The organism is Bacillus sp. FJAT-27231 (assembly GCF_001183975.1).
GTDB lineage: Bacteria > Bacillota > Bacilli > Bacillales > Domibacillaceae > Pseudobacillus > Pseudobacillus wudalianchiensis.
Window position 1 is genome coordinate 2,316,749 of the sequence record NZ_LFZU01000001.1, and the last position, 57,671, is coordinate 2,374,419.

A 57,671-nucleotide genomic window follows, 5' to 3' on the forward strand; every position below is an offset into this window, starting at 1 on the left:
AGCAATTCCAAGCAGAAATAAATGATTTTGTAATGGAGAACAACTTTTGAGGAGTGTCTCTTTTATGTCCATTAAAATAATCTTCATAAAGAATGGTATCATTTTTAATAATAAGCAATGCAGTAGTACCCGTATTTTCCATAAATTGTTTAAAGTCAGCAATTCTTTTTTTACCTTTATGTAAGTATTCAAGAGTTGAAAATTCCAGTTTATCTGGAGATTCTTTAAAAAAATATGGATTATCATCTAAGGGCAGTTTCTTGGTTGAAAAGAATTGATAATCATTATATGCAACTGTAAACCTATTTCCTAACATATATGAAAGATAAGTATGAATATAATTTTTCTTGTCCACTAGATAGTTGTTATTTCCCATCAAATTTCCCTCCAAAAGCAACATGAAGAATCGATAATTCCTATATGAATTCTCTTTCGATTCTATTTAGCCCTATTTAACAGACCTGCCTCAATAGTTGAATAGTCTCTTCCATTTTCAATTTCTATAGTCAAGTCAATAATTCCTTTAAAATAAATTTTAAAGAAGAGATGTATTTCGTTGTCATCATAAGCATAGGAAACGTATGAATCGGAGAAGAGAATAGACGGATTCTCACCATAAACATTAAAAGCATATCAACTTCAAGTTATCTTACTTACTCATCATTTGGGAGATATAGAAATCCATTCACTTATAACAGCACAATTAAAAGAATATTTATCTGAATCTAGCAAAACATTAAAACCCTCATCACTAGCTCACCATGTTCGTTCAATAAAATCGCTTCTTTGCTGGTCATATGAGGAAGAACATATCAGTATAAACTCAATGAACTTTTTTTGAATGATTTTGAGTACTCTGATATCCGCTGAATCTTTTCATTTATTATTTCGTATAAATAATTACATAATAACACTTCACTAACTTTCTGTTATGGTTCCTTTCTTTCTTTGTAAATACAATAAGAACATTGGAGGAAGTTTTTATGAAAGCTATAGTTTGCGATAAATATGGTTCACCTGATGTACTTGAATTAAAAGAGATAAAAAAACCTTTACCTACTGAGAATCAAGTATTGGTGAAAGTTCGTTCAGCGTCCTTGAACTTTGGTAACTTGGTTCTATTGAAAGGCAAACCTTTCTTAGCTCGCTTTGCTTTCGGACTAATAAGACCAAAATACTCCATACCAGGAGGTGACATAGCTGGTAAAGTTGAAGCTGTTGGTAAAGACGTTAAGCTATTTCAAGTAGGTGATGAAGTTTTTGGTGACCTCTCTCGTTGTGGCTGGGGCGGTTTTGCTGAATATGTAACTGTCCCCGAATATGCTTTAGCCTTAAAACCAGCCAATATCTCCTTCGAGGAAGCTGCTGCGACACCTATGGCAGGTGTGACTGCCTTACAGGGACTACGTGATAAAGGCAAGATTAAGCCGGGACAGAAAGTATTAATTTATGGGGCATCTGGTGGTGTCGGTACTTTCGCGGTACAAATTGCCAAATCATTCGGGGGTGAAGTAACAGGGGTATGCAGTACAAGAAATTTAGAAATATTGCATTCGATAGGAGCAGACCATGTCATTGATTATACAAAAGATGATTTCACAAAAAATGAGGAGTATTATGACTTGATTCTTGGTGTAAATGGTTCTAATTCCATATCAGCTTATAAACGAGCATTAAAACCAAATGGAAGTTTTGTCCACATAGGAGGTTCCGAATCTCAATTTTTTCAAACATTAGTTCTTGGACCTTTTATTTCAATGACCGGAAGCAAGAAAATAAGTAACCTGTTACAGAGAGTAAATCAAAAGGACCTAAACTATGTAAAAGAATTACTTGAGACTGGAAAAGTAAAGCCAATAATTGATAAACGATTTAAGTTAAGCGAAGTAACGGAAGCATTCAAATATTTTCAAGAAGGCCACGCTCAAGGTAAAGTGGTAATTACTATATAATTTAAAACTGACAATCCCCCCTAACCATTCCTGCTTATGAAAAATAAACTTAATAAAATTTACCCGTATTCTTGATCATGGCCATGATTTTACATGAACCAATTGGCCATAACTTCATACCCTTGGGAACATGATCAAAGTCTTTCACTTAGCGAAATCTGCTATTTCCGGAATAGAAGAGATCCCTGCCATGAAAAAAAGAACAGCTTGCTTTACAAGACAAGTCTGTTCAAACCAAGTGAAGTTCGTTCAATGACTATTTGGATCGCTGTTTAAGAAGAAAAACAGTTAGGAAATTTATATACTTTTTTAAACAAATCCAATCTTTTTATCAGAACCTCTATACTATTACGCTTTCGCTTTTGACCTCATGGGACCACTAGACAGTATATCTTGTTTATGTATAATGAATTCAGTCGTAATATCTGTTAAGGATGATGCTAGTTCTGTTAACTTCATTCCCGTTTCGTGGGTATGATTCATGTGTTCAATCTGTTCTTTAGAATTAGCTAACATTTGCTCAGTGCTGGCTAGTGTTTCTTGTGACACAGATGCAAAGCTCTCAGCAGACTGTTCTATTTGAGGCAAAGCTAAAGAGATGAGATTACATTCCTCCTTCATTTTCTCAAGTTCTTCATTAACTTTCTTAATCTCCTCCATCAAATGGTCAAACGTTTGTTTAGATTGAAACGAAATGTTAGCATTAAGCTGACTTTTTTGAAGCATATGATGAAATTCTTCAGAAGCTTTTACCGATATTTCTTCCATCGACTGAATGAGTCGTGTAATTTCCTCGGTGGCCCCTTTCGATTGGTCGGCTAATTTTCTGACTTCCCCCGCCACAACAGCAAACCCTTTTCCTGATTCCCCAGCTCTTGCTGCCTCTATTGCTGCATTCAAAGCAAGCAGCTTGGTTTGCTCTGCAAATTGTTGAATTATATTGACAATGCTCGCAATTGATAGCGAGTGTTCTTTTACCGTGTTAATAGTATCAGTCATGGTTATAAATTCTTTCTCAAACTGATTCATTGACGTAATCATGTGAACGATATCCTGCTCCCCTTGAGAGGCCCGATAATTCATGTGTTCTGATGTATGCGCGATAGTGTTCATGTTTGAGAGCATATGATGGATTTTCTCCTTCATTTCCTGAAACATATCAATACTTTTTTCAGAACTGATAGCCGTTTGTTCCGCCCCTTCTTTTACTGTGAAAATTGATTCTTTCAGTTCATTATTAAAATACAACGCATTCTCAGAGGCACCTTTCAATTCATCCCCTGTTTCATGTAAAGCGGCGGTTGTGTCATAAAGTTGATCAAGCATCATTTTCATTTGTCCAATCATTTGATTAAAACTTTTTATAAGGGAAGAAATTTCAGGAATAGAAGTATTGAGCATAATTTGTTCACTCAAATCCCCGTCTCGTACCTTTCGGATAACTTTTTGTATGGTGCTTAATGGTTTTGTCACACTTCTCACTAATAATATAATAACAATAGACGTAATAAGGACACTGATAATAGAAGTAATGAGCATAAATACTGCTAACTGGTTAATGGGTCCTAAATAATCCGCAGTTGGAACAGCCAACAAATAAATCCCTTTTAACTCAGGTATTTTTTTAAATGTCAGCGTATAATCACTCCCTTGAAACTCAAAGTGAAGAATCCCTTTTTCTTGTTTTCTTACCGACCCTAGGACGTTTTCCGGGAAAGCTAAACGACTCCCTTCACTGACAGCAAACGGTATTACCTCATTTTGTTTTAGTAAGAAAAAATGACCCGAAAGACCATCTTGTGCTAATTGAGCAGCTTGTAATTTAATTGTAGAGTTAAATTTCTTCAAAAATTCTTCTTCATCGTTAATAAACGTAAACATCAAACTTTGAGCAATCTCAGACATCGAAAAAGCTTCACGCTCCAGACGGTTTTCAGTAATACGAATAGCAGTATTACGTGATTTTTCATAAGAAACATAACCAAGCACTCCAGTTGATATGATAAATAAACTTAAAATGCTTATGAGCAATCTGCTTTGTAATGTCCATCTCTTTTGTTTCTGTTTTGGATGTAACTTTCGTTTCCATTTAAATAGATGTGCTCTTTTTACAATATGAATACCGTACTTCCAGTTCATTTTATCCCCACCCTTCGACCTATATTTAAGTATGGCATCCTATTGTAAATCTCGTGTAAAAGTTGTATGAAGTTATTTTAAAAAGCAATTTTAATAAATTTAATCTTATCTCTATCGCGAAGAATCGGTTCCGGTATAAAAGATTCAAGATAGCTGCAAGTAATATTCCAAACTTCGACCTATTGATACTAGTATCCTAAAAAAGAACATGATCAGTATGTCTACGATTTAGAGATTATTTTCAAAAGATCCATAAAATGAAAACAGGCTCTAGGGATAATCCCCTAGAGCCTTTCTATGATATACCGTTATAGAAATATAAATTTATTTAACAGCTTCTTTCAATTCCTTACCTGGTTTAAAAGCAGGAATTTTAGAAGCTGCAATCTGAATTTCTTCTCCAGTTTGTGGATTACGGCCTGTTCGAGCTGCACGTTCACGTACTTCAAATGTTCCAAATCCAATTAACTGGATTTTCTCTTCCTTAGCAAGTGTATTAGAAATCGTTTCAAATAATGCGTTCACAGCTTTTGTAGCATCTTGTTTACTTAACTCCGTTTTCTCTGCAACAACGTTTACTAATTCTGTCTTATTCATATTTAAACACCTCTTCTTTTTACTTTGGGCATTATGTAGAGATTAAAACATAACATATGCTCTATACGTTTGTCACTGAATAAGATAAGACAAATGAAAGAGAAATTCCTGTTTTTTCATAGAGACACCCTTTAAGCCCTCTGAGTAATTTAATGCACAGCCCATCCATATTATATATTAAACGCCCTAGCTGCCTTGGGCAGCTAGGGCGTTTTTCATCTAACATGATGATATTTATGTTGCCTTTCAAATTAAAATTCATATTTTACTTTCTTTAAATAATCCACTCACTTATAGAACCAGTCACTTATAAATAATATCCTCTCTTAATGAAGCAACTTTACTTAAAGCTTTGTCTATGTCTGCTTCACTCACACCAAAGTGAGCAAGCGCATCATGAAGATGTTTTGCAATAGCATCAAAATGGGCTGGCTGTAGATTCATTCCTTCGTGTGCTTTTGCCATTGATTTTCCTGAATACTGATTGGGTCCACCTAACGCAAAACTAATAAATTTTGTCTGATGACGACGCTGTTTTTCCATATCTGTGTGTTCAAAAAAGTGATTAACTGTATCATCCTTAAGAACCAATTCGAAATAAAAATAGTCCACAACTTTCGCAACAGCTTCTTCTCCGCCAACTTTTTCATAAAGTGTTTGTTCCATTAATTTGCACCCCTATCTAGATGTGTATAATAACATTTTCCCCAAGAGCAGCAGGTGTAATCCCTATGAATTATTATTAATCGTTAATACTCCATTTTTTTATTCAGTACTGTCTTTAAGCATATTGAACATACTGAACATTTTCATAGACAGTCGCTAAATCTAGTTTTCATATAACCTATTAGGTTAAATATATATCGCATGAATAAGAAAAGATCCGAAAAACGCTTCACTGAACGCCCTCAATAAGGCCGCCTCTAACATTTCTTTCTATATGTTCCAACTCTCATTCTTAGGATATTCTCTAAAAGCAACAGAAAAGAGCATAGGGGTTTTTGTACCCAACATAGTTGGCGGCTAGGCAAAGCCTGACAAAACAATGAGTCAAGAAAGGCTCTTTATTGTAAGCCTAGTAAAGAAAGAAACTATCTGCCAACCCCTAAATTTCATGGAACGAAAGTATGGTTCTAATTAACAGCAAATGTTTTTTGAACGTAAATGGCCACAAAAAAGACGCAGAAAGCACTCTTCTTTTAAGGTCTTTTCCTAATTCAAATGTTTTCAAATTTTAAGCAATAGGGTATAATAACAATAGAACTGTATACATTAAAAAGACCGTTTCGATGCTGGAACATCAAAACGGCCATACAATAGCAGGTTCCCATTAGAGGGATCGACACACAAATAGCTAAGTTACTAAAACCGCCATGAGGGGCCAATCTCAAGGGCGGTTTTAGTCTTTTTTATGAAATGACAGAATGGATATGATCAAACTCGCGAAAGCAAATGTAATCATTAAGGATTCATATACTGTCATGCAGCATCACCTCCCTTCGCTAAAATGGAGGAGAATGCCGACCACCCTTGAGAAAACCTATACTATTGTTGCTATTATTATATCATTTTTTCAGCAGAAACGTTTGTTTCTAAAAACATAACCTTTAGTTATTGAACGATCATCCAATCATTCCCCTACAGACAAACCGATTATTTATATTCTATCTCCCTCTACACTTATTTTTCCCATTTGAACGGCCCCGTAAATATTAGACAAAAAATTAATATTTGTGGAGTGTTTTTATGTCTAAATTCAATTCCATAAGAAACACAGCCAAAATTAGTGTATAATAAAAAAACTTACAGAATTACCATAAATTGAATTCATTACTCATCATAATGACCGGGGGATATCAATATGACTCATTATAATGTCAGCTATTTTCAGAATATTTCTAACGTTTTTGTTGATTACCAAAATCTTATTCCAAAACATAATGGATTTGTTTTTAAATTCATAAAGAAAAACAACAAATTCATCCATACGTTTGCGGAAGGTGATTTTCTTAAAAAAGTAGAGATTCCCCCTTCACTAATTGTTGGTAAAACTTTGCATGAACTCTTACCTGAAAATCAAGCAAATGAGAAGCAATCTTTTTATGAAAAAGCCTGGAGTGGCAGCATTATTAATTATGAAGGAAACATAAATGGATTCTATTATCTTTCTTCATTAACTCCAGTAATTGTCAATTCACAGGTTGTTGAAGTAAATGGCACAGCCATCGAGATTACAGAGCACCGAAAGAATACTCTCAAGATTCAAGAGCTAGAAAAGCTTTCGTTAATTGGTGAACTGGCAGCTGGAGTTGCTCATGAAATTCGTAATCCTTTAACGTCTGTAACAGGCTTTGCTCAAATGATTAAGGAACTTTCAAATGACAAAACAATAGATCATTATATTGAAATTGTTCTTACTGAATTAAACAGAATTAATGCCATCGTAAACGAATTTATATTTATAGCTAAGCCTAAAGAAAACATGAAGACGAGAGAAACGGATATCAAGGCTTTGGTCTCTCATGTTGTAGAATTTATGAAACCTCAAGCTACTTTAAATGGCGTTCACCTTATTGAATCTATTCATTTCGATCAGACACTTACTATTCAATGCGACCCCAATCAGATAACACAAGTGCTGATGAACTTGATACAAAATGCGATTGAAGCGACTACGGACCCCTCTACACAAGAAATAGTCATTTCCCTTAAAAATGGGCACAGCGATAGTTTCTTAATAGAAATTACCGATAAAGGGAGTGGGATATCACAAGAGAGACAGAAAAGGCTGTTCGAACCTTTCTACACAACAAAAGAAAAAGGGACAGGTTTAGGGCTTATGATGTGCAAACGAATTATAGAAAACCATAACGGTACCATAGAAATTAATAGTCAACTTGGTGAAGGAACAACTGTTAGAATCAATTTGCCTACAGTTTTCGACCATCAACAATTACAGGGCTAGCCAGTTCAGCGGCTATCGCAATTAGTACCTGGCAGCCCGACAGCGGGAGGATTAGTATACTTAAATACTCTTCCTTCCAGCTTCTCATGAGAAGCTGAACTCGCTTATTCTTTGACATGCTCTATTTTAACTTATTACCCCATCGCTTATGCCGCTCAGCGGTCATGTGACCAAGAATAAAACCGGACTGATCACGAATCAACTTCCGAATATCCTCCATCGTTCCAGGCAAGTCTATCCGCTCACGGAATCATCACTAATAAAAGGAATAAGCTGTTTCTTCCCCGACTACAAAGTTAGAGGTTCGCCGTCTTTAAAAGTACAATCCTGGGACTGCGTTACTTATCCCATATTATCGGTAGAGTGAATGCATCGCTTGTCACTTTTGGAGTTACTTTGAACCTTTTCCAGTGCTATTTTGTACACCCAATTTTTAACCTCAGCTGCCTTCACATAAAAAGATTAGCTAAGATTCTTAATTATCTACAACCAATCATTTATAAAACCATTTGGATCAGACTAATAAAAAAGTGACTACTCATTATTTTTATTCACAACCTTCATCTTACTACCCTTTAATTCGTTCGATTAGAATGTAGTTTTACTTTAAAGATACTTAAATACATAAGTTAAACAAGCTTTAAATCACTATTGGACCCCCGTTCATCTAATTCTTTAGGAACTTTTTTAACAACAGAATATCCTCTTCAATTAATGATCTGATCCCTCTATCCCCACAACGTAAGTACTATCCACGTAAATGGCCCATTTCAGTTAGGAAAAGCTTATATTCCGGTCTTCCTATACACTGTACTCCTTAACGATCCAAATTCTTTATTCCTTTCCCCTTAAAGAATAGTTAAACCTAATCTTTGATAACAAAAAATACGATAACAACACATCATCATACTCGAAGGTGAAATTCTTTCTCTCCTGCAATATATCAATAATTTTGCAAGAAAATTTTCTTTTTAATCGATTTTTAATGTTATATTCAGCGTTTTTTCAGCTCCAGGCTCTACATTAAAAATGTACCATTTGGATAACACCACCATGCCGCTGCCGGTTCTACATGAAGAACTATGTAAGTTGTTAATATAAGAGTGAAAAGAGAATGGCTTCAGTAACTATGTAAATGACTAAACATTCCACTAGATTAATGCATGGTCGCAGGCTAATCGTTTTTCCGCACAAGAAAAAAGTCGCTCTTACAAACAGTGTTTCTTTGGTTTAGCGGAAAGAAAAAAATAAGGGATAGAAAAACGGTATACCGCTTTATAGGCTGTCTTTTCTTCTTTGATAGCCTTATTATCCTACATGCTGCTGACTCCTCTTTTGTGAGCGATCACGCGGTGCTAGTGTTTTCAATCGTATGGATACTGTGGATGCGAAATGATCGTTGGAAGTATCTAGTATGAATGCGGGTAACGATAATTGGGTTATCAAGTATATTGAGGGAATTCATTATCCAACTGACGTGATAGGTTTCTCGGCAAGATTAGAACCCCCGGCATTAAGAACGTTTCGTTTATACAGCCAAGTAACAAAACACATACCGATCCAAGTTCAACCATGAAGACCTAAAAAGCATGAGGCCTAAATATTAAAAAAGAGGAAGTTGAGAGAAATGATGAGAAAACTTGTAGAAGCAACGATGCAACGAGCCGTTCTAATGATTGTTTTTGTCGTTGTCATTCTGGCATGGGGGGGAATTTCCGCCTTTCAAATGCAACGGGATTATTTGCCGGGGATTAACAATACGACCCTTTCAGTTAGCATGAGAGTACCCGGATATCAAGCAGATCAAGTAAAACAACAGGTTACAGATAATCTGGCAAGCGCTGTTAAAACAGTGGACGGATTATCAAACGTTGAAAGCACATCTTACGACGGTGGATTATTTATGAGTTTGTATTTTCCGATGAATACAGACATGAAACAAGCGGAAGATCAAGTAAACAAAGCCTTGGCAAATGCAGATCTTCCCTCAACCCTAACAAGCACTCCTTCCGTAACACGATTAACAACGAGTTCTTTTCCCATTTTGACGTACAGTGTAACAAGCTCAACATTAGATGAACAAACACTTCGCTCCACCGCAACGCAGGAAATTATGAAACAATTAAAATCTGTTCCTGGTGTAGCAGATGTATCCGTATTTGGAGGAGCAAAAGATGGCTATGTCTTAACGGTCCGGATGAAAGACCTCGTGAAAAATGGATTAACATTGGATGATGTAAATAAATCATTTGCGCTGGCTATCCCATCTATGCCGCAAGGGACTATTGTAAACAATCAGTTATCCATACCAGTATCTTTCGATGGGTTGTCATTAACGGAGCAGCAAATGGAAAAGGCAACGATCAAGAATAAGGAAGGAAAAGCCATTCCTGTGTCAGCGTTTGGCACCATAACACATTCCTTAAATGACGTTAAAACCGTGTCGAGAACGAACGGGTCCCCAAGCGTGACTTTAAATGTAATCAAGACCCCTTCAGCCAATATTACAGATGTGGCCGATCAAGTAAAGGACCGGGTCTCTCATCTTCACTTGGATACAGTCAATCCAAAAGATGTTTCGTTCCAAGTGTTACTTGATCGAGAAAAAGAATTAAACGGCTCTCTTTTCGGATTAGTTCGTGAAGGATTGCTTGGATGCTTATTCTCAATGATTTGTGTGTTCTTCTTTTTTAGAAATACAAGATCAACCTTATTAATAGCGATTTCACTGCCAATTTCATTGTTAGCGACAACAGCTTTCTTAAAGTCAATGGGTATTACGCTAAATATTTTAACGGTTTCCGGTTTGATCGTAGCAATGGGACGGATTGTCGATGATTCTATTGTTATCTTAGATAATATGTATCGAAAACGGGAAGAGGAGAAGGATAAACCTCTAATCTCTATTTTGGCAGCATCTGTGGCAGAAATGATTCCTGCGATATTAGGTTCTACGTTAACCACCATCGCCGTTTATATTCCCATTGCTTTTGTTGGCGGAGTAATCAGTGCGTCCTACAGCGGATTTGCCTGGTCAGTCGTGATTGCTCTCATTATTTCATTCTTTGTTGCCATGCTTGTTATTCCTGCTCTTGCTTTTATGGGATGGAAAGGCGGCGACGGGGGAAAACAAACCGTCAAACTGGACTCTGCCATGAAACCCGTGTTGGAATCGGCATTTAAACACAAAAAAGCCATGATTATCGTTTCAATAGTAGTCTTTTTAGGTGCCGGTATCTATTCCGCTTTTCTTCCAGTAAGCTTATTGCCTAGTGGAAAAATCGGACAGATCGCCATCAAAGCTGAGTTGCCTAAAGGCAGCACGTTAATTCAAGTAGATTCTGAAGTTCAAAAAATCGAAAAGGCCTTGAAAGAAAATCCAAAAATTGATGCGTATTCAGCTAATTTCGGTTCAACTATGACTCCACAAAGTGATGACGTATTTGATCAAGGTGGAGGCTTTATCACCTATCCAAATGTCGCTAACCTTTCTGTTGTGTTGAAAAACGACAAGGATGCTGATTCTGTTATCAAGCAATTACAAAAAGAGCTCCCGACACTATCTAAGAATATTACGTACACCGTAACCAGCCAGAATATCTCTGGTGATGATTCACAAATGCGCATCCTGTTTACAGGTTCCGATCAAAAAACATTGGATCAAGTTGCTCAGGAAGCGCGAATGAACTTGGCTAAAATTCCGAATCTAAGCGTAGATGGAAAGATAGATTTGACGAATGGTTCACCTAAATATAAAGTGACGTTTGACCAAAAAACGATTCAAGATAAAGGAGTGAAGATAACTGATATTCTAGCAGTTATTAATCGTTATCTGTCTTCATCTAAAGATGCAACCATTACGGTTGACCATAAAGCACTTCCTGTTGACCAATATTTAGATCAAGTTGCAACAGGAGTAAATTCTGCCATTACTATAAATGCTACTGCAGATGATGTCTTAGCCTCTCTAAAAGCAGAAACATTAGTGGGAAATAAGGGTGAAACGGTCCGTTTTGACCAAATCGCTAAGATTAGTAAAGATCCATCACCTTCCACTATTAGTGAACGAGACGGTCAACCCTTCTCCCTTGTGACTGCGCAAATTACATCTAACGATATTAGTAAAGTATCAAGTCAGGCAGACAAAGCTCTAAGCACCATGAAGCTCCCTAAAGATGTAACGTATTCATTGGGAGGAATCTCTGAACAAGTAAAACAAATGATTTTCGACATGGCTGTGGCTGTTGCTTTTTCCATCCTTTTAGTTTTGCTGATTACTTCTTCTATTTTCAAAGGATGGAAAGCACCCTTATCTGTACTTTTAAGTATTCCACTAGCCCTAAGTGGTGTAGTCATCACACTCATCCTGTTCCACGGAGAATGGAATTTGGCTGCCTTGATTGGAATTCTGATGCTTACCGGTATTGTAGTTACAAATGGTATTGTGTTAATTGATAAAATCGAACGGAATCGAAAAGAGGGAATGCCTATTAAAGAAGCTGTATTAAATGGTACCCTTTCAAGAACCAGACCAATCTTAATGACAGCAGCCGCTACCGTTCTTACGTTGTTACCACTTGCATTCTCACAGAATGCAGATACAGTCATTTCACAAACACTTGGCATTGTTGTGATTGGCGGGATGGTAACATCAACGATTAATAGCTTTATTATCATCCCGATTATCTATGAATGGCTTTATACAAAGGATAACCGTAAGAAAATAGCGCCTAGGAAGGATGCTGAACAGGCACTCTAATTCTAAATAACAAATAGATAGTTCATTGTTGTTACAGCCTCATCTTCTTTAAAGCTATAGGGAAGAAAATATCATGTTTTTTTCTAAACCCGAAAAGTCCTACCTTCAATAAAGTTTTAATTATAAACAAATCTAATTTATTGACAGCCAAAGTAATGAAGGTCTCGCTATAACACCACTTTCTTTATTAGATGGTTTATGATAAATAAAAGATTATTTTCCGCGGTCTACATCCAGAACCAATAAAAAGCCCACTATTGTTCTACAATATGGAATGATAGTGGGTTTTTCTGGCTTATTATTCAACTGTGCCCGAATAATGCTAACTCTATATTGACCTTGTGTATAGCTGCCGTTAAGGTCTAGAATCAGGAACTAAGTACCGTAGGGATGGAATGAATGTGCCATTCCATGGTTTCCTGCTATCATGCCCATCCCTTCATTTGAAATCTCCCAAGTTTCAATATCATGAAGCTTAAGCTTCTCGTCAATGCGGTTCTGTTCCCCATTGATAATAGGAGAACAAAAAAAACCTTAATACTGGTCTTTCTATGTCACATTTGATACGAACTGTGACATAGGGAGACGAAATGACTATGGAAAAATTTTAAGGCTGTACTAATGCTTTACGAGAAGTTAAGAGGCTACCGATTGAAATAGATGAACACGACAAGATTTACTTTGCTTATAACAAGTTTTATGAACACTATTTTGTGACTGATAATAAAGATGAATTATTAGAAGCGCTTTATCAGCGTGGGTACGATGTTGGATGCGATAGCAAACGAGAAGATGAAGCCAGTGGATATAAGGTATGGGAATATTCGCTGGCTGAAAATAAAGAAAGATACCCAAATACATTTTAATCATGAGATAAATAAAAGAAGCGTCGTCTGACGCTTCAATGGTAGGTGAAGGAATTGATTTTGGGCTTTGGGTTTAGAATAGGTTGGTTCCTGCATTTTAAAGATTAGTAGCTACCGCTCATGAAAGTTGCACCAACAATAATTAATAGGATGAAGAGGACAACAATCAGAACAAAATTGCTGCCATATCCACCGCCGCTAGATCCACCGCCGTAATAGCATGACATAAACAGCACCTCCTTTTTAATGGGTTAATACATGTTATGCAAAGCTTGTTCTTTTTGAAATGGACAAACATGTAAGTATATCAAAAAAAAGAAATTGGGTATTGTACATTTCGTTGATTAACCTATTAATCTTGCTTTGCCGAATATCAGAGGATAACGGACATATTATATTTCTCATTCATTTTCTTTTCTATTACACTAAAACACCCCTTCTCTCAAAAAGCAGAAACTCTTCTCTCCCCTCTGTCACTTTAAAGAAAAATAGTGATAGAAGAATAAAACAGCAACAAAGACATAATCAGTCGAAAGGACTTGTCATATTTAGAGAAAAACTCTTTAAAAATCGAACCGAACGCTGACCACCCTAGGAGAATGGTTACAGTTAAATAGAGTGCGATGGAGTAAGAGAGTGATTAAACAGTAAAATAAAAGCATTTATCACGGTTAAAAAGAACAAAATGCTTTTTACATTGATAATCTGAAAGATAAAGCCTGATAAAAAATTAACTCATTAATTTAGATTTATCATTTTAAAACAGCCATCCTGCTAAAGAAATAGCAAATTCAGCGGGGTGTCTTCTTTATGTATCTGCTGCTTATGATACCGCTTGCCGCCCTGCCAAACTGACATTTTAAAACACTCATCTATCTAATTTTTCAAAAAACAATTGACAAACCGACGGTCGGTTTGTATCGTTGGAATATAAATGCAGAAAAAGTAGGGAGAGATCAACTTGAAGTTAGCCTCTAAAAGAAAGGTCATCCAATCCGTGATAGGGAGTATCTTCATAAACGGACTCGTACCTGTTGTCTTGTATCATTTGTTCTTGAATCATTTCTCAAGTTTTGTTTCATTGCTGCTTGCCACTTCAGTTCCACTTCTAGATAACCTCTATCATATTGTGAAACATCGGAAAGCCGATGCTTTTGGGTTGTTTATGTTGACCGGTTTTGTTCTGAGCTTATTGGCGTTTTTATTAGGCGGCAGCGAGAAATTAATTTTAATGAGGGAGTCGCTAGTAACGGGAATATTAGGACTTATCTTTATTGGTTCTCTTTTTTATTCAAAACCGCTCATTTATCATTTTGCCATTAGATTCAGTTCAAATGAGGAGTCGGAACAGACAGACAAGTTTGCGAATCATTGGGAGTTCCCCTATTTTCGCTTTGTCCTAAGATTAATGACTGCTGTATGGGGGACGGCTCTCTTGGTTGAAGCAGTTCTTAAAACAATTTTGGCATATGAACTGTCGACTTCTGCCTTCTTAGCCGTTTCCCAAATCATTTTCTACAGTGTAATCGGAGTAACCATTTTATGGACAGTCATCTATCGCAGATTTGCAAAAACGCGCTTAGATTTATTAATAGCCTCAAGAAATTGAATAAGGAGAGTACAAAAATGTCTAATCCAACTTCTCATGATAATCCAACATTTCAGACGATTTTATTAGCCACTGAGGAACTTATTCTGGAAAAAGGCTGCAGAAATACGACACTTAAAGACATTATTGAAAGAACCGGGCTTTCTAAAGGGGCCATTTATCACTATGTTGCCAGTAAAGATGAATTGTTTGGACTTATTCTCAAATTCAAAATCGAACAGGAGAATGAAAAATTCAATCAGATCGTTCATCATCAAATGAGCGGTGCCGCTCATGCTGGCCAGTTTGGAGTGGTCACTGAATTTTTCCACAGTAGACAGAATACAAATGATGTAGGCAATCTGATATTCATTTATTTGTTAAGCCAAGACGATGAAAAGGTTAAAAACATTTTAAATAGTGTTTACCAATATAGTAAGTCAACTGGTATTCAATGGATTGAGATGGGGCAAACAAATGGCGTGATTCCCCCAACGATCGATGCTGAGAAAATGGCCGCCTTATTTATGACTTTTTCCTATGGCCTTAGGGTAACTCAACTTCTTTCCTCCTCTGAAGATGAACCAATCGCAACGAGTGATATTTTTAAATTACTTATTCAGACATTGTCATAAATACAGGATGTCGGGTGAAATCCGTAAAAGGTTCTCCGCCTCCTTCTGCATACCAGCTATCAGTTTACTTTTTACTAAGAGGTGTCGGGCATGGAATTCTTAGCAATCAACGCAATCAACTTACAAGAATTAGCCCAAGTGAAGCAGTTTTACGCTGATATCACTTCCGATTTAAGAAAAAAAGGGATTCATCAATGGGACTATTTTTACCCTAATCATTTTGTTATAAAAAACGATTTAAAAAATGGAACTCTTTTTGGAGTGAAAGAAGAACATCACTTGATCGGTGCCATTGTTCTCAATATGAACCAAAGCAAACAGTATTTGAAACTCCACTGGGAGGAACAATCAGGCAGGCCATTAATCATTCACCGATTAGCTGTTCATCCTCTCTATCAAGGCAAGGGAATTGGAAAAAAACTTTTAAACTTTTCTGAAGAATATGCTTTTAAAAAAGGATATACGAGCATTCGTTTGGACGTGTATGCCCAAAATCCTGAGGCTGTTGGAATGTATGAAAGAGCTGGTTATCAAATAAGAGGGACAGTTAAGTTTCCATTAAGAAAAGTGCCATATTTATGTTTTGAAAAAATCATTTCAACTATAAATTAAATAGGAGGGATACGAGGTGGAAAAAAGCAAAAAGTTAAATTGGTCTATAATGGGACTTTATATGACTGTCCTGCTATTCAGCGCCTATATAGTCGTGATGTATTTTATCATCGGGACTGAAGGTGCGCAGATAATGAAAGGAAAAATGGAAGACGAAAACTTTAATTTGGCCATTTGGAAAGCCTTGTTCTATCCTCATATTATACTGGGGGCAATTGCATTGGCTGTGGGTCCATTTCAATTAACTAAAACAAGTCGTCAAAATCCAAATCTTCATCGGAACTTAGGGAAGATTTATGGATTCACCATTTTCATCAATGTATTATTGGTTCCATATATTTCTCTCTTTTCGACAGGTGGCCGGTCATCTATGATTGCCTTCCTTGTGTTGAATGCTTTTTGGCTTGGAACAACCGCTATGGGAGTCCTTAGGGGCTTTCAAAAAAGAATATCATCGCATAAAACATGGATTCTTAGAAGTTATGCTATCACATGGGTTTTTGTCTCCTTTAGAATCGTTGTCATTCCATTCTCTGCTTTTTTAGATCTCGCCATTAGTTTTCCAATAGCGGTTTACCTTTCTATTGCTTTAAACCTTCTTTTTGTCGAATGGAAAAGAAAGAAAGAAAAGACACAATCTTTATCACATCATTCGATGGTACAATGAAAGTTCGAAAGAATTTTTTCCTTTACTAGATCTTCATTATAATCAAAGCAATCAGGAATTCTTACTATCTCTTCCTGCAATAATTTTTTAACAAAAGCCTCTCTCTTTATAGTCAGTAAAATTCATTTTTGTTATCTCCACTCCCTCTTCATCTTATTAAATGGTGAAGAGGGAGTGATTACTTTAATAAACTCTATTACTCTAAAATTTCAATAGTTGAAGAAAAATAAAAAGTTTAAAGGATAATACCCGAAAAATCTCCTTTTAATACTTCTTTTCCATTCTGATTTTCACATGAAAAAGACGAAGCAATAGCTGTTCTATTATTTTCTTGCCTTTCATATTTTTCAATTTTAACCTTACAAATTATCGCATCCCCCGTAAACACGGGTCTTAAAAACTCAAAATTCATATTACGAGCCAGCACATTATGATCCCCGCCTACTTTTGTTGGCAGAGTTGCCGTTAACAACCCTTGAACGACAAGTCTTCCCTGTTCATCTGGGGCAATATGATGAATCCCTTCATCACCTGAAATCTCTGTAAATAATTCGACATCCCTTACTGTAAAAGTCCGTTCGAACGTAATGATATCTCCTACTTTTAACGACATACTAAATCTCCTCCCCAAAAGTTTTATCCTGTAGGGCCGATCCTACTGTGGATGGTGGCAAAATTAAAATAATATTCAACTATTTTTCTCCGTTAAAACAGATTATGACTGCCAGGCGGAATGCAACATTTTTCATTCACTTCCAACTGATTGAGTCATCGAAGAAAATATTTGAGAGTTCCAATCTTTCGGTTTTATGTTTTTATTTATCCATTTCTCTTGGGGGGCTCTATATGGAGCAGCAGCGATTAAATGATTATTGTGCCAACTGGCTGCTCCGGAACGAATCATTTCATCAAGCAAAATTTGAATAAATTCTTCTGGCTGAAGCTGAAAAGAGCAGCGTGCAAAATCTTGGAACCAACCGCATTTTAGTAAGTATGGATTGATTTCTTCCTTTGCCAATCCATTTTTAATCATTAAGGTAAATGCAAAAATCCTCTTGCAGGCATGCCACGATACCTTTTCTGGCGCCTTAAGCCACTTGTCGAACCGCGCCCTTGCTGCATCAATTGAAGCACTAGGATTCTCTATGTAAGGTCCATGACCTGAATAGGCCTTTTGAATTCGAAGTTTGGACAACCGCTCCAAACTTTCCATCGATCGTTGGATAGATGCAACACCCTCTCGAAAGATATTTAACCATCCAATATCATTTTTGTGAAAAAGATCCCCGCAAATTAATATCTCTTCTTCAGGCTCATATAAAGAAAGATGCCCTAACGTATGTCCCGGTGTGTGCAGGACTTTCAAGCTTCTGCTTCCAGTCTCAATCTCATCGTTATCAGACAGTATGATATCAACTTGATAGGGTTCTACAGGTTGATCTAACCATTCTGCACTACAGGCTTCACGGTCACAAGAATTAATTAAGTGGGCATCCCATTTATGGGCAGCAATTGTAACACCGTAATTTTTTTGCAGATGATAATTACCTCCTACATGATCACTATGATAATGTGTGTTCACTATAAGATGTAATTCTTCGGGTGAAACGCCTGCTTCTCTAATTAATTGCTCTGTTTCTTCTGCCTCACTCCCGAAGCCAGTATCAATTAGAGCCGGAAGTTCATCCTTAATAAGGATCATGTTTGCACTCGGAAATGTTCTTTCCAAAAAAATAATATTGTGTTTTTTCAAAAGCTACTCCTCCTTAAATTCAATGATCAAACACTGATGAGTGAGCGTTCGTTCAATTATTATTATATACAATAGACTAAATTTTTTGAATATAAGTGCTACTCCTATCTTGGAAAGTGTTTTCCAGCTTCTACATGTTGCAGCTGCAGGATGTCTGCCGCAAGTTTTATTTTCGTACGAACAAAATAAATATAAACGAAAAAATCCCGCGAAGACATTACACATCCGGGGAATTTTCGTTTTAATTTAATGGCTCTCACTGCACTAAAGCATCTGTTCGTTTAAACGAGAACTTTAATAATGGTTAGCCTCTCTAGAAAACGGGGCTCAGGATTATTAGCAAAGATAGATACTTTCAATTAAAAGCAAAGCTCTGATTTTCGCTACCTTTTTTAGTCCTGATTGAACCATAATTGCTCTTTGTCATCAACATCGCCGTTATAATTAATGAGAATCTCATCTCCTGCTTTGATATCTGTGTAAGCATAGAAGTCAAATGTGTGATTTTCAAAATTAATCTCATACGTTGCATTAGGTTCATAAGAATGGTTAAACAACATTCCATAACCAAGAAGGATGGCAGTATGATTGATCCCATACTCAAAAGCGTAATCAGCAAGTATGGTTTTCTCAATGTGCTGATGTTGGTCGTTTGGATAAGAGATGACCGGTGCTTCATGTAGAAGCTCTCCTTTTTTGATATCACGTGTAGCAAATACTCCTCTATTGAACTCTCCATCACTTATTGGGGATGTTTTCACTTCAATCATATTGTTCGCCTACTCACTTTTAAAATATTCTTTTTAGCTATAATATTTATGCACCAAATGCGTTAACGTGACGCTTTTGGCGGTTGGCATACATCACATTTTCGTTGGTGATTATTTTTAAATTTCGTAAATGTTTTTTCAAACTGGCTGCCACATGCACATTTAAATTGTAGCTTTTGAGAAAAACCACGATATTCCGTCGTTAGCAGCTCGCTTTCCGAGTTATTCTCAACAAATTCTTTAATTTTACCAATTGTCCATCGTTTATTCATTCGCTTACACCTCCATCTTTTATCGCTAGGCGGAGGCTTTTCTAGGCATCCGTTCAATTATGAGCCAAAGTCATAATACTCCTAAGTTTCTCATTATAGCATGAGCTGTCCTACAATGAAATAGAGCGTTAATTTGACCTCTTAATAAACCCTATTGTACTAAAGCACCGTTTATTGAAAAAAAGAGGACAGAACATTCTATCCTCCTGCTTCTATATCGATCTTTTCTTTTGTAAGGTGACGATCACAACACCTATCATAATGAAGAAACTACCAATAAAAAAGTTCACGTCCAACTCTTCTTTTAACAAGAGCCAGCCTAAGAAAGAACCGACGAGCGGCTGGAAGAAGAAAAACAATGAACCGATTCCAGCATCCATTAAATCCATTCCTTTATTCCAAAGAAAAAATGCACCAGCAGTTGAAACAATCCCAAGATAAAGAACTCCTAAAATGATGAAAATGTTTCGATCATGTATATCATAAGATTGAAGTTCCCATATCATGACGGGCGTAGTAAACAAAAGTGCAAATAATACAGCATAAGTCGTTATGGTTAAGGGTGACAAACGTTTAGAAGCAGCCTTTACATAGATGGATAATAATGCCCAAGTAACGGCAGCCCCCACCAGTACGATACTTCCTGCTAAATAGCTTCCTACCTTTGTATCCCAACCGATGACAACAATCACACCAACTGTTGCTAATAAAACAGACGCAATCTTTCTAACGGTCAGTTTTTCCTTTAATATAACTCTCGCAAAGACGACAATAAAAGCTGGTGTAGCTGATGTAATTAAAGCGCCCGTGTGTGCATCAGATAACTTTGTGCCAATAAACTGGAAGGCAATGGATACGAAGTAACCTATGAAACCAATCCAAGCCAGCAGTAACCAATCCCTTTTCTTAATCACTGTTCGCTGGCCCTTTTTTACATGAACTATTTTTAATACAGCAAACAAAACAACAAACGCTATCACATACCGCATCCACACTAACGTTAAAGGTGGAATATACTCTAATACATATTTACTGACTACATACATGCCGCCCCACATACTTGCGGCTAACGATAAACAAAGTGCTCCAGTTAAACTTTGCTTCATTTATAATACCTCCGTCTCCGTAAAAGGGAATTTTAATAGAACGTTCCCTAAGACGAGGCATGATGTTCAACTTAGCTATTCATCCCTCGTCTTAGGAATGAATAGCTGGCTGGTCATTTTCAAAAATATCTAAATAGAATCTCATTACTTCATCCTCCTATTGTATTTTCTTAATTTTAACATACCTCCATTATTAAGATTACTTAATGCTTACTTAGTCCATAACACTGAACCATTAGCTAAATAACTTTAACTAAAAGGACCGCCTTGCTCTTCCTCAGATCAACGCATCTGTAAAAGAATGTTACGGCGAAGATTAAAGATATAAAGGAACCCATTGATCACTGAATTTAGAATCATCAGACTTTATACATTAAATGAATTTGATTAGCGATATAAGCTGAACTAAAATGCTGGCCCTTTTTGATCCACCACATTATGATGCCTACTAATGAAGCTGTCTTAATATCAATCGCAACATAATCATCAGGCAAATTCGCTTTACTATTCTTCCTTCTTGTTTCTACCAACTGCTTGAGCAATAAAAACAATTGCTCCTCAAATTGATTAATATTGAATAACGTAAGCAGGTAATCTCTATTGCTATATAAATAATCCAGTAATTGTGTTAGCTGCTGTTTTTCTGACAAGTCTTCCAAATGGATTAAAGCAACAATTTTATCAGATAGCTCCTTTAAAATCGCATCTGTGATCTGTGTAAGTAAATCTTGAATATCCTGATAGTGTAAGTAAAACGTTGTCCGATTTAACCCTGCTCTGGCTGCCACTTTCTGAACCGTTAAATTAGATAAAGCGGCATCTTCTCTTAAGAGAGAGAAAACAGCCTCTTTAAACATTTCTCTTGAACGAATGGTACGCGGATCTTCTTTTTTAGATATAGACATTTTATGCTCCTTTATCGATTTTCCTTTGACTTTCTCAACAACTGGCATTTTCTATGTAGATTAGTGAACATTTTCAATAAAACTGTTCATGGTCAAGGCAAATATAGTTTGTTACTATGAATTTTATCGACACAGTGTTGAGAATTCAAGTCTGGAATAAAGGAGTTTACAAATGGTGAAGGAGATAACGGAAAGAAATAAAAAGATCTTACTAATTGTTCTGATCGCCGGCTGCTTTTTATCGACGCTAAATCAGACTTTATTAAATGTGGCATTGAGTGATTTCATGGATGTATTTCATGTAACGCCTGCAACCGTCCAATGGTTGTCAACAGGCTTCATGCTAGTAAACGGTGTTTTAGTGCCTATTACGGCATTTTTAATGAAACGTTTTACAACAAGACAGCTATTTATTAGTTCAATGGTCTTTTTACTTATCGGGTCTGTACTTTGTGCTTGTGCGATGAATTTTGGCGCTTTGTTAACAGGAAGAATGATTCAAGCCATTGGTGCCGGCATTATTATGCCCCTCATGATGACCGTTATTTTATATTTATATCCTAGCGAAAATCGTGGAAGTGTTATGGGGACAATCGGCTTTGCCATCATTTTTGCACCAGCCATCGCTCCTACATTATCTGGTTTTATTATTGAATATGTTTCCTGGAGATGGTTGTTTATTGGATTAATCCCATTTTTATGTATTGTCATTGTTCTTGCTTTCAACTATTTAATGAATGTGGCAGAAACAACAAAAGCAAAATTAGATATCACAAGCGTCCTGTTATCAACGATCGGGTTTGGCTGCATGTTATTTGGGTTTAGCAGCGCGGGAAGCAAGGGATGGGATAACCCTATTGTTATTATAACTATTGTTGTGGGGATCATTGTGACAGCTCTATTCTGTTTACGTCAAATGAAAGCTAACGATCCATTATTGAATTTAAGCGTATTTAAGTATAAGGTTTTTACTCTTACATCGTTCATCAATGTGCTCATTACGATGATTATGTATGCGGATTTAATTCTTCTGCCCATTTACTTGCAAAATGGACGAGGTTTTACAGCATTTGAAGCGGGGTTACTTTTATTGCCTGGAGCTATAATGAATGCCTTCTTATCTCCTGTCACAGGTAAAATGTATGATAAGTACGGTGCTAAACCACTCTTTATCACCGGGTTACTCTTTGTCATTGTCTCCATGTGGGGAGTCATTGACCTAACCGAATCCACAACTTATATGTATTTAATGGCTCGTACCATTATTTTAAGAATTGGACTAAGCTTTATTTCTATGCCTTTAAATACAGCTGGGTTGAATGCTTTGCCAAGAGAATTAGGTTCACATGGTTCAGCAGTCAATAATACCATTCGCCAATTAGCAGGTGCTATCGGCACAGCCGTTGTGGTCACCGTGTATACAATCCAAGCAACCTCACATGCTGCTGAGTTATCTATGGAAAATAAAAGCATGACAGCTGCACAGCTAGCAAAATTGGCTTCGATCTTTGGCTCAAGTCATGCCTATGTATTTATGTTAGTCTTATCTTTTGTAGCATTACTATTTTCATGTTTTATGCCGAAGAAAACAGCCATACAAAGAATCGGGCCCAAAAAGGCTGTTATCCAAAAAAGTAAAAGTTAGTCATTAAAACAGATTGATCTAACCCCCTTGTTCAGTAGATTGAAAATGAAAGCATATCCGAGATCTTTCGGGTCTGCTTTATTTTAATACGTATAAAACGAGATAGACTTGCTCTAATTACCAGCAGACTCCTATATAATTAGAATAGTTATTAGGTTATAATAAGAATCGTCTCCTATTTTTAATTGCAAAGGAGGTTTTAACATGGCTAAAAAGTCTATGATTGCTAAGCAAAAACGTACACCTAAATATAAAGTTCAAGAATATACACGTTGTGAGAAATGTGGAAGACCGCATTCTGTTTATCGCAAATTTAAGCTTTGCCGTATTTGCTTTAGGGAACTTGCCTATAAAGGACAAATTCCTGGAGTAAAGAAAGCAAGCTGGTAATCAAAAAAAGCCCCTAGTTTAGGAGGCTTCTTTTTTTTAAACAAATGTAGATTTTTAGTAACATACAAATGATTAGAATAAGGATGATCCCCGTCAAACCGATATATATTCCGATATCAAACTTTTTTATAAAGCTTTGTTTCATAGTGAAGAGCAAGAGATATGATAACAACTCAAACATCTATTACTTTTTATTCTCCCTTCAACTTCTTTAAACAGTCCTAGTTATTCATTGCTACAGTCATCAACTCTTTAACTAATGGTGCCTATATGTAACATTTTCCTCTTTCTTTAAACATCCGTTACCTCTTTTTACGCAACGTTACAAAAAAGTAAAAAACGTCATTGAAATTTCCATATACACGGAAAAAGATACAAATTATAATGATTAAAAAAGTAATATAGAATCACTTCTTTTGTCATAAGGAAAGGACGATCATTGCCGTGTCTTTGGATCATATAAAGAACATATTAAAAACTATGATGTTTTATGGTAACAGTCAAATTACCCAAACTGTTTCCAAAAATCAAAAAACAATACTCTCTGTAAGCTACAAAAAAGAAAACAACATGTTTGAGATAACTTATTTAGAACCAGCTGCTATTGAAACTCATAGCGAGGTAGATTCTACCGCTTTAGCAATAGAAGAAACTATAAACTCTCATGTTAAAACATCCTCATAGGCTAAAGCAGTTTCCTGCTTCTAATAAAATTCGGAGCTGCAATCCTATAAAGTACCCAATCAAATACTGCCTTTATTTCTTCTGCTCATAGTATGAAAAAAATATTCACCAGAAAAACGGGTATAAGATAACAAACTTGTCTCATTTCACAACTACCACTAAGAGTTCTTTCGTTCGCTTTTCTGCAACAGAGAAGTCTTGATGGGAGGAGACGAAATGAGAAAAATTTATGGCATCGAAAACTTAATCGCTTACCTTTCTTCAGTAAACTTTCCGCTTATTGAAGAAAGAATTAAGGATGTAATATTAAAACGAGAACTGCCACATTATAGAGCATTCCAAACCACCTTCATTTTTAATTTAGATCGCATTGACTGGTGGATAAGCCAGAAGCGATTAAAGCCCTAGATTAGGATGGGTCCTGCTTTTTAGCAGGGCTCCGCTAATGAGTTTTTACTTCATATGCTGTACTGCTAATCTATTCAAAAATCAAAAGCCTTGTCCGCTCTTAGCTTAATTACATCATCAGAGTATACAAGAAAGTATATTTCATACATGAAAAAGACCAAGCTCTAGAAAAGCCTAAGCAAATTATCATTTTTCCAACGCTAGTATGGTTCTTGTTTTTTAGATTATTATAAAAAAGTGCACCAAACAATAAAGCAGCTGTGCACCGCCTTAGAGTTTTAGTGCCCTCATTGTTCTGTGGAGCTCTTGGTTAATCTTCAATAAAATACACTTTTTCTACTTTCCAATGAACTGGAATACCCTCCGCATGAAATGCAGGAAAGTATGTGTAGACAAACTCTTTCATTTGTTCCTCTGTTGGATATTCATCAAAATGATGACTCTTAAGCAAATCCATACAAACAATTTGAAATTTGTGTTTTACTTTGACTTCTTCCATTCATAGTTATCCTTTCCCACTCTACTATCCAGTACCTTCTCTACTCTTCTATTGTTAATATAATACAATAGACCTCCTTTTCCCAGGAGCACACACAGTCCTATATACCCAATTAATAGAATCTTAAAACTATTTGCCCATATTTTTTCACTGAACATCTAATCTAAATACCTAACGATTATTTGATACAGCATATATTTTATGACGGAAGCTTCATCCTTATCTCGATCAAGCACTATTTTCTATTCGTCAAAATGAAAAAGAGAGAGTTATTTCTCTCTCTTCGTGCGCCTTTTCCCAAAGCAATAACCTATTTTCAATTTTAATTTAATGGATGTTGCGCTTTCTGAAATTGCCGCCTTTTACCTCTGCTACGTCATATACCGTAACAAAGGCATCTTCGTCAATTTCATGGATGATTTCCTTTATTTTGCTTTCTTCTAAACGGTTAATCACGCAGGTAATTTCCTTAAATTTTTCATGAGAATAGCCGCCATACACTTCATTATATGTAGCGCTTCTGCCTAACCGATCACGTATCGTCATTACCATTAGTTCTGGTTCAGTCGTAATAATTTTAAAAGTTTTCGATCCGCTTAATCCTTCTTCAACGATGTGAATGACCTTTGAAGCAATGTAATAAGCAATAGCCGAAAGAATAGCCCCCTGCAGACCAAATACCGTTGATACAAAAATAAACACAAACAAGTTTAAAAAAAGGATGAAATCGCTTGTCCCAAACGGTAATTTCCGAGAAAGCAGGACAGCCAGCATGTCAATCCCATCTAATGCTCCGCCATTACGCAAGGCCAACCCCATTCCAAAGCCGAGAATAATCCCCCCAACAACCGTAACTAATAAAGTATCTCCTTCAATAATAGCAGGAATATGATGCATGAGACTCGTACCAACGGCTAGTGAAGCAATCCCGACAATCGAATAAATGGCAAAGCTTTTACCAATTTGTTGATAGCCTAGCCAAATAAAAGGAATGTTCATAATGGCAATGAGAACGCCTAAAGGCAATCCGAATAACTTGGACCCAACAATACTGAGCCCCGTCACCCCTCCATCTGATACGTTGTTTGGAATTAATACTGTTTCTAATCCATATGCCGCAATAAATCCTCCTATTATGATAATTAATCCCCGTAACATTATTTTTAAATGATTGGGATTATTCTTTTCCATTGAACTCATCTAATTCCCCACTTCCAGTATTTTTTCTTTTTTAAATTTACCATAAAATTCTTCTTTCAATATTTTAAAATATTTTATTCCTAAAAAAACAGCGCTGTTCATTCTTTTTTCTTTCTCAATCTGTTCAATTAGATTAAATTAAAGTCAAAAAAATTGACAAAAAAATTAATTTATGCTATAATTTACAATTAAATTATAATGCCCTATAATAAGATTCTCCTGGCCAGGGGAATCTTATTTTGTTTTATAAGGGAGCGGAAATAGATGAATCAGAACGCAGGAAGTTTAACTGCCTTAGTATCAGCTTTTAGCCGTGCTTATCACAGCCAATATGATTCACCCATCATTTTTGATGATTTTATCGCAAAAGATCTCATTTCCGAGAAAGAATTCCAAGAGATTAGAGAAAACATGATTCAAGCCATCCATGTGTTCAACAAAGAGATTGCCCAAAAGTTTAGTCATCATCCAGAAGAGATTTTAAAATGGGTTACACAGGTCCAGCTTTCCCCTACTCCCTTAGCACGAGCAGCCTTTTGTGAAAGAATTTTAATGAACGAATTGAGATTGGGATTAAGCCAATACGTCATTTTAGGCGCTGGATTAGATACTTTTTGTTTTCGTTATCCACAACTAGCAAAAAAACTAGAGATTTTTGAAATCGATCATCCTTCTATGCAGACGTTTAAAAGAGAAAGACTGACCGATGCACAACTAGAGATTCCAATTAATCTTCACTTCATTCCAATGGATTTTACTCAACACTTTTCTGACAAAGAATTAGTAAAAGAAGGGTTTCAATACCAGAAAACCTTTTTTAGTTTGTTAGGGATCTCCTACTATTTAACTAAAGAGGAAATAAAACATTTCATGCAACATTTATTTAAGAATCTTCCATCAGGCAGCTCGATTGTATTTGATTATGCAGACGAAACCTTATTCCATGAAAAAGGATTATCAAATAGGGTGGAAAATATGCTGCAAATGGTCGCTGTTAGCGGAGAACCGATGAAATCCTGTTTCTCCTACACTGAAATGGAGAGATTCTTAGCGGATATCGGTTTACTCATTTATGAACACTTATCACCTGCTCAAATTAATGAACAATTTTTTAGTCACAGAACGGATTATTTAACTTCATTTGAAACAATTCATTACATTCATGCTGTAAAAAAATAACGAAATAATACTATGCCGCTCAATACGCAGTGTGATTGAGCGGTTCTGCCATCATCCACTGGTTCTTCACTTTTTTAACACATAACGGCCTTCACACTTCAACTTCCATATTATGTTATAATAAACTTAAACGAGACTTATGTAAAAAACGTTCGAGAAGCTTCTTAATAGCATTCACTTAAAGATCAGAAGGGACTGAACTATGCGCGGATATCAATATTTTTAACCACCCAAAAACTTCAATCGGAGGTAAAAGTATTGATGAAAGAATTGTATACTGAAAGGCTATATTTAAGGAAAATGACTGTCGAGGATGCATCTAGCTTGTTTAAGATATGGTCTGATCCTGATGTGACTCGATTCATGAATATCGATCATTTCACAGAGGAAGATCAAGCAAAAGACATCATTATGTACCTTGATGAATTGTCTCACGAGAACAAAGCGGTCCGTTTCTCGATCATTGAGCAGCAATCTAATCAAATTATCGGTTCCTGTGGATACAACTTTCTGGATTTTGAGAATGCTAAAACTGAGATCGGATACGATATCGCTAAAATTCATTGGGGTAAAGGATACGCGCCAGAGGCTGTTTCAGCATTAATAGACCATGCGTTTCATCCTTTAAACTTTAATCGAATTGAAGCGAAAGTAGAGCCAGAAAATATCAACTCCATTAAAGTCTTGCAGAAGTTAACCTTTACTTTCGAGAGAACGTTACGTCAATATGAGAAAGTAAAAGGGAAATTCATTGATCTCAATTTGTATTCGAGGCTTAAATCAGATTAGTATGTTTGTTTCGCTAAACTGCAGGTAAATTGTGGCTGCGTTAATGATTAAATAGTCTTCGCCCCATTGTGCAGCTAGCTTTTCATTTCCTCTTTTTCATTTGGCTGCCATTACCTTCTCGTGTTAGACCTTTTATTACTTTATGACACAAAAAGCCGACTGATTTTTAATAAACCAGTCGGCTACACACGAAAAGAAGAAAAAGCAAATTACTTCTCTTCCCAACCAATCACAATTATAAATGTATATACAACCTATATAAATCAACTTTCTAAAATAACCCCAAAAGCGGTCTAGCATTACATGTGCGAAAAAGTCTTCTCCAATACTTGCGATAAGACATGGTTTTACCGTCTTATCTCCACTTCTTATATCCAATACATTATCTACTAAATTTTTTTGTTATTTAAGTTTAAACAGGTTAATTTTTTTAAATTTGAACATTCTATAATCGGAGGTGATAAAATGAAAAACCAAAATAATCGTCAAGGAAATAACGATCGTGAAAATAACAATAATGGCGGAGTCATGAATAAAATCGGACAGGCCATTGAAAATGTTGTGGACACAGTAACGGGAGATAATCAAAATAATGGCCAACAAAGAGGCCGTCATAACGACAACCAATAATAGCGGTTTTTAAACGCCATCATATGGCGTTTTTTTATTCGTGTTCATTAGATTCTTGAGTGACCTTGATTGGATCTTAAGTATTTTTAAGAATGACATATAAGATAAAATACTTACAAGAGCTAATTCAAAAAGGTTTTTCGTATGTGCAACCCCCCTCTTATGCAAACGGGGGAACCTTGCTGCACAAACAACGAAACAAAACGATTCATAAAAATCACGCTTAGAGAAACCTCTGGATGCGCAAACGTTCTATCGGCTAATAAAAGGATACTTTTGATTTTTATCAAATGAAAAACACCGAGTACTGGATCGGTGTTCTCCACAATCAAAAGAGCCTTAACAAATCAGCTATTTTAGCGATTTTAATTTGTTCGTTCTTGTTTAGCTTTAGAATCATCCAATTCATTTAATTCACGAGAAAATTCTTCATCCACTTTGCCAGGAGGTATTTTTAAATTTTTTGGTGTCTGTGGCAAAGAACTTGAGTTGTTGCCGCCTGTTTTATGATCATCTCTTCCCATCATAAAGCCTCCTTTTAAATAATTTCGTTCTTTAAAAGTATGGCTGAGTCACTTCACTTTGATGTAGGCATTCTTTAAATAAAAGTTTTTTCAATTGCGGCTGCGATTTATCTAAGCTATAACAGCTATTCCTCTTCAATAAATTTCACTGCATCATACCCGCAATGATGGCAGTACATTAAATGTGGACAAATCTGATCTTTCGCTGTATTAGGATAGCCGTCTCCCATCTTTACCGTTTCTTCATCATTGTAATGGCCATATGGATCTAAAAAATCGGATACCTTGCCTGTGTCGTCTAATCGAAAGTTGCACTCCGGACAGCGCAATTCCAATTCCTTAAATGCATTACATAAAGGACACATTTTCATTCGAATCACCTCTTTGTGCTTTCGAATTTAGTATCCATTTTTTAAACGATAATATGTAACCTATAGTCAAATGCAAAACCAGTCCTTTTACCTTAACTAAACAACCAGCTAACGCTATAAATCAAACCACTTCACCCGCTATTCTGAATTCTCCTGTTTCTTTTAGGCGTTTCGTCATTTAAAATGATGATCAATGGAGGATTTATCAATCATGAAGGAAGAAAATACATTCACTGAACTGAAAAAACGTGCAAAAAAATTAAAGCAAAATTTATTTGTACTTTACCTCTCTTACAAAGACAATCGAACCCCTTGGTATGCTAAAGCTGTAGCTATTTGCGTTGTTGCCTATGCGTTTAGCCCAATTGATTTAATCCCTGATTTTATTCCCATTTTAGGTTATTTAGATGACCTGCTCCTTGTACCCGTGGGAATTGCGCTCGCTTTAAAGTTGATCCCCGCTGAAGTCATAGAAGCAAACCGAGCAGCAGCAGCAGAAATAAAAAAGAACCAAAAACCTAAAAACTGGTTTGTTGGTATTCTTTTCATCCTCGTTTGGGTTTTATTTGCGGTTTGGCTTTACAGGTTAGCCACCAAACTTTTTTATTGAGGGAACAACCAAAACCTGCCTGATGAAAACACCAAACCTGGTCAATCCAATTAATTTTGGCATAATCCTGCTTCTTTAAGCCGTTTCTTCTATTTTTTTGATAATTCAATTTTTTATTTAAAAGCGTCTTTCCATATGGTAAAATTCCCGAATAAAGGATGTGAAAATAAAACCTGTTAAATGGCTAGATGGATGAACGTACGCTTCACATCTGTATGTAAAGTTCAACTATAGGAGGATCTATGATGATAGATTTGCGCAGTGACACGGTGACAAAACCGAGTGAAAAAATGAGAAAAGCGATGTACGAAGCAGAGGTTGGGGATGACGTCTACGGTGAGGACCCGACAGTCAATACATTAGAAGAAATTGCGGCAGAGATCCTTGGAAAGGAAGCAGCCTTGTTTGTCACAAGCGGAACTCAAGGAAATCAAATTGCCGGTTTGGTGCATTGCAAGCCTGGCGAAGAAGTGATATTGGAAGCCCAATCGCACATCTTTCTCTATGAAGCAGCTGCGATGTCAGCATTTGCAGGTGTGCAAACGAAAACATTAGTTGGGGAACGCGGTGCGATGAAACCAAGCGAAGTGGAAGCGGCCCTTCGAGAGGATGACGTTCATGAGCCAGAAACAGGACTTATTTGCTTAGAGAATACGCATAACAAAGCAGGCGGAGCGGTGATTTCACTCGAAAACATGGAAGCCATTTATCAAATAGCGAAAAGACACGGCGCCCCTGTCCACTTAGATGGCGCACGCTTATTCAATGCTTCTGTCGCTTCCGGAATACCTGTCAAAAAGTTCGCAGAACATACCGATACAGTTCAGATCTGTCTATCTAAAGGATTAGGAGCACCCGCAGGTTCGATCATTGCTGGTTCCTCCGCTTTTATTTCAAAAGCACGAAAATGGCGAAAACGACTCGGTGGCGGTTTGAGACAGGTTGGTGTTTTAGCTGCGCCTGGGATCATCGCCCTTCAAGAAAATGTCGAACGCCTTCAAGAGGATCACGAAAACGCCAAGCGGCTTGCCGAAGGTCTTCAAAACATTGAAGGAATAACCCTAGAAAGCAAAGTCGAAACAAATATTATCATCATCAATATCGCCCATTCCAATAAAACAACAGAGGCTTTCTTAAGCGAATTAAAAGAAAATGGCGTGCTAGCAGGAGAGTTCGGCCCTCAATTAATTCGATTCGTTACGAACAACGGCATTACCCAAACAGACATTGATCAAGTATTACTCGTCATCCAAAAAATGTTACATTTTCAGCCTACTTCGTGATTGCAAAGAAAGAGATATTCTTTTCTTTCATAGAAGGAATGGATCTTTCACACTAAAGCAGCCAACCGTTCACCCGAACGGTTGGCTGTCTCTTTTCCCCTCAAAACGGTTATTCACTGAAAAGGTTCATTATCTCTCAATCTCGATTACACAAGCTTTTTCACGTGAATACTCAAGAATCGAATCCGTTCCATATCCACTCTCTTTAAAACCGCCAAACGGCAAATCCGCTCCGACTCTCGAATAAGTGTTTACCCACACGTTTCCAGACTCTATTTTTCGAATCATCCGGTGAGCGAGATTAAGATCTCTTGTCCACACGCCTGCCCCTAGACCAAAGCAGGTATCGTTTGCAATGGCTGCCGCTTCCTCTTCCGTTTCGAAGGGCATAACGACCGCTACTGGTCCGAAAATTTCCTCTTGGCAAATACGCAGTGAGTTGCTATTTACTTTAAACAAAGTAGGCTCCACCCAGTAACCATCTGAAAACTCCGGTTTGTCTGGAAGAACATTTTCTCCGCCATGGCGGCCGCCACAGACAATTTCTCCGCCTTCTTCTAATCCCAGCTCGATGTAAGAACGGATTTTTTCATACTGATCCAGGCTTGAAAGAGGACCCATTGTACTTGTTAGATCCATGGGATCGCCCGCTTTTATCGTATTTTTAATTCTTTCTTTTATCCGATCAATCATTTCATCAAATATCGATTGTTGAATAAGAATTCTTGAGCCGGCTGTGCATCTTTGCCCAGCGTTACTCGTGTAGATAGCATGAATGACTCCATCCACCGCTTTATCCAGATCAGCGTCTTCAAACACAATATTTGGTGATTTTCCGCCTAATTCAAAAATCGTTGGTTTTGGATGCCGGGCACTTGCACGAAGAATAGCACCAGCGGTTGACCCGGAGCCTGTCATGCTTACTTTATTCACACCGGTATGAGCTACTAAAGCATCCCCTATTTCTCTTCCCAACCCGGAAATAACATTGAGCACACCCGGAGGAAGGATGTCCCCCAGCAGTTCGCCGTATCGCAGTGAAGAAACAGAGGCCTGCTGAGATGGTTTAATAATGACCGTGTTGCCCGCCGCAAGAGCATAAGCTGCTTTTATCGTGAAGGTAAAAAGCGGCGCATTCCATGGCAAGATTCCTAATACCACTCCGAATGGTTCTCTCAACGTATATCCAATGCTAGTCGGTCCCATTTGAACCGTTTTTCCCTGGCTGCCTTCCTTGCAAGCTCCTGCCGCGTCATACCAGACTGATTTTATAGCTTCAGCAAGATAAGGGGCAACTGCAATCACTTCTCCGTTATCTCTCGTCTCCAGCGTTGTTAATTCTTCAGCATGCAGGGAAATAGCATCTCCAATACGTCTTAAATAGCCTGAACGTTCTTCAGCAGAAAGCGCAGACCAATCAGGGAACGCCTGACGCGCCGCTGCCACAACCTTTGCTACATCCTCTTGCGTGCTTAATGGAATCTTAGCCCAAGCTTCTCCTGTAGAAGGCTCAATACTATCCATCGTATTTCCAGATGAAGCTGCCGTTAACTTGCCATTGATAAAGTTTTGATACTGTTTCAATTCTTGCTTTGTCGTCAATGTAATCCCGCCTTTATTTTTGGATTATTACATCTTTTTCAGCTAGTGACCCTTTACTTTTAATTTAGCTTTCTATCTAACTAACTCTTTAGTTGAAGGACAAGGTGATGCCAGCACAGATTTTTCCAATATTTCTACAATATCTAATGTTTGAATACTGTCTTCCTTTTCCATTGCTTTTGCGCCATCACTTAGCATCGTCAGACAATACGGACATCCGCTGCCTATGACACTTGGGCTTACAGCCAGCGCTTGTTGCGTCCGTGCCACATTTACCCGCTGTCCAGTATCTTCTTCCATCCACATCATGCCTCCGCCTGCCCCGCAGCACATGGCTGTTTCGCGATTGCGTTCCATCTCTGCAACTTTCACTCCAGGTATACGCTTCAGAATTTCTCGCGGCGGGTCATAGACATCGTTATAACGCCCCAAGTAACAAGAATCATGATAAACAACCGTTTCGTTTACTTCATATGCTGGGACAAGCTTCCCCTCTTGAAGAAGTTTGAGTAAAAGATCCGTATGGTGATAGACTTCTACATTCTCAAGTCCAAACTCTGGATACTCATTTTTGAATGTGTTGTAGGCATGCGGATCAATAGTAACAATTTTTCTTACATGGTGCTTTTGAAACATTTCAATGTTAGCCCTTGCCAGCTCTTGAAACAAGAATTCATTGCCAATCCGGCGAGGAGTATCTCCGGAATTCTTTTCCTTGTTGCCCAAAATGGCAAATTTCACGCCAGCTGTATTTAATAATTTGGCAAAGGATTGAACAATCTTTTGGCTGCGGTTATCATAAGAACCCATTGACCCCACAAAGAATAAGTATTCAAATTCTTCTCCTTTTTTCTCCACTTCCTTAACGGTCGGCACTTCAATATCTTCACGGCCGGTCCGCCAATTTTCCCGTTCTTTTCGATTGATTCCCCAAGGGTTTCCCTGGCGTTCAATATTGGTGATCGCACGCTGGGCATCTGCGTCCATCTTGCCTTCTGTTAAGACGAGATAGCGGCGCAGGTCAATAATTTTGTCTACATGTTCATTCATAACCGGACACTGATCTTCACAGTTTCGGCAAGTTGTACAAGCCCAGATTTCCTCCTCCGTAATCACGTCCCCAATCAGACTTGGGTTATAATCAAGCGCGGCGGCCGTTTCCTGAAGCGTGTTCACCTTAGCCATGGCGGCAAGCTGATTGCCTTGTGTATTCGCAAAAGCAAATCCTGGCACCCATGGCGATTGAGAAGTGACGGCAGCCCCTGTGTTGGTCAGGTGATCCCGCAGCTTCACGATCAGATCCATTGGTGAAAGCATCTTTCCTGTACCGGCTGCTGGACACATATTCGTACAGCGTCCACATTCAACACAGGCATATAAGTCAATCAGCTGGTGTTGTGTGAAGTCCTGAATTTTGCCAACGCCGAACGATTCTTGTGACTCATCCTCAAAGTCAATTGCCGTAAGCTTTCCAGGCGGAGTTAACCGGCTGAAAAACACATTGACTGGTCCGGCGATTAAGTGAGCATGCTTAGATTGCGGTACATAGACGAGAAAAGACAATAGCGCCAGCAAATGAATCCACCAAGAAACATAAAATAGGGCCTTGGCAGCAGGCTCATTCAGCCAGCTAAAAGCGCTAGCAATGCCAGAAGCAACCGGTTCACCAAGCGATGGTGCATGCTCGTGCCAAATGATGGCCATGCCATTGCCAAACAGAACAGAAAGCATGAGTGTCCCGATGAAAATCAAGACAAGCCCCGCCTTTAATCCACGTTTCAAACGTACGAGCTTTTCAATATACCGGCGATAGAACGCCCAGACAACAGCTGTCAAAATCATGAAGGTGACAGCTTCCTGAAAGAATGTAAAGAAAGGATAGAGCGGACCGAGCGGAAGATGTGCTCCCGGCACAAGCCCTTTTATAATAAAATCAATCGCCCCTAGTTGGACAAGGAGGAAACCATAAAACATCATGACATGAATGATCCCGCTCTTCTTATCCTTTAATAGCTTTTTCTGGCCGAAAACGTTAATTTTCACTAAATCGAGCCGTTCTTTAAATTTACGGTCAAACTCCTGCTTGCGGCCTAGCTTAATATATTCATAACGAGTCTTCACCAGGTATAGAAACAAGTAAAGGGCGTAACCTGTCACTAAAAGAAAGGCGATTGTATTGATGGTTAATAGGTTCATTATGGTCACTTCCTTTTATGGTGATAACGCCCCTTTGCTTACTGCTTAACTGCAGCAAACTCTTCAATTAACATCGGAACGACTTCAAACAAATCACCGACAATGCCATAGTCGGCTACTTGAAAAATACTTGCTTCGGGATCTTTATTGATCGCCACGATCACTTTGGAATTGGACATGCCTGCGAGATGCTGAATCGCTCCAGAGATTCCACAAGCAATGTATAAATCAGGAGTAACAACCTTTCCTGTCTGGCCAATTTGCAGTGAATAATCACAGTAATCGGCATCACACGCTCCGCGGGAAGCACCAACTGCACCGCCAAGAACCTTCGCGAGCTCTTGTAACGGCTCAAATCCTTCTTTGCTTTTTACACCGCGACCACCAGCAACGATAATTTTTGCTTCTGAGAGATCGACTCCTTCACTCGCTTTTCTTACGACCTCTTTAATGATCGTGCGTATCGTGTGAATCTCAACAGCTAAGGAAGAAACTTCCCCAGAACGAGACTCGTCCCTTGCTAATGGCTCAATATTGTTTGGACGAATCGTTGCAAAGACAAGACCATCTGTAATGATTTTCTTTTCAAATGCTTTTCCAGAATAAATCGGCCGAGTAAAAACAAGCGTGCCGTCTATTTCTTCAACAGCAGTGGCATCAGAAATTAAACCAGAGGCCAGCTTGCTGGCGATTCTCGGAGCCAAGTCTTTTCCCATTGCTGTGTGGCCGAAGATCATCCCATCCGGATTTTCTTGATCCATTACAGCCAGCAGCGCCTGCGAAAAACCATCCGGTGTATAGTGTCTTAATTGATCATCCTCCACTGTCACGACCCGGTCTGCGCCGTATTGAATAAGTTCACTCCCTAACGGCTGAACGGCCTCTCCGATCAAGACGCCTACTACTTCTCCGCCTCTAGCAGCAATCTTAGCTGCACGAATCGCTTCAAATGAGACATTTCTTAACGCTCCGTCGCGTACTTCTCCTAATGCGAGAACTTTTTTGTTCATCTACAAAACCTCCTGTGCTTGTTTTATTTTGACTGTCTGCTTTACTATGACAAGCTTATCTTCTATTAAATGACTTTTGCTTCGTTACGGAGTAGTTGAACAAGCTCACTTACCTGTTCATTGATCTCGCCGTTTAATATTTTTCCGGCCTCTTTTTTCGGCGGCAGAAAAATCTCAATCGTTTTAGTTTTCGCTTCGACGTCCTCTTCATCAAGCTCAAGATCATCCAGCTCTAATTCTTCGAGCGGCTTTTTCTTTGCTTTCATAATTCCTGGCAAGGAAGGGTAACGTGGTTCATTTAAACCTTGTTGCGCAGTAACGAGCAGTGGCAAAGAGGTTTCGATTGTTTCAGAATCACCTTCCACATCGCGCACAACGGTTACAGTATGGCCGGCGATTTCAAGATTTGTAATCGTTGTGATAGCAGGAATGCCCAGCATTTCAGCTACACGAGGCCCCACTTGTCCTGAACCGCTGTCAATAGCTACGTTTCCGGCGATAACTAAATCGGCTTGTTTATCTTTTAAGTATTCAGCGATAATTCTAGCTGTTGTATATTGATCGCCGTCTTCAACGTCATCCTCACTATTAATCAATACTGCTTTATCTGCCCCCATTGCCAAAGCCGTTCGCAGCTGTTTTTCCGCTTCCTCGCTTCCCACGGACACAACCGTTACTTCGCCCCCTTGAGCGTCACGTACTTGTATCGCTTCTTCTACCGCGTATTCATCGTATGGATTAATGATAAATTCTGCTCCATCTTCATTGATTTCCCCGTTCAACAGATTGATTTTTTCTTCTGTATCAAAGGTTCTTTTTAGCAGAACATAAATATTCATCTAAACTCCTCCTGTTTTTGTTTATTTTGCTGGCATTCAATCAAACTGTTGGCCCGCTGTTTTTAAATAACCTTCGTATCTTCTTCGTTTTCCGGTAATCCCTCTGTCCCTCCTTGAATTCCTGCTATTTTTTTAGGAATTAAGATCAGAAAGAGAAAGGCTGCCGCTGTAAAAACCGTTAGCAACAGAGCCGTGGACGAAAGGGCGCCTACCGAATTTCCTCCCGCTGCAAACAAGGCGAATGTCACTAGCGCAAACGAGGCTCCAACACGGGAAGCTACGTTTTCGATCGTAATATAAGTGAACGAAACAACTCCTAAGCGGGACTCATTCGCTTTTGATACGATGACAGATTTCACGACTGGTCCAACCATGCCAATTGCTGTGCCAATTAAGCTCATGGACACAAACAGATATAAAAAGGACGTATCGATTTTGGCAACTGTTAGCATGCCGATTCCACCGACTAACAGACTGATGCTCGTGCCGATTATGGTTCGTGCCGAGAGCTTGGCCATTAACCGGCCGCTCAATAAGTTGGCTAGGGCCATCGTTAAAAATAGCGGGAATTGTAACAAGCCGACAACTGTTGAAGGCTTTCCTTGCACACTTTGAACAAAGAACGTTAATAAATACATCACGCTGCTAAACGACATGTACATAATCACAGCAATAATGGACGGTACCCAGAAATTACGCGTCTTCGCATAATCAATATCCAGCAAAGGCTTTTTCTGTCTTTTTTCAACAACAAGCAATAAGGCAAATGAAACAATAGAAACCACAAAGGCTGGCACCCACATCCAGGAAGAAATGCCGTAATTATTAATAAACGTTGGTACGGTCAAAAGCCCTCCTAATATGAAGAAGACTAAGATTACGCCACCAAAGTCGAAATGTTCAGATTTCTCTCCTTTTACATTAGGAACTCCGTAAGCAAACAATAAGAAGGAAATAACGCCAAATATCGCACACAGAAAGAAAATAGAAGACCAGCCAAAGCGGTCAACGAATATTCCACTTAACAGCGGACCTGCCAAACCGCCAATAACGGTGTAAAATCCGTACAACCCCATGGTTTTTCCCCGTTGCTCGTTCGTAAAATATCTCCCTACAAAGGTGACACCAGCAGGAATAACAGCGGCTCCAGAGAACCCTTTTAAAAACAAGCCCGCAACCAATACCCAAAAAGCCGGAGCCGTTGCAATAAAAAGTGAACCAAGTGCCATACAGGCTGCCCCAAACAGGATGACAATTTTTTGACCGAAGGAATCTGACATCCACCCCATTAGTGGTTGAAATCCTGTTAACCCGAGCGCAAATCCCAATTGCATATAAACCGAATACCCTGCCCCTAATCCAAAATGTTCGAGCATTTTAGGATAGGCCGGGATATGTGTCGCTTCAGCAAAAACAACAAGAAGAATTCCGAGACACAAAAAATGAAAGGCTTTCCTCACTGATTTTTCTTCCATTAGCTTTCCTCCTTGTTTTAACAGACACTGTAGCAATGTGTGCAATCGGGGGCAGGCGGGGAACAACCCTTCCCCTGCTCAATACTTGCAGCCGGCTCAGTTTTCCTCCACCTCTCCCATTTTACTAACACATATGTTTACGTGAGCATTTTTCATGAACGAAGGTGATTGGCCATATAGAAAACTCTCTCATTTCGTTAACTGCTCGCAAGTAGATTTACCCTTCACTTATTAAAATTGTTCGACTTTTTCTGGTTCACACCAGCCTAATGCAGCGGCTGCTTTTTCATAGTATGATTGTGTGCTTCCCAAGTAATGTTCATAAAAACGGGCCCGTTTGACATAAAGATGACAGTCAATTTCTTCGGTAAAACCAATCCCGCCATGAATTTGAATATTATGGGCAGCTGCTTTATTATATGCTTCTGCCGCAAACAGCCGGGCGCATACTATTGCTTGTACTTGATCTTCAGACTCGTTTTCCAGCGCCCAATTTGCGTAATAAGCGAGCGACCGCGCCATCTCAAGGTCTACCTTCATATCGACGATTTTGTGCTTAATCGCTTGAAAACGGCCAATTGGCTGGCCAAACTGTTCGCGGATTTTTGCGTATTCTGCCGCCATATCTACGATTGCTGCCATTCCGCCGACCATGATGGAAGCGAGAGCGGCATTAACCGCCAGCAGTCCCTCCTGCAGAATGTCCCAACCTTTATGAAGCGGTCCAACTATTTGCTCTTGGGAGATCTGAACGTTATCGAACGTAATTTCTGCCAAATGTCGGCTATCATCGATGTTTTTTTGTTTATGCATACTGATATTTATGTCATCCAAGTCTACAATAACGAGTGAAATCCCTTCCTCGCCGCTTTCTCCGCCTGTGCGTGCTGGGAGAATTAAACTATTCGCCAGTTCTGCGTCTGGGACTAATGTTTTTGTTCCATGTAATCGAATGAAATCTCCCTCCAAAGAGGCCGTCATCTGAACACCAGCCGGATGATAGCTGCTGCCGGGTTCCAGCCAGGCAATCGAGAACGTTTGACTGCCTTCTGCAATGGCTGGCAAGTACTTTTGCTTCTGGTATTCCGAACCGAACTTTTCAAGTACTGGCACAGCAAAGCTGTTCGTTTCTAGATAAAGACCAGGCAGAACACTGCGGCCTAACTCTTCAAGCACCGGAACTAAATCCAGCGCTCCGAGCTCCATGCCGCCATATTCCTCTGAAATGTTGATGCTTGTGCAGCCCAGTTCAGCCAGTCCGGAAACAATTGTTTTATAAGATTCTGTGTCACCTTTTATAAACTCACGGGCTGTTTTCGTATGGCCCATATTATTTAGATATTTGTTCACGTACCCGCGAAACATCTCTTGCTCTTCACTTAATGAAAAATCCATGCTATGCCACCTCCATTATGTTTAGCGTCCTAGATCCTTAGGTAAACCGAGAATGCGTTCTCCAATCGTATTCTTCTGTACTTCGCTCGTTCCTCCGCCAATCGTCATTCCGAATGAATACAGGAAGTTATCCTGCCAATAGGAACCTCCGAAAATCGCATCCTCTTTCCATAACACGCCCTGATGGCCCTGCATGGATAGCGATTGGGAGAACAGCTCCTTCGTTAGTTCACTTACTATTAACTTATCCATTGATCCTTCCGCACTCGGCTGCCCATTCTTCAATGTTTTAGTTAAGTTCCGGTAATAGTTCAAGAGCGAGCCTCGGGAGCGGGTATATAAATCAATCATTGTTTTGCGGGTAAATGGGTTTTGAATTAAAGACTGCCCGTCTTCCTGCACTTCTTTCGCCAATACGACCAGATCTTCAAATTGCTGCTCAAGGGTGAACACCTGAGCTCCGATTCCGGATCTTTCATGCATTAATAGAGCAATCATGACGCGCCATCCTTCATCGACTTCACCAACGATGTCTGCATCATAAGCAATGGCGTCTTCTAAATACACTTCATTGAAGTCATGCTTGCCGTCCATCTGAATGATCGGCCGCGTCTCTACTCCCGGCTGATTCATATCTAAAAGAAAGACCGTAATCCCTTTATGCTTCTTCTCTCCCCGGCTTGTTCGTGCGAGAAGAAAACAGCGATCAGCTAAGTGGCCAAAGCTTGTCCACACCTTTTGCCCATTTATTTTCCAACGGTCCCCGTCGCGGACGGCCGATGTTTGGATGGCCGTTAAATCTGAACCGGCATTCGGCTCTGAATAGCCTTGGCACCACACTTCTTCACCGGTTAATATTTTTTGGATATACGCTTCCTTTTGTTCTTCTGTGCCGATCTGCATCAGTGTCGGCCCAACCATATGAATGCCTACATAATTCACGAGCGGCGGAGCCTTGACGCGCACCATTTCCTGCTGATAAATAATTTCCTCTATTAAACTAGCTTCTCTGCCGCCATATTTTTTCGGCCAGGCAATGGCTGCCCATCCGCCTTCATATAACTTCCTTTGCCAGTTTCTCAAAAACTCTGAATATTGCTCCTTGTCTTCCGGAATGTCTCTCTTTCCATCCAACCAGCCGTCGGGCAAATTATTTTCTAGCCATGTACGAAATTCCTGGCGAAACGCTTCTTCTTTTTCTGTAAAAGAAAAATCCATTTATTTTGTCCCCTTTCTATCAAACAGTTATCAAATTATGCAGGAATCCATTGTGGAAGAGCGCGATCTTCCGTGATATCCTGCCACGTCATTTTTACATTCATTCCGATGCTTACGTCTTCCGGATTGCAATTCAACACATTGGCAATCAGCTTCACTTGTGGTGCCTTTTCAAGCTCTACAATGGCAATGACAAGCGGAAGATCATCTTGGAATCCAGGCAGAAACGGCCGGTAAGAAATGATAAAGGAATAGATCGTACCATTCACTTCGCTTCCAAGGTTTTCCCAGCTGAGTTCCGTGCCGCCGCATTTAGAACAGGCTGGTCCAGGCGGATGTGAATAGTGCTTACAGCTTTCACATTTTTGAATGATCAGCTCGTGACGGTCGGCTGCATCCCAATAGGGGTGATTATCCTGATTTTTTAATGGTATTGGTTTTTGGTAGTCCATTGTTTCCCCTCCTAGTTTCTAAGAATCATCGCACCAGCGATATCCGGTCCAGCCCAGCCTGTGCAAAGGCCAATTTCACAGTTTTCCACTTGGCGGTCCGTTCCCTTGTATTCATGGCGAATTTGGCGGACAATCTCAATAACGTTATTCATCCCATGTGTATAGCCTTCTGACAGCATGCCGCCGGCTGTATTGCTTGGGAGTTTTCCGCCCATCCGCAGATTGCCTGCTGCCACAAAGTCTCCCACTTCTCCGCGAGGGGCAATACCATAAGCCTCTAGCTGCCGTAAAACAACCCAGCTATAGCAATCGTAAATAGAGGCAACATCTAAATCTGCTGGGGAAATGCCAGCCTTTTTATATAATTCTGGCGCTACGTAATCAGCTGCTACCTCTGATAAGTCGGACCAGTAATGAGAATGAGATACACATTGTCTGGCAGTGATCCCCATAATATAAACCGGTCTTGACTTGCAATTCTTCGCTTTTTCAGCTGATGTTACGATAATGGCGTTTGCTTCATCTGACTCAAGGCAAAAATCATGTTTATTGAACGGGTAGCTTAAATAAGGCGTTTCTTTATAAGCCTCCATCGTTAGCGGTTTTCCATAAAAATAAGCTTTCGGATTCCGCTGGGCATGCTCGTAAAAGCTGACGCACACATGTCCTAAATGCTCTTGGGTAAGACCGGTTTCATGCATGTGCCGGGTGGCGAAGAGCCCAAACCATTGAGCTGGCCCGCCTGCTCCGTAAGGAATGATAAAACTGCCGCCATCAATAGCGGATTGCAGCATATTAATATCCCATCCGCCGCCGCCCATTCTCACGCCGGAACGCCCATTCATGGCACGATAAATGAGTACGGTATTTACTTGACCTGTTTCAATCAATCCGATCGCGTCTGCAATCAGCATTTCTGTACTGCTGCCGCCGCCCATGATGTCTTTTACGTATTTTGGGCGAACGCCTAAATACGTAGCTAGCTGATGGGACGTACAAGAGTCATTCTCGCTGTAACTCATGAATCCATCGATATCCTTTGCCTCAAGGCCGGCATCTTGAATGGCCGCTCTTGCTGCATCTAACGCAAGATGCAGCGGTGTCGTGCCAGAATTCTTTGAACGCTCACTTTCTCCTACGCCCACAATGGCATAGCGGTCTTTTATTTGTGCCACAAAACACACCCCTTTTCATTTTAGAAAAAACGTAAAGTAGCTTGACCTGATCCGACGACCTTCTCAGGTGCTTTTTCAGCTTTTACCTCTAGATCGACATAGTGCTTTCCTTCTTCTTCATAGACTTTGCGAACAACCGCCGAACAGGTAATGTCATCGCCCGGCCTTGTCATCGCTCCAAATCTCATCCGAAAATTTGTCGGTTCCGCTGTGACACCTGCCACCTGCATCACATATTCACCGAGAAATCCCATGATGAGCATTCCATGCGCAATCACACCCGGCATTCCGATGCTTTGAGCAAATTCATCATCCGTATGTAACGGGTTGAAATCTCCCGAAGCGCCAGCGTATTTAACGAGCTGAACCTTTGTAACGGCCGGCTTTTTGAGTGATTCTAAAACTTGTCCTTCTTGCAATTCGCTGTATTTCAACATCCGCTTCTCCTCCTCTCTCTTTCCGAGAACAGCTTTTAATTTGAGACTTTTTGAACCGTCGTTTTTGAGCGATAAATAATATTCATGCGGCTAATCACTACTGTGCTTCGGTTTTCATCCTTGATTTCTGTATCAAGCACTAAACACTGCATTCGGCCGCTTCTTCCTTCCTTCTCATATAAATCTGTTACCTTCATCTGGCAGATCAGCCGGTCCCCCGGTCTGATTGGGCGAGTATAAATAAATTCTTGCTCGCCATGAAGCATTCGTTTCGGATCAAGCTTAAGATCAATGCCCTCGCCTTCTGCGCCGATGGCAATCGGAAAAGTAGGCGGAGCAATCATTCCCCCATAAGGTGTTCCGGCCGCGTACTCTTCATCCACATACAGTGGATTAGAGTCACCGATGGCCTGAGCAAATTGTCGAATATGCCTTTTTTCCACTTCAAATGTAAATTCCGGACCTGTTAACCCAACAATGCTTTTGTCTAAATCCATTTGTTTACCCCCCAACCTCTGTTTTCTCAGCGATACGGCTATTCGTTACGATAAGCGCATCGGCTGCTTTCAAGCCACTCTCATATACAATGAGCGGATTAATGTCTAGTTCATCGATCATGCCTTCTGAATCAGAAATAAGTTCAGATACTTTGAGTAATACATGGATAATGGCCTCACGATCAGCAGGCGCCTGACCGCGCGCACCTGAAAGAATGGCTTTGCCTTTGATTTCCTCTATCATTTCCACGGCATCCTGTCTTGTAAGCGGAGCCACTCTGAATGATACATCTTTGAGCGTTTCAACAAAGATTCCACCTAAACCAAACATGATGATCGGACCAAAGACAGGGTCCTTCGTGACACCAATAATGACTTCCGTGCCTTTAGGAAGCATTTCCTGAACAGATACGCCATTAATGACTGCATTCGGATTATATTGCTTTGCAGAGCGCAAAATATCAGCATATGCATCGATCACTTCATGGTCATTTTGTAAATGAAGCCTGATGGCATCGGCATCTGTTTTGTGGGGAATGTCTTTGGAATCTACCTTCAATACAACTGGGTAGCCAATGTTTCTAGCGGATTGAACGGCTTCTTCCGCTGTAGCAGCTAAGGCTTTTTGAGCAGTTGAAATCTGGTAAAGCTCTAATATTTCACTCGCTTCAAATTCACTTAATGTCACACCAGGTTTTAGTAAGCTCTCTAATGCGCCTTTTAATTGACTCCCCTGAAGCGTACGCTGTTCTGCCAGCTCATTCGCCTGTTGGTTACGGCGGTATTTCTCACTGTAATCAACCAGTTTGGCAAGAGCTGAAATCGGCTGTAAATCTCCTGTGATCACTGGAATGCCGTTTTTCTCCATTTCCATGGCTCCTTTTGGAATAGACATTCCTTGCAGCGGGAAAGTGGTGACGAAGATGAATTTGTCCGAGCTTTTGCATATCTCAATAAATTCCTGAAGCAAAGGATGATCGGCACCCCAATGCATTGGGAATTCGGTCAGAATGATATTATGAACTTCAGGATCCTCAACAAGTGCCCGCAATGGTGCAATAAATAATTCTGGATTCGTTACCGCTGCGGCAGCCGTTAAATCGATGGGGTTAGACGTACTCGCAAATGACGGGACAGATTGTTTCATTTTTGCTTTTGTCTCTTCTTTCAGCGGAATGATCGTAAGGCCGTTCGCTTCACAGCGGTCTGCTTCGTTAATACCTCTTCCTCCAGAGCTTGTAATAAGTACCGTGTTGCGTCCAGCAGGCAATTTTCCTGAGAGAAACAGCTTGGAAAAAGAAATGATTTCTTCATAATCATTTGCTCTAATTATGCCTGTCTGCTTAAAGAAGGCATCATAGACCTGATCTGAACCAGCAAGAGATCCAGTATGAGAAGCGGCTGCCCGGCTTCCTGCTGAACTGCGTCCTGTCTTCATTACAATCATAGGCTTATTACGGTTAAGTGCTTCTTTCGCTAACTTGCGCAGCTTAGCAGGATCTTTGGCTCCTTCCAAATAGCCACTAATCACTTTCGTGTTTGGATCGTGAACCATGTACTCGACGATATCTGCAAATTCCGTTTCCATTTCATTGCCAACCGTTACAAAGTAATTAAAGCTTAAACCGTGCTGGGCCGCCGCCATATAAGTAAGAACTCCGAAAGCCCCACTTTGGGAAACATAGCCAACGGCACGGTTGTCACTTAATGGGTAAGCCATTACGCCAGGCGAAAAGGTGCCAACGAGCCCGTTCAGCGTATTCACCATACCTACACAGTTCGGGCCGATTAAGCGAATGCCGCTCTTTCTGGCAATCTCGGCAAGAACCTCTTGTTGTTTTGCTCCCTCTTCACCTGTCTCAGAAAAGCCGGAAGCAAAGATGATGGCCGCTTTTACCTTTTTCTGCGCACACTCTTCCAGGCTTTGCTGAATTTGATTCGCGCCGACACAAAATATCGCTAAATCTACAGGCTTCGGTACGTCTATAATAGACGGGTAACACGTCAATCCTTCTATTTCTGTCGAGTTAGGATTAATCGGGAAGATGTCTCCGCCAAACTCTCCATCTATTAACGCTTTTATCTGAATATAACCAAGCTTGTTAGGGTTCTTCGATGCTCCTAATACTGCAACAGAATGAGGATAAAATAATGGTTCGAGACTTTTTCCGGAAACGCTTTCACAACTCATGCTTTTCACCCCGATTTAACATATTTGAATAGACATCCATCCTTGATTGCTATCATACAAAACCGACTTCAACAATTAGAAAAATAAAAGATACTTAGATTATTTAATTGTTAGGGAGTAAAATTTTTAAAAAACTGTGTAACCCTTGCTAGATAAGGAGATGAAATAGTGTAAAGAATTTTAATGCACATGATAGTCCCGACCTTATACTTCATAACCTCGACAAATGGATAAGATAAACTTTTTTTGCTTCTCCATGCTCTCTGCTTTTGGACATAAAAAAGAACGCAGTGCCCATCTTTGAAAATGGGCACTGCGTTCTTTTAACTGTTAATCGAAGCGTTCCAGCCACTTGATCAACCTTGACTGAATTTTGTTAGATGGAGTTTTAATCCCTCTTTCAATGCTGCTTAAATAAGAAGAAGATATCTCCATCTCTTCTGCTGCATCATGCAAGGATAGATTTAACCCTTCTCTTATTTTTCTTATTTGGCTTCCGCTTATTTCACTTGATTCTTCTGCTCGATAAGGAACCTGCTGTACTTTTGGCATACTTAATACCGATTGCTTCCTTTTAATTGGACGGTAGTGTTCTTTTACATATTCAGGCGGATCAATGATGATCGTCGAATGAGCCCAAACACGCCCCCACCCTTTTTGATCGGCAATTAACTCGTCCCATTTTTCATAATGCCAGGATTGAATGAGTCCATCTTGCTGCAGCGTATCCAGCGCTTTTTCCAATCGGTCTCTCGTGCGCGAAGGCATACGTTCATTCATATGGATACTAATGGCCTCTAGCAATGTACTTACTTTATTCGGCTGCAGAAAATCGCCCTTTCTAGCTTGAATCCGCCAGCGCCAGCTTAAATATCTGGCCAGCCGCTTTTCCCAGGTTTTACGATACGGGTCATAGTGCAACGCTTTCACTGGAAGAAGCGCTACTTGCCTTCCCGAACCACATAAGTACTTGGCAAATACTCGATCGACGGTATAACGGATTTTTTTCTCGTTCATTTCTTCTGTTATCCGGCAATCTTGTCTTTCTTGATCAACAAACAGAAAAGCTCGTCCTTCAAGTTTTGTTTCTACTGGTTTTCCTTTTTCATAGATAATCGATTTGTCTAGCTCAATCCACAAATTTTGAATTGTCGAAAGCGATTTCAACACTTGACGCCGTTGTTTTAGTTCATAACCGCCTCGGCGGCCTTCTCCGCCCAATTTTGATTTTAATCCACGAATAGACAACAAATCATCGATATTAACTTCTACTATATCTTTGTAATATTTCGCTTTAGATAAAAAGATGGCACAAAGCGCATCAAATACATCAGCATCTAAGTCTGACAGTCCTTCAGCTTGTTCCCATGATTCCTTAATAATAGGATGAGCAGCATTAAACCGATAGTGATCTTTATTAAAGGGTTTGATTTGGAGCATGCCCGTCATATTTCCTTTATCAAGAGGCATAACAGGCCAAGAGGATGATTCATTTGTTTTAAAATTTTTCTTATAAAGAGCTTCTCGAACGGATTGATAGGGTGCATTATTCATGACGGATAAAAAGTCTTTCGCAGCTAGAGTTGAATCATTTCCAGGAGTTAACGTTGAAAGTGTATGAAAAAAAGAGTCCTTTTTAAAATTAAACAGTGCTTCAATGTCATGCACTGTACAATCTTCTAGATTTAACGATCTGCTAATTTTCTTTATCCATTCTAACGTGTAAGTATTGACTATACTTGTAAACCTGATAATAAAATCATGGTCTTCAGATAAATGTTTTGATATAGATTGATAAAAAAGGTCATTTAACTCTTTCTTTTCTAATGCCTCTAAGCGGTGAGAACCAATAGATTGCACCATTTCCTCGAGTACCCATTCAGTTAAATGCATGCGGCACCATCTGCAAAAGCCTTCCCATGCTTCGTCATTCACTAAAAAGGTATCTTTCTTCAAAATATTTTCAATGTTGAGGATAGATGAGCTTTTCAACTTTTTATCATTCAGGATGGAAGATAGGGGTTGAGAAAATTTTTTATATTTCATTAGGAGATGGTTCACAATGTTAGTAGCGATTTGTCTAATTAGCCGATTTCGTGCAGCAACACGTAAACTGTTAAAAACTTGGGCACTCTCCCTGTATACCCGATCCCAAATAATAAATGAGTTCGCACTCGTATTTTCAATAAAGATTGGCAAATCTGATGCTGCTCTCTCCTCGTTAGCCCCTTCTAATCCATGTGTCTTAGGATCATGCTCATACACACAAAGAATAAGAAAATCATCTATCTTTCCCGATAGCTGTTTAGAAAAGCTGTTTGTACTTCTTGCAGCTTTCTGTTTTAAGGCATGTTCATTTTCCAACATCGTTATGACCTCCCACATATCTACTAGGGGTATATGTCTCGATGAATATGTTTATTAAGCTCTACTATAATTAGTTACTCTCAAATGTAACAAAAAAATTCTGAATATTCAATATAGTAATTTGCTAATATTTCATTATTTACTATTATCTTTTTGCTCCAGCTAGTACGTTCCCTCTCCTTCAGTGCGCTTAGTCAAATCTGTTCACATATAAACTTTACTGATTTATCTACTTCTCCAGCTGATCATTAAACGAGTAAAATAGATGATCTATAAAAGATTTCATACAAAGCGTTCGCATAAATGGTAAAATTTAATAATGATCGATTACCCATGAGAAGCAGGTGCAAAAAAATGGACAGTACTACATTGATTGAATTAAAAAACTTTTCAATTGGCTTGCCTAAAACAATGAAGTATGGAAATGATCAAGAAATGGAGACAGGCATTTGCAAACAAACGGTTGAAGAAGCCTTTTTAACGAAAGAAGGCTTTCGGGGAGATGGAGTAGCGGACTTACGATATCACGGGGGGCCTGACCGTGCCGTATGTGTGTACCCGTATGAACATTATTTGCGTTGGGAAGAAGAATTTGCGAATCCTCTATCTCCTTCTACTTTTGGTGAAAATATAACGGTTACGAACATGCTGGAGAAAGACATTTATATTGGGGATATTTTCCGACTCGGTGAAGCGGTAATCCAAGTAACCCAAGGCAGAATTCCATGCAGTACCATTACAAAAAGAACGAATAACCCCGCTCTTTTAAAAAGAATAGTACAGACTGGATTGACAGGCTATCTGTGCCGAGTTTTAGAAGAAGGGATCGTTCGCAAAGACTCTAACATTGCATTGTTGGAATCCCATCCGAAACAGGTATCTATTCTTGAGGCAAATGAAATTTACTTTCGCAAACCAAAAGATAGCGAAGGAATGAAAAGAATTTTGGCTGTTGAAGAATTAGCGGATGAATGGAAAGAAATGCTCACAGAACGATTGAGCAAGCTGGCTCCCCTTCTCTAATTCCTTTCGGTTGTTTCCCATCAGATTAAAAGCCATTAAAAATCCTGCTGCAGAAACGGCAAAGGCAGCGGGATTTACTTTTAACTTTCAGATGAAATATGCCTCCCCGTCTCGTTGTTCTATTGATAACTTTCTCTTAACTTCAGCTCTGTTCCCCTCATTTACTTCCACCCTTTTCTTTACTCCATCTTACGTAAAGAAGTTGGAGGCAACAGATATGGGAAACTGTTCTTGTGGAGGAATATATTGACTTTCCTTGAAGGTAGCCATATTATATATTTAGATAATTGCCTAAATACCTAAATTGATTTTTCAGTAGGCGTTATAAGAAAAGAGGGTTTGACATGAATGAAGCTTTTAAAGCATTGTCTGATCCAAGCAGAAGAAAAATTCTCCACTTACTAAAAAAGGAAGATTTAACTGCAGGGGAAATTGCTGGTCATTTTAATATGACAAAGCCAAGCATTTCTCATCATTTAAATTTATTGAGGCAAGCCAATTTAGTAGAGTCTGAGAAAAAAGGGCAGCACATTATTTATTCGTTAAATACTAGTGTGTTTGAAGATGTTGTCACTTGGTTTATGGATTTTTTAACAAAAGATGAGGAGGGGAAATGAGATGAAGAGAAATTGGTTTGGATTATGTATAGTAATGCTGAGCTTAATTGGAACCTATATTTCTTATCCATATTTACCCGAACAGATCGCTGTCCATTGGAACTATAAAGGGGCTCCAGACAGCTACAGCCCAAAGTCCCTCGGTGTATTGATTTTTCCTATCATTATAATTGCCTTATATATTTTAACTGCAATACTCCCAAAAATTGATCCCAAGAAAAGCAATTTCAAGAGATTTCAACGTTCATATTTTCGAGTCATGAATGGAATTCTTGTGTTTTTATTTTTAGCTCAGATTGTGCAAATTACAGGCGGCATAGGCATTGTGAATCCAGCATATATCGTTCCTGAATTAGTAGGTTTGTTATTTATCTTCATCGGCAACTTAAGTCCTAAATTTAAACCTAATTATTTTATCGGTATTCGGACGCCTTGGACCTTAGCTCGTGAAGATGTATGGAAAAAAACTCATAGATTCGGCGGAAAGCTATTTGTTCTTTCGGGGTTGCTGTTGTTGTTTGTCCCTATGATCCCAGCTGCCATTCAAGCTTACTATACCTTATCAATCATTGTGATTTGTTTAGCCCTTATCGTCTTTTCTTCCTACTATTTTTTCATCAAGGCCTAACAAAACCTTCCTCTTTGGAGGTTTTTGTTTTTCTTCAGTGAATGCTTCGTCTTTCCTTTAGTTTTCCCTCCTCTCTATCAAACAATGATTCATTTATGCCTCACTTGCAAGATAGCTGGAATTTTACGTTAATACGGGTTTAGAAATAATGTTAGGAGGTCATGACTTGGATGGAGACGGATTAGGTTGGCTTATTATTTTTATATTGCTCTTAACGATCAATGGAGCTGCTTTTGTGAAGATGAGCCATAGTGCGGCGGCACCGGTGAAGGAGGAGCTTTCGCGCTGCATTCATAGGTTTGATTATTGTAGGAAAAGAGATTCTGTACTTTTTAATTGGACTCGTTATGAAAATAGCACATTTTCTAAAAAACAGAGGAATAACTCATATAAAAATAGCTTAGAGAGTACATTTAGTCATTTTTATATTGTACAATACACACTTTTTCTAGATGATCCCACGACTTGTCCTTATTCCCCCAATTACAAGCACCTAACTCTATCCTATACATAAGATGCATGTAAAGGAGGGTTCCACATGCCGTGGCAAGACAAAGTTAGTCAATTAATGGGGCAATCTGTAGGAATTTCATTTTCCAATGGCCAAGGAACTTCAGGTATTTTGTGCAGAGTATCCGGAGGGAAAGTTTTCGTGATTGAATATTTATATAAAACTCAATTCGCTTTAAAACAATATGATTCTCGATTGATCCAAGATATCAATGGATTTCCTCCTTGCCAAAACCGACAATCCTTATACTAATTACCCTATCCCTCTTTTCATAAAGAGGGTGAATTTTTGCATGCTGCCATTAAAATAGAGAATTCCTTAAAAAAAGCATTATCAATATGGCCCTGCCGTTTCAATCCAATACCGAAAAGCTTCCGCAGGAATCCACATAACAAAGCTCTGTGTGCACTCATATTATTAGACGTATATTTACAAACAACCGAATTCTTTGTTGACGATAACAAAGATAGTTCAAACCTAAAGAGCTCTTTAGTTTGACACTAACCCCATTCCCTGAATAGGATTGCGTCAAGTAAAGGAAGGAGTTATGAGAGAAGAAGCAGAACTCTTAGTTGTTCAAGTAATTGAAAAAAAGTTCAGTAAATACGATATCTTGTTTTATAACGCCAGAATAAAGAAGACTGTCTATTAGGGAGAGAAGTGCAGGAATGAATAGGTGGTTATTTATATTGGTCCTTCTTATTGGACTTAATCTAATGGGATGTTCAAATGAGAAACTGTCGGGAGGAAAGCCGCCAAAAGCTTTTATAGAGATTGATAATGTAAGGTTTGAAATTACACTTGGTACTTATTGTTGGAGTGGAAGCGGAAAAGGTACTTGTGTTGATACTGCCGGGCCAGTTGAGCTCTTAAAAGACAAAACACCTATAAAAGTCAAACCTGGTGAAACTATATCATTCGTAATAGACTACGAACCAAAGCCAAATGAATCTCATGTTGTACAAATAAGTAATAACAACGAAAATGAAGTCAAGGTTAAAGACAATAGCTTTACCGCACCCATGCAAAGCGGAGTGTATTATTATTCTTATGGCGTATGGTGGATGGATGAACAGGAAACGAACGTATCTCATGGCGATGCCTTTTACGCCTTCGTTTTAGAAGTAAATTAGCTAATTCATTAAATAGCACCTTAATGGAACTAGAATGATAGAAATAATCGAACTAGTTATAAAAGAGATTCAATTGAATGTACGAAAAGTATGGTTGGATCAATTACGATTCCACAAGTTTGTTAAGAAGGTGCAGCGATTCATTGCATTTACGGAACAAACCAACTGTGCACAAAAAGAGCTTAGACGGTATCTAATCTAAGCCCCGTTACATCATGTTCGGTATAAATAAGTTCATAAAAAAGAAATAGCCTATTGCATTAATAAAAATGAGACAAGGATTATGATGATAGGAAATTTGTTAGATTTCAAACCGACACCCCATTCCTAATTTTAACCGAAAAGAATTTCACTTCACAAACTGTTGCGCAGTTTGCGCCTATTACGCATTAACAACAACTGTACAGTACTAAATTTATTTTTTCTATATAATTACATGTTTGTCCATTTCGAAGAGAACAAGCTTTGCATAATATGTATTAACTCATGAATAGGAGGTGATATGTATGTCATGCTATAGCGGCGGTGGATACAGCGGCGGTGGAATGGGCAGCTGCTTTGCTTTAATTGTTGTTCTCTTCATCCTATTAATTATTGTTGGTGCATGTTTCATGGGCGGTAGCTACTAATCTTTTTAAGATGTAGGAACCAAGCTTAACCAAATTTAAAAACCATCCCCTTTACTTACTATCGAAGCGTCGAATGACGCTTCTTTTCTTCGTATTTTGTGTCAAATAACCTTCTTGTAGATTTTCCCCCAAATTGGAAATTATGTTTAGAGAGCCACCTTTTATTCCCCTCGGAACATATCCGCCAGGAGAATTTCCTGGCTTTTTTCTTTTTAAATGTGCTTGTTGTAATCTTTTTAGAGATTTTGTCGAAACTCCCCATTTAGTACAAAAGTTCTATATAATATTACCCACAAACACTTCTTAACCAATAAATAGATAAAATGGGAGAGGATGCACATGATTAACGCTAAAGCAGTTGATGAGCTAATGAATCGAATCAACCACCTTCGAAACTTAATGATTTTAACAGGACTGCGTGATGGTCTTAATGCTGATCAAACGTTAAAATACAGTGAAGAATTGGACAAACTGATTCACAAATATCAGCTCATAACCGCGTCCTTATCCTACAAGGCATAGCCAGGAGCTTTCCCGGCTTTTTATTTTATCTTAATTTACTCAGTTGATAATGTTTCAACATTTCAAAGCCCTCAATATGAACAATAACTGCACAGATGTTGCCGCGAAGCCGACTCCCATCGTTCTCGGCCTCCTGCTTTTACAAATTGCGGCCAGTTAAACCATAAATCGTTGCAGTTTACAAGTGCTTCTCGACGCCCGTGAAATCATTTGGATACACTGGAGGAACTTCATGGTGGATACAATTCATTTAATGGCATATTTTCAACGGAATGTGCAGTAAATATATTCCACCAAAACAAGTAAGCTAACTAACCCTTCGATAATTCTTTATTTATTTAGAGATTCACCACTTGTAGGAAAACGTTATTATTGATACACTTGCCTTTCATAGTCCTTTTGCTATGAAAAGGAGTGTCACTATGGTAAGTGATAATGAACGGCCGATTTTCTCAAGAGAATTAGATCATTTACTTAGTGAACTAGAAAGATGTAAAGATGCTCAGTTAAGAGCCATCATCTGCGAACACATTTCTTTAATACGCTTAGTGTTGATCGGTAGATCCGATTAACGCTTTTTTTCTTCAATGTAATATCCCATTTTTCAAGTCGTTCTATGACGCATTTTGGGTCTACTGTTCATCACTTTGGCCATGAAGTCATATCAATAAGAAGGTTGCAAAAAGGCAAGCCGCCCCTAGCTCTTTTCGCAAAGTTTTTTGTAGTTAAAAAAGGCATTATCTGTGCGACAACATTAAGGGGCTCAATCATTTCCACTCTCATCATTTTAGAAGTAAATGTTTCCCTTCTTTTCGCTCTTTCCAGATCACTCAATAAATCAAGTTAGGTAATAAAGAGATAACTTTAAAAGTAACAAATAGCATAATTCCGATGATGAGTTGATTGATGCCTTTATTATAAAGCTCAAATTTCTTTGCACAAATTATTGAATTGACATAAATCTGCAAACTTAAATCATTTAACAATTCTTCCTCAGATATGTTGTTGATTTTGTATTTAAACACCACATGATTATCTAATTTAGCAACGGCTCCCCAAAACGGTACTGACTGAGGCTCCACTCCTAGTTGCCGATATATATTTGGATCAATACGTCCCTTTAGAGCGTAAAAAAAATAGTAAATGGCCCTGCTAAAGAAAAATATCGAACTGATAAACAGAAGTAAGAAAATTAACGGCAAGAGATATTGACTGCCTTCTAGCTGAAACACCTTTAAGTTTTCTAGGCATACTTGTATAGTCTTCATTATCGTGTCACTAGCAAATATCAATCCTAAGAAAACGCCAGTAAAGCTAATAACGAAAGAAATTTTTGTATCGATCGTTCCTAGCCTTTATGCGTTCAAGTGCCTGGCATAGACTTTCTTCTTTCTTATTCTCTCCCATACATAATGTCTCCCCTTTATACCCTAACAAATTAAATATAAAGTGATATATGTAAATTATTCTTAACATTTAAAATGGTGACAGCCTTATAATTAGGACTATAAAGTCAACACTTCTGTGAGAGGATCATGCCCTTGACGCGGTATTGTAAAAAGCCGCAAAAAATAGAGGTTGATCCCTATTCGTCCTAACTAATAGGGATCAACCTCTTACTTCCTGCCCAGCAAAGCAGCCATTGGCTAAATTTTATACAGTTCAATCTTTTCCTCCGCCATGTTAACATCGAGAACTACTTCTTATTTCCATCTCTCCCTCTTTCTAAACGAATACCATAAACATTTAGCCCTTTATTCTTCATTTATGTTTATTAACACTTATTTTTCTTGTTATGGTCAGTGCAAAATAAACAGATATAAAGAAAAAACAAAAGATTTTCAAATAAATAGTAAAAAAACCGAGCAATCTTGCCCCGGCAAATTCCCCACTCGAAAAAAGCCTTGCCAAGTCTTTTCCCCACAAGGCCTATCTGGCATATTCTATTCTATATTTGCTGCTTTTAAGAACGAGAGCCAAAGGAGTCTGTATGCACGATTTCTTCAAACGGCAGATGTTTCTTTGGTTTCGGCTTCTCATCTATTTCTCCTATCCCCATTACTGTAACAATACGGTGGTCATCAGGAATATGGAGGGCCTGTCGTACGTAAGATTCACGTCTTTCCGATTCCTCTGCGTCTTCAGAGTGATAAATAGCGCCAAACGCTCCGCCTAGCCCCTCCCCTTCGGCAGCTAGCCATATAAATTCAGAGGCAATAGATGCGTCCTGCAGCCAATATTTGCTTATAGACGGGCGTTCCGGCTCCCGCATTCGCCAGCCACTTCATAAACGGAGTAGCCGTCGATAAATGAATGAGTTTTGCCCGATCAGTCACAATAATAAACTCGCGAGATGGCAGGATATTCCCAGAGGGTGCTAAATAACCTGCATGAACCAGTCGTTCCGACACACTTTCAGCCAATTTTGCGGTACAAATGATTTGATTTCTCTTCGGCCTTCTATTGCTTCATATACATTCATTTTGATCCGCTCTTTTTTTATCTTACCAAATGATTTAGAAAATTGTAAAAAGCCTCCCCCTCTAAAAATTAGAAGTCTATATATCTATGTCTCTTAAGAAATAACCAGGCGTGATCCCCATATCCCAATTACATTTACATGAACGACAATTTCTCCGTATTTTTCATTCCCATTTTGAAGCGTTCCTTTTCCCTTTCAACCCTATCTCTTACTTAGTTCTGTCCAATATACTTAAGTGAGTAAATATGTGTTTTCGTTAGATCAATGACCTCTTCAATAAATTTCTCTTGAGTTTCTCTAAAGCCGCTTTGGATCCAATTCTGGAGAAGTCCGTAAAAGCCATAGGCTGTATATCGTTTAAAGTAATCCATATTGACTGGGGTGTTGTTGATTGTTTCAAAAATAAATTGTTCCTCATAAATTTTTAAGATCGTTTGAGGAAAACCTGTATGTAATCCCGGTAACGTGTCATCGTAGTTAATCAGTTCAAAAAAATTCCGGTTTTTATAGATATAAGAAACGATATTAAAAGATGGTGCGTTTAGCTTAGCTGTATACACTTTGTGGCCAGGTACATACGGTCTGCCTACTGAAACTTCCAACCCTCGAAGCATGGAAACAAGCAAATCTCCAGCTAATTCATTTTTATCTAGATAATGAGTATAAAAAGTACTGCGATTATAAGAGGCATAATCGACAATGTTTTTGACAGTAACGGAATGGTAACCTTTTTCCTTCACGAGTTCAATCAATGCCTGCTTTAAATGTTCTTTTGTCCGATTTTGTCGTTGAGATGCTAGGATTTGTTCACTCTTCATAAAAAAGCCTCCTCTCAAAATAGACAGATTCACCATAAGTGTCTAACTAGTAGACACCTTATAGGATCTTAATGATTGTTAAATATACACAGGGTAGTACAATTAAATTGTAAACAAATTAGCACAGACAATAAACCTGTCTAGCACTTTTCTCTTGATGTGACAAGAAAATTTTAATACTAGGAGGGCTTAGAATGGGAAAATTACAAGGCAAAGTAGCTGTGATTACTGGTGGAGCATCTGGTATTGGAGCAGCAACAGCACGTTTATTCGTATCAGAAGGAGCCAAAGTGGTTCTTGTTGATTTAAATGAGGAAAAAGGGAAAGCTTTTGAGAAAGAGTTGAAAGCACTGAACGCTGAAGCCCTTTTTGTAAAAGCAAATATTACAAATGAAGAAGAGGTCGCAAATATATTTAAACAAACCATTGAACTGTTCGGAAAAGTGGATATTGTCTTCAACAATGCCGGTATTGGCCGGGTCCATCCTTCACATGATTTAGAGTACTCAGAATGGCGCAATACCGTAAATGTTGACTTAGATGGCGTCTTCTTAGTAGCACGTGAAGCCATCCGCGAAATGTTAAAAACAGATGGCGGTACGATTGTGAATACAGCCTCTATGTACGGTTGGGTTGGGTCACCTGGTTCAGCAGCC

Annotated in this window: 56 protein-coding genes and 1 pseudogene (1 of these 57 cut by a window edge); 25 read left to right on the plus strand and 32 right to left on the minus strand. The window is 38.8% G+C overall.

Annotation, left to right across the window (positions count from 1 at the left end):
• Positions 1–376, minus strand: a pseudogene (locus AC623_RS21765) (hypothetical protein); the annotation flags it as partial.
• 607 nt (positions 377–983) lie between these two features.
• Here AC623_RS21765 and AC623_RS10900 point away from each other — a divergent pair.
• Positions 984–1,952: an NAD(P)-dependent alcohol dehydrogenase gene (locus AC623_RS10900; protein ID WP_049662452.1), complete on the plus strand. Its 969-nt coding sequence runs from the start codon at positions 984–986 to the stop codon at positions 1,950–1,952.
• 348 nt (positions 1,953–2,300) lie between these two features.
• Here the strand turns inward: AC623_RS10900 and AC623_RS10905 are convergent, their stop codons facing one another.
• From AC623_RS10905 to AC623_RS22315, 4 genes are all read right to left on the minus strand, one after another.
• Entirely contained in the window at positions 2,301–4,091 is a 1,791-nt protein-coding gene (locus AC623_RS10905; RefSeq protein ID WP_049662453.1) for a methyl-accepting chemotaxis protein, read from the minus strand.
• 324 nt (positions 4,092–4,415) lie between these two features.
• The gene (locus AC623_RS10910; RefSeq protein ID WP_049662454.1) at positions 4,416–4,688 is read right to left on the minus strand and encodes an HU family DNA-binding protein; all 273 of its coding nucleotides are present in this window, start codon (positions 4,686–4,688) and stop codon (positions 4,416–4,418) included.
• Positions 4,689–4,991: 303 nt separating this feature from the next.
• Positions 4,992–5,354 (minus strand): group I truncated hemoglobin, encoded by a 363-nt coding sequence (locus AC623_RS10915; RefSeq protein ID WP_049662455.1) that lies wholly within the window; start codon positions 5,352–5,354, stop codon positions 4,992–4,994.
• A gap of 733 nt (positions 5,355–6,087) precedes the next feature.
• Positions 6,088–6,171 carry a putative holin-like toxin gene (locus AC623_RS22315; RefSeq protein ID WP_442853568.1) on the minus strand — a complete coding sequence of 28 codons (84 nt, stop codon included), beginning with the start codon at positions 6,169–6,171 and terminating at the stop codon, positions 6,088–6,090.
• A gap of 378 nt (positions 6,172–6,549) precedes the next feature.
• Between AC623_RS22315 and AC623_RS10920 the strand changes: the two genes are divergently transcribed.
• Together AC623_RS10920 and AC623_RS10925 are read left to right on the plus strand one after the other, a co-directional pair.
• On the plus strand, positions 6,550–7,653 hold the full coding sequence (locus AC623_RS10920; protein WP_049662456.1) for an ATP-binding protein: 1,104 nt from the start codon (positions 6,550–6,552) through the stop codon (positions 7,651–7,653).
• A gap of 1,627 nt (positions 7,654–9,280) precedes the next feature.
• Positions 9,281–12,412: an efflux RND transporter permease subunit gene (locus AC623_RS10925; RefSeq protein WP_231603477.1), complete on the plus strand. Its 3,132-nt coding sequence runs from the start codon at positions 9,281–9,283 to the stop codon at positions 12,410–12,412.
• 970 nt (positions 12,413–13,382) lie between these two features.
• Here the strand turns inward: AC623_RS10925 and AC623_RS21065 are convergent.
• Positions 13,383–13,505, minus strand: coding sequence for a YjcZ family sporulation protein (locus AC623_RS21065; protein WP_049662457.1), 123 nt, complete (start codon positions 13,503–13,505; stop codon positions 13,383–13,385).
• A 734-nt stretch (positions 13,506–14,239) separates the two neighbouring features.
• On the opposite strand from AC623_RS21065, the gene AC623_RS10935 reads away from it, so the two are divergent.
• From AC623_RS10935 to AC623_RS10950, 4 genes are all read left to right on the plus strand, one after another.
• Positions 14,240–14,887: a VC0807 family protein gene (locus tag AC623_RS10935; RefSeq protein ID WP_049662458.1), complete on the plus strand. Its 648-nt coding sequence runs from the start codon at positions 14,240–14,242 to the stop codon at positions 14,885–14,887.
• Between the two features lie 17 nt (positions 14,888–14,904).
• On the plus strand, positions 14,905–15,501 hold the full coding sequence (locus AC623_RS10940; protein ID WP_049662459.1) for a TetR/AcrR family transcriptional regulator: 597 nt from the start codon (positions 14,905–14,907) through the stop codon (positions 15,499–15,501).
• A gap of 90 nt (positions 15,502–15,591) precedes the next feature.
• A complete protein-coding gene (locus AC623_RS10945) occupies positions 15,592–16,113 on the plus strand; it encodes a GNAT family N-acetyltransferase (RefSeq protein WP_049662460.1) in 522 nt (173 codons plus the stop codon).
• Positions 16,114–16,129: 16 nt separating this feature from the next.
• Positions 16,130–16,780, plus strand: a complete 651-nt coding sequence (locus AC623_RS10950) for a DUF2306 domain-containing protein (protein ID WP_049662461.1) — start codon at positions 16,130–16,132, stop codon at positions 16,778–16,780.
• A 235-nt stretch (positions 16,781–17,015) separates the two neighbouring features.
• On the opposite strand, the gene AC623_RS10955 is transcribed toward AC623_RS10950, so the two are convergent.
• The 6 genes from AC623_RS10955 to AC623_RS10980 all read right to left on the minus strand — a co-directional run bounded on the left by AC623_RS10955 (position 17,016) and on the right by AC623_RS10980 (position 21,586).
• The gene (locus AC623_RS10955; protein ID WP_049662462.1) at positions 17,016–17,393 is read right to left on the minus strand and encodes a hotdog domain-containing protein; all 378 of its coding nucleotides are present in this window, start codon (positions 17,391–17,393) and stop codon (positions 17,016–17,018) included.
• A 132-nt stretch (positions 17,394–17,525) separates the two neighbouring features.
• Positions 17,526–18,533: an MBL fold metallo-hydrolase gene (locus AC623_RS10960; protein ID WP_049662463.1), complete on the minus strand. Its 1,008-nt coding sequence runs from the start codon at positions 18,531–18,533 to the stop codon at positions 17,526–17,528.
• Positions 18,534–18,925: 392 nt separating this feature from the next.
• Positions 18,926–19,303, minus strand: coding sequence for an SET domain-containing protein (locus tag AC623_RS10965; protein WP_049662464.1), 378 nt, complete (start codon positions 19,301–19,303; stop codon positions 18,926–18,928).
• A 62-nt stretch (positions 19,304–19,365) separates the two neighbouring features.
• A complete protein-coding gene (locus AC623_RS10970) occupies positions 19,366–19,575 on the minus strand; it encodes a hypothetical protein (RefSeq protein ID WP_049662465.1) in 210 nt (69 codons plus the stop codon).
• A gap of 212 nt (positions 19,576–19,787) precedes the next feature.
• Complete coding sequence (locus tag AC623_RS10975) at positions 19,788–20,681, minus strand: DMT family transporter (RefSeq protein WP_049662466.1); 894 nt, start codon at positions 20,679–20,681, stop codon at positions 19,788–19,790.
• A 359-nt stretch (positions 20,682–21,040) separates the two neighbouring features.
• A complete protein-coding gene (locus AC623_RS10980) occupies positions 21,041–21,586 on the minus strand; it encodes a TetR/AcrR family transcriptional regulator (RefSeq protein WP_049662467.1) in 546 nt (181 codons plus the stop codon).
• A gap of 172 nt (positions 21,587–21,758) precedes the next feature.
• Here AC623_RS10980 and AC623_RS10985 point away from each other — a divergent pair, with 172 nt between their 5' ends.
• The 4 genes from AC623_RS10985 to AC623_RS11000 all read left to right on the plus strand — a co-directional run bounded on the left by AC623_RS10985 (position 21,759) and on the right by AC623_RS11000 (position 24,713).
• Positions 21,759–23,231, plus strand: coding sequence for a DHA2 family efflux MFS transporter permease subunit (locus AC623_RS10985; RefSeq protein WP_049662468.1), 1,473 nt, complete (start codon positions 21,759–21,761; stop codon positions 23,229–23,231).
• A gap of 204 nt (positions 23,232–23,435) precedes the next feature.
• On the plus strand, positions 23,436–23,621 hold the full coding sequence (locus AC623_RS10990) for a type Z 30S ribosomal protein S14 (protein WP_049662469.1): 186 nt from the start codon (positions 23,436–23,438) through the stop codon (positions 23,619–23,621).
• 444 nt (positions 23,622–24,065) lie between these two features.
• Positions 24,066–24,305 (plus strand): hypothetical protein, encoded by a 240-nt coding sequence (locus AC623_RS10995; protein WP_049662470.1) that lies wholly within the window; start codon positions 24,066–24,068, stop codon positions 24,303–24,305.
• A gap of 216 nt (positions 24,306–24,521) precedes the next feature.
• Positions 24,522–24,713 carry a hypothetical protein gene (locus AC623_RS11000; RefSeq protein ID WP_049662471.1) on the plus strand — a complete coding sequence of 64 codons (192 nt, stop codon included), beginning with the start codon at positions 24,522–24,524 and terminating at the stop codon, positions 24,711–24,713.
• A gap of 310 nt (positions 24,714–25,023) precedes the next feature.
• On the opposite strand, the gene AC623_RS11005 is transcribed toward AC623_RS11000, so the two are convergent.
• Together AC623_RS11005 and AC623_RS11010 are read right to left on the minus strand one after the other, a co-directional pair.
• On the minus strand, positions 25,024–25,212 hold the full coding sequence (locus AC623_RS11005) for a hypothetical protein (protein WP_049662472.1): 189 nt from the start codon (positions 25,210–25,212) through the stop codon (positions 25,024–25,026).
• Between the two features lie 327 nt (positions 25,213–25,539).
• On the minus strand, positions 25,540–26,412 hold the full coding sequence (locus AC623_RS11010) for a YitT family protein (protein WP_049662473.1): 873 nt from the start codon (positions 26,410–26,412) through the stop codon (positions 25,540–25,542).
• A 264-nt stretch (positions 26,413–26,676) separates the two neighbouring features.
• Between AC623_RS11010 and AC623_RS11015 the strand changes: the two genes are divergently transcribed.
• From AC623_RS11015 to AC623_RS21480, 3 genes are all read left to right on the plus strand, one after another.
• Positions 26,677–27,591 (plus strand): class I SAM-dependent methyltransferase, encoded by a 915-nt coding sequence (locus AC623_RS11015; protein ID WP_049662474.1) that lies wholly within the window; start codon positions 26,677–26,679, stop codon positions 27,589–27,591.
• A gap of 258 nt (positions 27,592–27,849) precedes the next feature.
• Positions 27,850–28,380, plus strand: a complete 531-nt coding sequence (locus AC623_RS11020) for a GNAT family N-acetyltransferase (RefSeq protein WP_049662475.1) — start codon at positions 27,850–27,852, stop codon at positions 28,378–28,380.
• A 465-nt stretch (positions 28,381–28,845) separates the two neighbouring features.
• Positions 28,846–29,010 carry a hypothetical protein gene (locus AC623_RS21480; RefSeq protein WP_156187030.1) on the plus strand — a complete coding sequence of 55 codons (165 nt, stop codon included), beginning with the start codon at positions 28,846–28,848 and terminating at the stop codon, positions 29,008–29,010.
• Positions 29,011–29,375: 365 nt separating this feature from the next.
• Here AC623_RS21480 and AC623_RS21485 read toward each other — a convergent pair whose 3' ends face one another.
• Together AC623_RS21485 and AC623_RS11025 are read right to left on the minus strand one after the other, a co-directional pair.
• Entirely contained in the window at positions 29,376–29,537 is a 162-nt protein-coding gene (locus tag AC623_RS21485) for a YfhD family protein (RefSeq protein ID WP_442853534.1), read from the minus strand.
• Positions 29,538–29,659: 122 nt separating this feature from the next.
• A complete protein-coding gene (locus tag AC623_RS11025; RefSeq protein WP_049662476.1) occupies positions 29,660–29,905 on the minus strand; it encodes a hypothetical protein in 246 nt (81 codons plus the stop codon).
• 211 nt (positions 29,906–30,116) lie between these two features.
• On the opposite strand from AC623_RS11025, the gene AC623_RS11030 reads away from it, so the two are divergent.
• Entirely contained in the window at positions 30,117–30,515 is a 399-nt protein-coding gene (locus AC623_RS11030) for a YkvA family protein (protein WP_049662477.1), read from the plus strand.
• 245 nt (positions 30,516–30,760) lie between these two features.
• On the plus strand, positions 30,761–31,798 hold the full coding sequence (ltaE, locus tag AC623_RS11035) for a low-specificity L-threonine aldolase (protein ID WP_049662478.1): 1,038 nt from the start codon (positions 30,761–30,763) through the stop codon (positions 31,796–31,798).
• A gap of 129 nt (positions 31,799–31,927) precedes the next feature.
• Here the strand turns inward: ltaE and AC623_RS11040 are convergent, their stop codons facing one another.
• The 13 genes from AC623_RS11040 to AC623_RS11100 all read right to left on the minus strand — a co-directional run bounded on the left by AC623_RS11040 (position 31,928) and on the right by AC623_RS11100 (position 48,652).
• Entirely contained in the window at positions 31,928–33,400 is a 1,473-nt protein-coding gene (locus tag AC623_RS11040) for an aldehyde dehydrogenase family protein (protein ID WP_231603479.1), read from the minus strand.
• Between the two features lie 72 nt (positions 33,401–33,472).
• Entirely contained in the window at positions 33,473–35,596 is a 2,124-nt protein-coding gene (locus AC623_RS11045) for a (Fe-S)-binding protein (RefSeq protein ID WP_049662479.1), read from the minus strand.
• A 38-nt stretch (positions 35,597–35,634) separates the two neighbouring features.
• Positions 35,635–36,606, minus strand: coding sequence for an electron transfer flavoprotein subunit alpha/FixB family protein (locus AC623_RS11050; RefSeq protein WP_049662480.1), 972 nt, complete (start codon positions 36,604–36,606; stop codon positions 35,635–35,637).
• 65 nt (positions 36,607–36,671) lie between these two features.
• On the minus strand, positions 36,672–37,445 hold the full coding sequence (locus AC623_RS11055; RefSeq protein ID WP_049662481.1) for an electron transfer flavoprotein subunit beta/FixA family protein: 774 nt from the start codon (positions 37,443–37,445) through the stop codon (positions 36,672–36,674).
• Between the two features lie 62 nt (positions 37,446–37,507).
• Positions 37,508–38,920 (minus strand): MFS transporter, encoded by a 1,413-nt coding sequence (locus AC623_RS11060; protein WP_049662482.1) that lies wholly within the window; start codon positions 38,918–38,920, stop codon positions 37,508–37,510.
• Between the two features lie 231 nt (positions 38,921–39,151).
• Positions 39,152–40,315: an acyl-CoA dehydrogenase family protein gene (locus AC623_RS11065; RefSeq protein WP_049662483.1), complete on the minus strand. Its 1,164-nt coding sequence runs from the start codon at positions 40,313–40,315 to the stop codon at positions 39,152–39,154.
• A gap of 21 nt (positions 40,316–40,336) precedes the next feature.
• On the minus strand, positions 40,337–41,533 hold the full coding sequence (locus AC623_RS11070; protein WP_049662484.1) for an acyl-CoA dehydrogenase family protein: 1,197 nt from the start codon (positions 41,531–41,533) through the stop codon (positions 40,337–40,339).
• Between the two features lie 35 nt (positions 41,534–41,568).
• Positions 41,569–41,985: a Zn-ribbon domain-containing OB-fold protein gene (locus AC623_RS11075; RefSeq protein WP_049662485.1), complete on the minus strand. Its 417-nt coding sequence runs from the start codon at positions 41,983–41,985 to the stop codon at positions 41,569–41,571.
• An 11-nt stretch (positions 41,986–41,996) separates the two neighbouring features.
• Positions 41,997–43,160 carry a thiolase C-terminal domain-containing protein gene (locus tag AC623_RS11080; RefSeq protein ID WP_049662486.1) on the minus strand — a complete coding sequence of 388 codons (1,164 nt, stop codon included), beginning with the start codon at positions 43,158–43,160 and terminating at the stop codon, positions 41,997–41,999.
• A 20-nt stretch (positions 43,161–43,180) separates the two neighbouring features.
• Positions 43,181–43,597: a MaoC/PaaZ C-terminal domain-containing protein gene (locus AC623_RS11085; protein ID WP_049662487.1), complete on the minus strand. Its 417-nt coding sequence runs from the start codon at positions 43,595–43,597 to the stop codon at positions 43,181–43,183.
• A 35-nt stretch (positions 43,598–43,632) separates the two neighbouring features.
• Complete coding sequence (locus AC623_RS11090; RefSeq protein ID WP_049662488.1) at positions 43,633–44,094, minus strand: MaoC family dehydratase N-terminal domain-containing protein; 462 nt, start codon at positions 44,092–44,094, stop codon at positions 43,633–43,635.
• A 4-nt stretch (positions 44,095–44,098) separates the two neighbouring features.
• Positions 44,099–46,285 (minus strand): acetate--CoA ligase family protein, encoded by a 2,187-nt coding sequence (locus AC623_RS11095; RefSeq protein ID WP_049662489.1) that lies wholly within the window; start codon positions 46,283–46,285, stop codon positions 44,099–44,101.
• Between the two features lie 330 nt (positions 46,286–46,615).
• Complete coding sequence (locus AC623_RS11100; RefSeq protein WP_049662490.1) at positions 46,616–48,652, minus strand: helix-turn-helix domain-containing protein; 2,037 nt, start codon at positions 48,650–48,652, stop codon at positions 46,616–46,618.
• Positions 48,653–49,006: 354 nt separating this feature from the next.
• On the opposite strand from AC623_RS11100, the gene AC623_RS11105 reads away from it, so the two are divergent.
• The 8 genes from AC623_RS11105 to AC623_RS11140 all read left to right on the plus strand — a co-directional run bounded on the left by AC623_RS11105 (position 49,007) and on the right by AC623_RS11140 (position 53,715).
• Positions 49,007–49,675, plus strand: a complete 669-nt coding sequence (locus tag AC623_RS11105) for an MOSC domain-containing protein (protein ID WP_049662491.1) — start codon at positions 49,007–49,009, stop codon at positions 49,673–49,675.
• A 344-nt stretch (positions 49,676–50,019) separates the two neighbouring features.
• Positions 50,020–50,292 carry an autorepressor SdpR family transcription factor gene (locus tag AC623_RS11110; protein ID WP_049662492.1) on the plus strand — a complete coding sequence of 91 codons (273 nt, stop codon included), beginning with the start codon at positions 50,020–50,022 and terminating at the stop codon, positions 50,290–50,292.
• A gap of 1 nt (position 50,293) precedes the next feature.
• Positions 50,294–50,920 (plus strand): SdpI family protein, encoded by a 627-nt coding sequence (locus AC623_RS11115; protein WP_049662493.1) that lies wholly within the window; start codon positions 50,294–50,296, stop codon positions 50,918–50,920.
• 166 nt (positions 50,921–51,086) lie between these two features.
• Entirely contained in the window at positions 51,087–51,434 is a 348-nt protein-coding gene (locus tag AC623_RS11120) for a hypothetical protein (protein ID WP_049662495.1), read from the plus strand.
• 24 nt (positions 51,435–51,458) lie between these two features.
• Entirely contained in the window at positions 51,459–51,683 is a 225-nt protein-coding gene (locus tag AC623_RS11125) for a hypothetical protein (protein WP_049662496.1), read from the plus strand.
• A gap of 416 nt (positions 51,684–52,099) precedes the next feature.
• Positions 52,100–52,564 carry a hypothetical protein gene (locus AC623_RS11130; RefSeq protein WP_053104131.1) on the plus strand — a complete coding sequence of 155 codons (465 nt, stop codon included), beginning with the start codon at positions 52,100–52,102 and terminating at the stop codon, positions 52,562–52,564.
• A 506-nt stretch (positions 52,565–53,070) separates the two neighbouring features.
• Complete coding sequence (locus tag AC623_RS21070) at positions 53,071–53,193, plus strand: YjcZ family sporulation protein (protein ID WP_049662498.1); 123 nt, start codon at positions 53,071–53,073, stop codon at positions 53,191–53,193.
• Between the two features lie 339 nt (positions 53,194–53,532).
• On the plus strand, positions 53,533–53,715 hold the full coding sequence (locus AC623_RS11140) for an aspartyl-phosphate phosphatase Spo0E family protein (protein ID WP_049662500.1): 183 nt from the start codon (positions 53,533–53,535) through the stop codon (positions 53,713–53,715).
• A gap of 830 nt (positions 53,716–54,545) precedes the next feature.
• Here the strand turns inward: AC623_RS11140 and AC623_RS11145 are convergent.
• The 3 genes from AC623_RS11145 to AC623_RS11155 form a co-directional block, all read right to left on the minus strand.
• On the minus strand, positions 54,546–54,983 hold the full coding sequence (locus tag AC623_RS11145) for a hypothetical protein (protein WP_049662503.1): 438 nt from the start codon (positions 54,981–54,983) through the stop codon (positions 54,546–54,548).
• Between the two features lie 695 nt (positions 54,984–55,678).
• On the minus strand, positions 55,679–55,987 hold the full coding sequence (locus AC623_RS21955; protein WP_231603481.1) for a nitroreductase family protein: 309 nt from the start codon (positions 55,985–55,987) through the stop codon (positions 55,679–55,681).
• Between the two features lie 422 nt (positions 55,988–56,409).
• Complete coding sequence (locus tag AC623_RS11155) at positions 56,410–57,015, minus strand: TetR/AcrR family transcriptional regulator (protein ID WP_049662505.1); 606 nt, start codon at positions 57,013–57,015, stop codon at positions 56,410–56,412.
• A gap of 194 nt (positions 57,016–57,209) precedes the next feature.
• On the opposite strand from AC623_RS11155, the gene AC623_RS11160 reads away from it, so the two are divergent.
• Positions 57,210–57,671: the 5' portion of an SDR family NAD(P)-dependent oxidoreductase gene (locus AC623_RS11160; RefSeq protein WP_049662507.1), read on the plus strand. It continues 276 nt past the right edge of the window; 462 of the gene's 738 nt are visible here — the first part of the coding sequence; it begins with the start codon at positions 57,210–57,212; its stop codon lies beyond the right edge, outside the window.

What these genes read in the sequence shown, in the direction of transcription:
- AC623_RS10900 (WP_049662452.1), top strand. Translation starts at nt 984, where the DNA reads ATGAAAGCTATAGTTTGCGATAAATATGGTTCACCTGATGTACTTGAA.
- AC623_RS10905 (WP_049662453.1), bottom strand. Translation starts at nt 4,091, where the DNA reads ATGAACTGGAAGTACGGTATTCATATTGTAAAAAGAGCACATCTATTT.
- AC623_RS10910 (WP_049662454.1), bottom strand. Translation starts at nt 4,688, where the DNA reads ATGAATAAGACAGAATTAGTAAACGTTGTTGCAGAGAAAACGGAGTTA.
- AC623_RS10915 (WP_049662455.1), bottom strand. Translation starts at nt 5,354, where the DNA reads ATGGAACAAACACTTTATGAAAAAGTTGGCGGAGAAGAAGCTGTTGCG.
- AC623_RS22315 (WP_442853568.1), bottom strand. Translation starts at nt 6,171, where the DNA reads ATGACAGTATATGAATCCTTAATGATTACATTTGCTTTCGCGAGTTTG.
- AC623_RS10920 (WP_049662456.1), top strand. Translation starts at nt 6,550, where the DNA reads ATGACTCATTATAATGTCAGCTATTTTCAGAATATTTCTAACGTTTTT.
- AC623_RS10925 (WP_231603477.1), top strand. Translation starts at nt 9,281, where the DNA reads ATGATGAGAAAACTTGTAGAAGCAACGATGCAACGAGCCGTTCTAATG.
- AC623_RS21065 (WP_049662457.1), bottom strand. Translation starts at nt 13,505, where the DNA reads ATGTCATGCTATTACGGCGGTGGATCTAGCGGCGGTGGATATGGCAGC.
- AC623_RS10940 (WP_049662459.1), top strand. Translation starts at nt 14,905, where the DNA reads ATGTCTAATCCAACTTCTCATGATAATCCAACATTTCAGACGATTTTA.
- AC623_RS10945 (WP_049662460.1), top strand. Translation starts at nt 15,592, where the DNA reads ATGGAATTCTTAGCAATCAACGCAATCAACTTACAAGAATTAGCCCAA.
- AC623_RS10955 (WP_049662462.1), bottom strand. Translation starts at nt 17,393, where the DNA reads ATGTCGTTAAAAGTAGGAGATATCATTACGTTCGAACGGACTTTTACA.
- AC623_RS10965 (WP_049662464.1), bottom strand. Translation starts at nt 19,303, where the DNA reads ATGATTGAAGTGAAAACATCCCCAATAAGTGATGGAGAGTTCAATAGA.
- AC623_RS10970 (WP_049662465.1), bottom strand. Translation starts at nt 19,575, where the DNA reads ATGAATAAACGATGGACAATTGGTAAAATTAAAGAATTTGTTGAGAAT.
- AC623_RS10975 (WP_049662466.1), bottom strand. Translation starts at nt 20,681, where the DNA reads ATGAAGCAAAGTTTAACTGGAGCACTTTGTTTATCGTTAGCCGCAAGT.
- AC623_RS10980 (WP_049662467.1), bottom strand. Translation starts at nt 21,586, where the DNA reads ATGTCTATATCTAAAAAAGAAGATCCGCGTACCATTCGTTCAAGAGAA.
- AC623_RS10985 (WP_049662468.1), top strand. Translation starts at nt 21,759, where the DNA reads ATGGTGAAGGAGATAACGGAAAGAAATAAAAAGATCTTACTAATTGTT.
- AC623_RS10990 (WP_049662469.1), top strand. Translation starts at nt 23,436, where the DNA reads ATGGCTAAAAAGTCTATGATTGCTAAGCAAAAACGTACACCTAAATAT.
- AC623_RS11000 (WP_049662471.1), top strand. Translation starts at nt 24,522, where the DNA reads ATGAGAAAAATTTATGGCATCGAAAACTTAATCGCTTACCTTTCTTCA.
- AC623_RS11005 (WP_049662472.1), bottom strand. Translation starts at nt 25,212, where the DNA reads ATGGAAGAAGTCAAAGTAAAACACAAATTTCAAATTGTTTGTATGGAT.
- AC623_RS11010 (WP_049662473.1), bottom strand. Translation starts at nt 26,412, where the DNA reads ATGAGTTCAATGGAAAAGAATAATCCCAATCATTTAAAAATAATGTTA.
- AC623_RS11015 (WP_049662474.1), top strand. Translation starts at nt 26,677, where the DNA reads ATGAATCAGAACGCAGGAAGTTTAACTGCCTTAGTATCAGCTTTTAGC.
- AC623_RS21480 (WP_156187030.1), top strand. Translation starts at nt 28,846, where the DNA reads ATGAAAAACCAAAATAATCGTCAAGGAAATAACGATCGTGAAAATAAC.
- AC623_RS21485 (WP_442853534.1), bottom strand. Translation starts at nt 29,537, where the DNA reads ATGATGGGAAGAGATGATCATAAAACAGGCGGCAACAACTCAAGTTCT.
- AC623_RS11025 (WP_049662476.1), bottom strand. Translation starts at nt 29,905, where the DNA reads ATGAAAATGTGTCCTTTATGTAATGCATTTAAGGAATTGGAATTGCGC.
- AC623_RS11030 (WP_049662477.1), top strand. Translation starts at nt 30,117, where the DNA reads ATGAAGGAAGAAAATACATTCACTGAACTGAAAAAACGTGCAAAAAAA.
- ltaE (WP_049662478.1), top strand. Translation starts at nt 30,761, where the DNA reads ATGATAGATTTGCGCAGTGACACGGTGACAAAACCGAGTGAAAAAATG.
- AC623_RS11045 (WP_049662479.1), bottom strand. Translation starts at nt 35,596, where the DNA reads ATGAACCTATTAACCATCAATACAATCGCCTTTCTTTTAGTGACAGGT.
- AC623_RS11050 (WP_049662480.1), bottom strand. Translation starts at nt 36,606, where the DNA reads ATGAACAAAAAAGTTCTCGCATTAGGAGAAGTACGCGACGGAGCGTTA.
- AC623_RS11055 (WP_049662481.1), bottom strand. Translation starts at nt 37,445, where the DNA reads ATGAATATTTATGTTCTGCTAAAAAGAACCTTTGATACAGAAGAAAAA.
- AC623_RS11060 (WP_049662482.1), bottom strand. Translation starts at nt 38,920, where the DNA reads ATGGAAGAAAAATCAGTGAGGAAAGCCTTTCATTTTTTGTGTCTCGGA.
- AC623_RS11065 (WP_049662483.1), bottom strand. Translation starts at nt 40,315, where the DNA reads ATGGATTTTTCATTAAGTGAAGAGCAAGAGATGTTTCGCGGGTACGTG.
- AC623_RS11070 (WP_049662484.1), bottom strand. Translation starts at nt 41,533, where the DNA reads ATGGATTTTTCTTTTACAGAAAAAGAAGAAGCGTTTCGCCAGGAATTT.
- AC623_RS11075 (WP_049662485.1), bottom strand. Translation starts at nt 41,985, where the DNA reads ATGGACTACCAAAAACCAATACCATTAAAAAATCAGGATAATCACCCC.
- AC623_RS11085 (WP_049662487.1), bottom strand. Translation starts at nt 43,597, where the DNA reads ATGTTGAAATACAGCGAATTGCAAGAAGGACAAGTTTTAGAATCACTC.
- AC623_RS11090 (WP_049662488.1), bottom strand. Translation starts at nt 44,094, where the DNA reads ATGGATTTAGACAAAAGCATTGTTGGGTTAACAGGTCCGGAATTTACA.
- AC623_RS11095 (WP_049662489.1), bottom strand. Translation starts at nt 46,285, where the DNA reads ATGAGTTGTGAAAGCGTTTCCGGAAAAAGTCTCGAACCATTATTTTAT.
- AC623_RS11100 (WP_049662490.1), bottom strand. Translation starts at nt 48,652, where the DNA reads ATGTTGGAAAATGAACATGCCTTAAAACAGAAAGCTGCAAGAAGTACA.
- AC623_RS11105 (WP_049662491.1), top strand. Translation starts at nt 49,007, where the DNA reads ATGGACAGTACTACATTGATTGAATTAAAAAACTTTTCAATTGGCTTG.
- AC623_RS11110 (WP_049662492.1), top strand. Translation starts at nt 50,020, where the DNA reads ATGAATGAAGCTTTTAAAGCATTGTCTGATCCAAGCAGAAGAAAAATT.
- AC623_RS11115 (WP_049662493.1), top strand. Translation starts at nt 50,294, where the DNA reads ATGAAGAGAAATTGGTTTGGATTATGTATAGTAATGCTGAGCTTAATT.
- AC623_RS11125 (WP_049662496.1), top strand. Translation starts at nt 51,459, where the DNA reads ATGCCGTGGCAAGACAAAGTTAGTCAATTAATGGGGCAATCTGTAGGA.
- AC623_RS11130 (WP_053104131.1), top strand. Translation starts at nt 52,100, where the DNA reads ATGAATAGGTGGTTATTTATATTGGTCCTTCTTATTGGACTTAATCTA.
- AC623_RS21070 (WP_049662498.1), top strand. Translation starts at nt 53,071, where the DNA reads ATGTCATGCTATAGCGGCGGTGGATACAGCGGCGGTGGAATGGGCAGC.
- AC623_RS11140 (WP_049662500.1), top strand. Translation starts at nt 53,533, where the DNA reads ATGATTAACGCTAAAGCAGTTGATGAGCTAATGAATCGAATCAACCAC.
- AC623_RS11145 (WP_049662503.1), bottom strand. Translation starts at nt 54,983, where the DNA reads ATGAAGACTATACAAGTATGCCTAGAAAACTTAAAGGTGTTTCAGCTA.
- AC623_RS21955 (WP_231603481.1), bottom strand. Translation starts at nt 55,987, where the DNA reads ATGCGGGAGCCGGAACGCCCGTCTATAAGCAAATATTGGCTGCAGGAC.
- AC623_RS11155 (WP_049662505.1), bottom strand. Translation starts at nt 57,015, where the DNA reads ATGAAGAGTGAACAAATCCTAGCATCTCAACGACAAAATCGGACAAAA.